The 56,482-nt window shown below is 70.9% G+C and carries 47 protein-coding genes and 1 riboswitch (1 of these 48 cut by a window edge); of the genes, 21 read left to right on the top strand and 26 right to left on the bottom strand.

Going from position 1 to position 56,482, the window contains the following annotated elements; all coding sequences use genetic code 11:
* The 4 genes in view from OOT46_RS16490 to OOT46_RS16475 are tightly spaced (at most 1 nt apart) and all read right to left on the bottom strand, a layout consistent with a single transcriptional unit that may run on beyond the window.
* Positions 1 to 3,890, bottom strand: the 5' portion of a protein-coding gene (locus tag OOT46_RS16490; RefSeq protein WP_265404716.1) for an amino acid adenylation domain-containing protein. 73 nt of this gene lie to the left of the window's left edge; only the first 3,890 of its 3,963 coding nucleotides appear in the window; it begins with the start codon at positions 3,888 to 3,890; its stop codon lies beyond the left edge, outside the window.
* 1 nt (position 3,891) lies between these two features.
* Positions 3,892 to 4,785: an isochorismatase family protein gene (locus tag OOT46_RS16485; RefSeq protein WP_265404715.1), complete on the bottom strand. Its 894-nt coding sequence runs from the start codon at positions 4,783 to 4,785 to the stop codon at positions 3,892 to 3,894.
* A complete protein-coding gene (locus OOT46_RS16480; RefSeq protein ID WP_265404714.1) occupies positions 4,782 to 6,485 on the bottom strand; it encodes a (2,3-dihydroxybenzoyl)adenylate synthase in 1,704 nt (567 codons plus the stop codon). The genes OOT46_RS16485 and OOT46_RS16480 overlap by 4 nt, the downstream gene beginning before the upstream one ends.
* A complete protein-coding gene (locus OOT46_RS16475) occupies positions 6,482 to 7,693 on the bottom strand; it encodes an isochorismate synthase (protein ID WP_265404713.1) in 1,212 nt (403 codons plus the stop codon). The genes OOT46_RS16480 and OOT46_RS16475 overlap by 4 nt, the downstream gene beginning before the upstream one ends.
* 388 nt (positions 7,694 to 8,081) lie before the next feature.
* On the opposite strand from OOT46_RS16475, the gene OOT46_RS16470 reads away from it, so the two are divergent.
* From OOT46_RS16470 to OOT46_RS16430, 8 genes are all read left to right on the top strand, one after another.
* Positions 8,082 to 10,070 (top strand): TonB-dependent receptor domain-containing protein, encoded by a 1,989-nt coding sequence (locus OOT46_RS16470; protein ID WP_265404712.1) that lies wholly within the window; start codon positions 8,082 to 8,084, stop codon positions 10,068 to 10,070.
* A 52-nt stretch (positions 10,071 to 10,122) separates the two neighbouring features.
* Positions 10,123 to 11,367: an MFS transporter gene (locus tag OOT46_RS16465; RefSeq protein WP_265404711.1), complete on the top strand. Its 1,245-nt coding sequence runs from the start codon at positions 10,123 to 10,125 to the stop codon at positions 11,365 to 11,367.
* A 120-nt stretch (positions 11,368 to 11,487) separates the two neighbouring features.
* A riboswitch (cyclic di-GMP riboswitch) is annotated at positions 11,488 to 11,573 on the top strand.
* A 46-nt stretch (positions 11,574 to 11,619) separates the two neighbouring features.
* Positions 11,620 to 12,042, top strand: coding sequence for a type IV pilin protein (locus OOT46_RS16455; RefSeq protein WP_322114262.1), 423 nt, complete (start codon positions 11,620 to 11,622; stop codon positions 12,040 to 12,042).
* Between the two features lie 8 nt (positions 12,043 to 12,050).
* Positions 12,051 to 12,539 (top strand): GspH/FimT family pseudopilin, encoded by a 489-nt coding sequence (locus tag OOT46_RS16450; protein WP_265404710.1) that lies wholly within the window; start codon positions 12,051 to 12,053, stop codon positions 12,537 to 12,539.
* Complete coding sequence (gene pilV / locus OOT46_RS16445; RefSeq protein WP_265404709.1) at positions 12,536 to 13,063, top strand: type IV pilus modification protein PilV; 528 nt, start codon at positions 12,536 to 12,538, stop codon at positions 13,061 to 13,063. Before OOT46_RS16450 ends, pilV begins: the two co-directional genes overlap by 4 nt.
* A gap of 14 nt (positions 13,064 to 13,077) precedes the next feature.
* Entirely contained in the window at positions 13,078 to 14,133 is a 1,056-nt protein-coding gene (locus OOT46_RS16440; protein ID WP_265404708.1) for a PilW family protein, read from the top strand.
* Positions 14,130 to 14,636 carry a pilus assembly PilX family protein gene (locus OOT46_RS16435; RefSeq protein ID WP_265404707.1) on the top strand — a complete coding sequence of 169 codons (507 nt, stop codon included), beginning with the start codon at positions 14,130 to 14,132 and terminating at the stop codon, positions 14,634 to 14,636. The genes OOT46_RS16440 and OOT46_RS16435 overlap by 4 nt, the downstream gene beginning before the upstream one ends.
* 41 nt (positions 14,637 to 14,677) lie before the next feature.
* On the top strand, positions 14,678 to 17,719 hold the full coding sequence (locus OOT46_RS16430; RefSeq protein ID WP_265404706.1) for a pilus assembly protein: 3,042 nt from the start codon (positions 14,678 to 14,680) through the stop codon (positions 17,717 to 17,719).
* A gap of 43 nt (positions 17,720 to 17,762) precedes the next feature.
* Here the strand turns inward: OOT46_RS16430 and OOT46_RS16425 are convergent, their stop codons facing one another.
* Together OOT46_RS16425 and OOT46_RS16420 are read right to left on the bottom strand one after the other, a co-directional pair.
* Positions 17,763 to 18,986, bottom strand: a complete 1,224-nt coding sequence (locus OOT46_RS16425) for an MFS transporter (protein WP_265404705.1) — start codon at positions 18,984 to 18,986, stop codon at positions 17,763 to 17,765.
* Between the two features lie 366 nt (positions 18,987 to 19,352).
* Entirely contained in the window at positions 19,353 to 20,510 is a 1,158-nt protein-coding gene (locus OOT46_RS16420) for an ABC transporter substrate-binding protein (RefSeq protein ID WP_265404704.1), read from the bottom strand.
* Between the two features lie 591 nt (positions 20,511 to 21,101).
* Between OOT46_RS16420 and OOT46_RS16415 the strand changes: the two genes are divergently transcribed.
* Positions 21,102 to 21,764 carry an FkbM family methyltransferase gene (locus OOT46_RS16415; RefSeq protein WP_265404703.1) on the top strand — a complete coding sequence of 221 codons (663 nt, stop codon included), beginning with the start codon at positions 21,102 to 21,104 and terminating at the stop codon, positions 21,762 to 21,764.
* Here the strand turns inward: OOT46_RS16415 and OOT46_RS16410 are convergent, their stop codons facing one another.
* The 4 genes from OOT46_RS16410 to OOT46_RS16395 form a co-directional block, all read right to left on the bottom strand.
* On the bottom strand, positions 21,765 to 23,030 hold the full coding sequence (locus OOT46_RS16410) for a cation:proton antiporter (RefSeq protein WP_265404702.1): 1,266 nt from the start codon (positions 23,028 to 23,030) through the stop codon (positions 21,765 to 21,767).
* Positions 23,031 to 23,128: 98 nt separating this feature from the next.
* Positions 23,129 to 23,818: an anti-sigma factor domain-containing protein gene (locus OOT46_RS16405; RefSeq protein ID WP_265404701.1), complete on the bottom strand. Its 690-nt coding sequence runs from the start codon at positions 23,816 to 23,818 to the stop codon at positions 23,129 to 23,131.
* Complete coding sequence (locus tag OOT46_RS16400) at positions 23,815 to 24,438, bottom strand: sigma-70 family RNA polymerase sigma factor (protein WP_265404700.1); 624 nt, start codon at positions 24,436 to 24,438, stop codon at positions 23,815 to 23,817. The genes OOT46_RS16405 and OOT46_RS16400 overlap by 4 nt, the downstream gene beginning before the upstream one ends.
* A gap of 88 nt (positions 24,439 to 24,526) precedes the next feature.
* Positions 24,527 to 26,608, bottom strand: a complete 2,082-nt coding sequence (locus OOT46_RS16395; protein ID WP_265404699.1) for a M3 family metallopeptidase — start codon at positions 26,606 to 26,608, stop codon at positions 24,527 to 24,529.
* A gap of 361 nt (positions 26,609 to 26,969) precedes the next feature.
* Here OOT46_RS16395 and OOT46_RS16390 point away from each other — a divergent pair, with 361 nt between their 5' ends.
* The 4 genes from OOT46_RS16390 (at position 26,970) to OOT46_RS16375 (ending at position 31,156) form a co-directional block, all read left to right on the top strand.
* Complete coding sequence (locus tag OOT46_RS16390; protein ID WP_265404698.1) at positions 26,970 to 28,073, top strand: 5'-methylthioadenosine/S-adenosylhomocysteine nucleosidase; 1,104 nt, start codon at positions 26,970 to 26,972, stop codon at positions 28,071 to 28,073.
* A gap of 289 nt (positions 28,074 to 28,362) precedes the next feature.
* A complete protein-coding gene (locus OOT46_RS16385) occupies positions 28,363 to 29,223 on the top strand; it encodes a class I SAM-dependent methyltransferase (RefSeq protein ID WP_265404697.1) in 861 nt (286 codons plus the stop codon).
* A gap of 38 nt (positions 29,224 to 29,261) precedes the next feature.
* Positions 29,262 to 29,576: an acyl carrier protein gene (locus OOT46_RS16380; protein WP_265404696.1), complete on the top strand. Its 315-nt coding sequence runs from the start codon at positions 29,262 to 29,264 to the stop codon at positions 29,574 to 29,576.
* The gene (locus OOT46_RS16375; RefSeq protein ID WP_265404695.1) at positions 29,573 to 31,156 is read left to right on the top strand and encodes an AMP-binding protein; all 1,584 of its coding nucleotides are present in this window, start codon (positions 29,573 to 29,575) and stop codon (positions 31,154 to 31,156) included. The genes OOT46_RS16380 and OOT46_RS16375 overlap by 4 nt, the downstream gene beginning before the upstream one ends.
* A gap of 36 nt (positions 31,157 to 31,192) precedes the next feature.
* On the opposite strand, the gene OOT46_RS16370 is transcribed toward OOT46_RS16375, so the two are convergent.
* Both OOT46_RS16370 and OOT46_RS16365 read right to left on the bottom strand, forming a co-directional pair.
* Complete coding sequence (locus tag OOT46_RS16370) at positions 31,193 to 33,418, bottom strand: xanthine dehydrogenase family protein molybdopterin-binding subunit (protein ID WP_265404694.1); 2,226 nt, start codon at positions 33,416 to 33,418, stop codon at positions 31,193 to 31,195.
* A gap of 1 nt (position 33,419) precedes the next feature.
* The gene (locus tag OOT46_RS16365) at positions 33,420 to 33,881 is read right to left on the bottom strand and encodes a (2Fe-2S)-binding protein (RefSeq protein WP_265404693.1); all 462 of its coding nucleotides are present in this window, start codon (positions 33,879 to 33,881) and stop codon (positions 33,420 to 33,422) included.
* Between the two features lie 232 nt (positions 33,882 to 34,113).
* Between OOT46_RS16365 and OOT46_RS16360 the strand changes: the two genes are divergently transcribed.
* The 3 genes from OOT46_RS16360 to OOT46_RS16350 all read left to right on the top strand — a co-directional run bounded on the left by OOT46_RS16360 (position 34,114) and on the right by OOT46_RS16350 (position 38,149).
* Complete coding sequence (locus tag OOT46_RS16360) at positions 34,114 to 34,707, top strand: flavin reductase family protein (protein WP_265404692.1); 594 nt, start codon at positions 34,114 to 34,116, stop codon at positions 34,705 to 34,707.
* 66 nt (positions 34,708 to 34,773) lie between these two features.
* Positions 34,774 to 37,176: a GGDEF and EAL domain-containing protein gene (locus tag OOT46_RS16355; RefSeq protein ID WP_265404691.1), complete on the top strand. Its 2,403-nt coding sequence runs from the start codon at positions 34,774 to 34,776 to the stop codon at positions 37,174 to 37,176.
* Positions 37,177 to 37,234: 58 nt separating this feature from the next.
* On the top strand, positions 37,235 to 38,149 hold the full coding sequence (locus OOT46_RS16350) for a Tim44 domain-containing protein (protein WP_265404690.1): 915 nt from the start codon (positions 37,235 to 37,237) through the stop codon (positions 38,147 to 38,149).
* Between the two features lie 66 nt (positions 38,150 to 38,215).
* Here the strand turns inward: OOT46_RS16350 and OOT46_RS16345 are convergent, their stop codons facing one another.
* The 3 genes from OOT46_RS16345 to OOT46_RS16335 are packed head-to-tail and all read right to left on the bottom strand — an operon-like array spanning position 38,216 to position 40,402.
* A complete protein-coding gene (locus tag OOT46_RS16345) occupies positions 38,216 to 39,028 on the bottom strand; it encodes a metallophosphoesterase family protein (protein WP_265404689.1) in 813 nt (270 codons plus the stop codon).
* Complete coding sequence (locus OOT46_RS16340) at positions 39,025 to 40,074, bottom strand: diacylglycerol/lipid kinase family protein (protein ID WP_265404688.1); 1,050 nt, start codon at positions 40,072 to 40,074, stop codon at positions 39,025 to 39,027. Before OOT46_RS16340 ends, OOT46_RS16345 begins: the two co-directional genes overlap by 4 nt.
* A gap of 19 nt (positions 40,075 to 40,093) precedes the next feature.
* The gene (locus tag OOT46_RS16335) at positions 40,094 to 40,402 is read right to left on the bottom strand and encodes a hypothetical protein (protein ID WP_265404687.1); all 309 of its coding nucleotides are present in this window, start codon (positions 40,400 to 40,402) and stop codon (positions 40,094 to 40,096) included.
* Positions 40,403 to 40,545: 143 nt separating this feature from the next.
* On the opposite strand from OOT46_RS16335, the gene OOT46_RS16330 reads away from it, so the two are divergent.
* Entirely contained in the window at positions 40,546 to 40,911 is a 366-nt protein-coding gene (locus tag OOT46_RS16330) for a hypothetical protein (RefSeq protein ID WP_265404686.1), read from the top strand.
* Between the two features lie 125 nt (positions 40,912 to 41,036).
* Here OOT46_RS16330 and OOT46_RS16325 read toward each other — a convergent pair whose 3' ends face one another.
* From OOT46_RS16325 to OOT46_RS16315, 3 genes are all read right to left on the bottom strand, one after another.
* Positions 41,037 to 42,959 carry an ATP-dependent metallopeptidase FtsH/Yme1/Tma family protein gene (locus tag OOT46_RS16325; protein ID WP_265404685.1) on the bottom strand — a complete coding sequence of 641 codons (1,923 nt, stop codon included), beginning with the start codon at positions 42,957 to 42,959 and terminating at the stop codon, positions 41,037 to 41,039.
* Between the two features lie 148 nt (positions 42,960 to 43,107).
* A complete protein-coding gene (cydB, locus tag OOT46_RS16320) occupies positions 43,108 to 44,115 on the bottom strand; it encodes a cytochrome d ubiquinol oxidase subunit II (protein ID WP_265404684.1) in 1,008 nt (335 codons plus the stop codon).
* A complete protein-coding gene (locus OOT46_RS16315) occupies positions 44,105 to 45,529 on the bottom strand; it encodes a cytochrome ubiquinol oxidase subunit I (protein ID WP_265404683.1) in 1,425 nt (474 codons plus the stop codon). Before OOT46_RS16315 ends, cydB begins: the two co-directional genes overlap by 11 nt.
* Before the next feature lie 171 nt (positions 45,530 to 45,700).
* Here OOT46_RS16315 and OOT46_RS16310 point away from each other — a divergent pair, with 171 nt between their 5' ends.
* A complete protein-coding gene (locus tag OOT46_RS16310) occupies positions 45,701 to 45,889 on the top strand; it encodes a DUF3606 domain-containing protein (RefSeq protein WP_265404682.1) in 189 nt (62 codons plus the stop codon).
* A 25-nt stretch (positions 45,890 to 45,914) separates the two neighbouring features.
* On the opposite strand, the gene OOT46_RS16305 is transcribed toward OOT46_RS16310, so the two are convergent.
* The 3 genes from OOT46_RS16305 to OOT46_RS16295 all read right to left on the bottom strand — a co-directional run bounded on the left by OOT46_RS16305 (position 45,915) and on the right by OOT46_RS16295 (position 48,162).
* On the bottom strand, positions 45,915 to 46,658 hold the full coding sequence (locus OOT46_RS16305; RefSeq protein WP_265404681.1) for a 2OG-Fe dioxygenase family protein: 744 nt from the start codon (positions 46,656 to 46,658) through the stop codon (positions 45,915 to 45,917).
* 84 nt (positions 46,659 to 46,742) lie between these two features.
* Positions 46,743 to 46,979, bottom strand: coding sequence for an RNA-binding S4 domain-containing protein (locus OOT46_RS16300; protein ID WP_265404680.1), 237 nt, complete (start codon positions 46,977 to 46,979; stop codon positions 46,743 to 46,745).
* A 67-nt stretch (positions 46,980 to 47,046) separates the two neighbouring features.
* Positions 47,047 to 48,162, bottom strand: coding sequence for an ABC transporter substrate-binding protein (locus OOT46_RS16295; protein WP_265404679.1), 1,116 nt, complete (start codon positions 48,160 to 48,162; stop codon positions 47,047 to 47,049).
* Positions 48,163 to 48,497: 335 nt separating this feature from the next.
* Here OOT46_RS16295 and OOT46_RS16290 point away from each other — a divergent pair, with 335 nt between their 5' ends.
* Together OOT46_RS16290 and OOT46_RS16285 are read left to right on the top strand one after the other, a co-directional pair.
* Entirely contained in the window at positions 48,498 to 49,454 is a 957-nt protein-coding gene (locus tag OOT46_RS16290; RefSeq protein WP_265404678.1) for a gamma-glutamyl-gamma-aminobutyrate hydrolase family protein, read from the top strand.
* Between the two features lie 96 nt (positions 49,455 to 49,550).
* Complete coding sequence (locus OOT46_RS16285; protein WP_265404677.1) at positions 49,551 to 50,594, top strand: NADP-dependent oxidoreductase; 1,044 nt, start codon at positions 49,551 to 49,553, stop codon at positions 50,592 to 50,594.
* 119 nt (positions 50,595 to 50,713) lie between these two features.
* Here the strand turns inward: OOT46_RS16285 and OOT46_RS16280 are convergent, their stop codons facing one another.
* The 5 genes from OOT46_RS16280 to gorA all read right to left on the bottom strand — a co-directional run bounded on the left by OOT46_RS16280 (position 50,714) and on the right by gorA (position 55,886).
* A complete protein-coding gene (locus OOT46_RS16280; RefSeq protein ID WP_265404676.1) occupies positions 50,714 to 51,250 on the bottom strand; it encodes a BON domain-containing protein in 537 nt (178 codons plus the stop codon).
* Positions 51,251 to 51,419: 169 nt separating this feature from the next.
* Entirely contained in the window at positions 51,420 to 51,755 is a 336-nt protein-coding gene (locus tag OOT46_RS16275) for a hypothetical protein (protein ID WP_265404675.1), read from the bottom strand.
* A gap of 161 nt (positions 51,756 to 51,916) precedes the next feature.
* Positions 51,917 to 52,783 carry a D-hexose-6-phosphate mutarotase gene (locus OOT46_RS16270; RefSeq protein ID WP_265404674.1) on the bottom strand — a complete coding sequence of 289 codons (867 nt, stop codon included), beginning with the start codon at positions 52,781 to 52,783 and terminating at the stop codon, positions 51,917 to 51,919.
* A gap of 44 nt (positions 52,784 to 52,827) precedes the next feature.
* Positions 52,828 to 54,408: an alkaline phosphatase D family protein gene (locus OOT46_RS16265; RefSeq protein WP_265404673.1), complete on the bottom strand. Its 1,581-nt coding sequence runs from the start codon at positions 54,406 to 54,408 to the stop codon at positions 52,828 to 52,830.
* Between the two features lie 95 nt (positions 54,409 to 54,503).
* Entirely contained in the window at positions 54,504 to 55,886 is a 1,383-nt protein-coding gene (gene gorA, locus OOT46_RS16260; RefSeq protein ID WP_265404672.1) for a glutathione-disulfide reductase, read from the bottom strand.
* Positions 55,887 to 56,013: 127 nt separating this feature from the next.
* On the opposite strand from gorA, the gene OOT46_RS16255 reads away from it, so the two are divergent.
* The coding region (locus OOT46_RS16255; RefSeq protein ID WP_265404671.1) for a Gfo/Idh/MocA family oxidoreductase at positions 56,014 to 56,482 on the top strand (469 nt) is incomplete at its 3' end.

Here is a 56,482-nt window from a genome sequence, read left to right as displayed (position 1 = left end):
GCGAGCACGGCAGCGATGTGGGCCAGCGGCGCGGGCGCCGTCATCTGCACATGGGTGCTGTCGATCGGCACCACCTGGGTGCTGCCGGTGAGGTAAGGGTTCCAGCTCCGCGGGGTGTGCGGCGTGGGCCCTGCCTGCAGGGCCTGGAAAAACAACACGTCGCCGACGAAGCGCGGTGTGCGGGCGACGCGGAACTGCCGCATCGTGTTCAAGGTCACGGCGCTCAAGCGGTCGAGGTCGGCCTCGCTCAAGTGTGCCAGGGGGCTGCCGGGCCGGCGCAGCAACGCGAAGACCGGCTCGCGCTGCAGGCCACCGGCCGGCAGCGCATCACCGGTGATGTCGAGCAGGGCTTCCAGCGCCTGGGCCAGCTGCGGGGCGGGCCGCTCGCCCCAGGCTTCGGGCGGATAGCTGTCGATCAGCGCGAGCAGTTCGACCGTCTGGCCCGCCGTCTGCAGCCGGCAGGCCAGCGCGTGCGCCAGCACACCGCCGGAGGACCAGCCCAGCAGCCGATAGGGCCCGTGGGGCTGCAGGTCCCGGATGTGCGCGGCGTAGGCATCCAGCATCTGGTCCCACTCGGGCAGCCCCGCCTCGCTGAGCCCGCTGGCCTGCAGACCGACGATGGGCAGGTCGCCGAGGTGACGGCTCAGCCCCAGGTAACACCAGGCCAGCCCCTCGGCCGGGGGCAGGCAGAACAGGATGGGCCGCGTGTCGCCGGCACGCCGCGGCTGGATGGTGAAGACCGGTGCCAGCGCGTCGGCCCCACGGCGCACGGGAGGGGGAGCCGTGTCGTCCAGCACCGCCAGCGCCTGCGCCAGCGCCGCGGCCGTCGGGTGCTTGAACAACAGCGACACCGGCACCTCGTGTCCAAGCCGGGCCATCAGCCGCGCTGCGACCTGGATGGCCTGCAGCGAACGCCCGCCCAGCGCAAAGAAGTCGGCCTCGCCCGACAAGCCCGGCAGGCCCAGCACCTCCTGCCACACGGCCAGCACCGCCTGCTCGCGCGGCGAGGCCTCGACAGGCGACAGCGGCTGCGGCAAGGCGAGCAGGCGTTCGCGCAAGGCGCGCCGGTCGATCTTGCCGTTGGCATTGCGCGGCAGGCGCTCGACCCGCTCGAAGGCGGTCGGCACCGCCGGTGCTGGCAGGCGCTGCAGCAGTTGGCTGCGCAGGCTGCCCAGCTCGGACAGCGGCAGGTCGCCGACCACGAAGGCGGCCAGTCGCTTGACGCCCTGCCCCAGCGACTGACCGACGACGGCCGCTTCGCGCACCCCGGCCACACCGAGCAGGGCCGTCTCGACCTCGGCCGGGTCGATGCGCAGCCCGCTGAGCTTGAACTCGTCATCCAGCCGGCCCAGGTAGTGCAGCTGGCCCTCGGGCCCGAGTCGCACCCGGTCGCCGGTGCGATAGGCGCGCCGCGGGCCGGCCCCGGTGTCCAGCTCGACAAACCGCGCCGTCGTCGCTTCGGGCTGGCCCAGATAACCGTCGGCCAGGCCGGCACCCAGCACACACAGCTCGCCGTCGCTGCCTGGCGGCAGGGGCTCCAGGCGTTCATCGACCACCGCGACCTCGACGCCGGGCAGCGGCCGGCCGATGGTCACCGGCGCGTTGGCATCGGCCGGAGCCTGCGGGCCGGCCAGCACGGCGGTGGTGCAGATCACGGTGGTTTCGGTGGGGCCGTAGGTGTTGAGCAGCGTGACGCCGGGGCCCACCCTGGCGCGCCAGCGCGCCACCCGCTCCGGCAGGGCCGCCTCACCGCCGATGATGACCAGCCGCAGGCTGGCCGGCAGCCCGAGCGCAGCGGCATCCACGGCATAGGCCAGCTCATGCCAGTAGGCGGTCGGCAGGTCCAGCACCGTGACGCCGTGTCGGGCGCAGCCCGCCAGCAGGGCCGGCACCGATTCGAGCATGGCCTCGCTGCGCACCACCAGCGTCGCACCGACGCTCAAGGTTCCGAAGATCTCCTCGACGCTGGCATCGAAATGCAGCGGCGCGAACTGCAGCACGCGGTCGGCCGGGCTCAGCCCGTAGACCCGCGTCGCGCCGGCAACGAAATGCGCGAGCGCCCGGTGGCCGACCACCACGCCGCGCGGCCGCCCGGTGGTGCCCGAGGTGTAGAGCACATAGGCCGGCGCGTCGACGACGGCGCGGCAGGTTTCGGCGGCCTCGCGGGGGGAGCGATCGCCCTCGACCCGCAGCACCGGCAGCCGCCCATGCAGCAACGCGGCGGTCGAGGTGTCGCACACCGCCAGCACGGGCCGCGCATCGTCCAGCATCGCTTGCAGTCGCACCGGCGGGCCCTCGGGGTCGAGCGGCAGGTAGGCCGCGCCGGCCCACCAGGCCGCCAGCATCGCGGTCACCGCCGCGGCGCCGCGCGGCAGCGCGATCGCAACACGGTCGGCGGGCCGCACGCCGGCGGCGCGCAGGCGTGCCGCCAGGCCTTGCACCGCGGCCAGCAGGTCGCCATAGGACCAGGCCTCACCCTCGTGCTCGATCGCGGTACGCGCCGGATGCCGCCGCGCCTGTTCCGCGAAAGCTTCGAACACCGGCACGCCGGGCGCGCGCAGCGGCCCGCCGTCCAGCACGCTGCGGGCCGGGCGCAGACCGCGCGCGACACCTTCCAGTGTTTCCTGGAGTGGCAGCGCCGGGCGCTCCGTCAGCGCAGCCAGCGCCTGCAGATAGCTGTCGCGCAAGGTGTCGAGCGCGGCAGCGTCGTAGGCGTTCGGATTGGCTTCGAACTCGATCTGCAGCGCCCCGTCGGCGCCAGGTATCAAGCCGACCGACAGGTCTTCCACCGGCCCCGCGGCGAGCCGGTGCACACGGGCCTGCAGCGCGCCGAAGCGTGCGGGGCGGTCAAACGGCATCAGGTTGACGACCGGGCCGAACAGCCGCTCGCCGCGACCCAGGCCGAGGTCCTCGCGCAGCCGCTCGTGGCGGTAGCGCTGGTGCACCCGGGCCGCCTGCCATTCGGCCGTGGTCTGCTTCAGCAACTCGGCGAAGCTCTGCCGCCCGTCGACCGCGAGGGGCAGCGGCACGATGTTCATCGCCATGCAGGGCACCGACAGCGCCGCCGAGCCGAGCCGCCCCATCACGGGCACGCCGAGCACCGGCCGTGCCTCGCCGCTGACCCGCTGCCACCAGGCCGCGGTCGCAGCCAGCAAGCAGGTGCTCCAGTCGGCACGCTGCGCCTCGGCCAGGCGCCGCAAGGCGCCGAAGCGATGCGCGTCCAGGCCGGCCTCGGCACGGCGCGCTCCGTGCCCGAGCGGGGTCGCTGCGGGCCGTGCAGCCCCCCTGAGCTTGTCCAGCCAGAAGTCGCGGGCGCGCAAGGAGGCGGCGCTGTCGACCTCGGCCCGGTCTTCGTCCACCACGTCGGCGAAGCGGCGCGCCGCCGGCGGGCGTCCGGCAGTGGCGGTTTGCGGCGCCGCATATCGCTCGGCCACACGCCGGGCCAGCAAGGCATGGCCGTATCCGTCCAGCGCGATGTGGTGCACCGAGAGCACCCACAGATGGCGTTCCGCCGCGAGGCGCAGCAGGGCCGTCTCGAACAGCGGGCCACAGGCCAGGTCGATGGGCCGACGCTGGCGCTCGGCGATCCACCGGCGCGCGGCGCCCCACGCGTCGGGCTGGTCGGCAAGATCGACGAGCGGCGGGACGGTGGGCTGACCCGCCGCCGGCGTCTGCCACACCTGCAGCCGCTCGCCGTCGCTCTCGCCGTGGAAGCGCATCTGCAGGGCCTCGGTTTCGGCCAGCACGGCGCCGGCCGCCGCCTGCAAGGCCTCGACATCCAGCCGACCGAGCAACTCGACCGCCTCGGTGGTGCGATAGGCCGGGTTGGACGGGTCGATCTGCTGGCCGAGCCAGAGGCCCAGCTGGGCCTGGGTCAGGGGCAGGCGCATCTCAAACGCGGCCTTCTGCCTGCAGGCGCTCGGCCCATTGCAGCAGCGTCGGTGCTTCGGCCAGCTCGACGAAACCGACGCTGTGCCCGGCAGCGCGGAAGCGCTCGACCAGCGTCATCAGGCGAATCGAGTCCATCCCCTGCTCCAGCAGCGAGACGGCCGGGTCCACCTCCTCGGGCGCGCTGCCCAGCACCTCGGCGACCTGGTGCCTCAGCACCTCGACCGACACCGATGCCGCGCCGGCATTTTGGGGGGTGCGAGGCGCCAGCACCTCCACCACCTCGCGCACCGTGCAGACCACGCCGCAGCGCTGCGCCACGTAGTCGAGCGCCATCGCATGGCGTTCGGCGTTGAAGTCCGCGACCGCATCGGCCACCATGAAACTCTGGATGTCGTTCATGAAGGCGTCGGCGGCACTGATCATGCAGCCGATGTGGGCATAGACGCCGCAGATCACCAGCTGGTCGCGCCCCATCTGGCGCATGCGCTGCAGCAGGTCGGTGCGGGCGAAGGCGCTGTAGCGCCACTTGACGAGCACGATGTCCTGCTCGCGCGGCGCCAACGAGGCGACGATGGGATGGCGGTGCGGCTTCGCGGTGAGCCCCGGGCCCCAGAAGCTTTGCAGCAGGCCCCGGTCCTTGGGCGACTGCTCGAAAGGCTGGGCGGTGTAGACCACCGGCACGCCGGCCGCGTCGGCGGCGTCGCGCAGCCGACGCGCGTTGGCGAGCAGCGTCGGGATAGGCTCCTCGCGCGGGCCGTAGAAGTCGAGGAAGTACTCCTGCAGGTCGTGGATCAGCAGCACCGCCCGCGCGGGATCGGGGATCCAGTCGACGCGGTTGCGCGGCAGGCTGTCGTCCGCAGGAAGAGAGTAGGCAGCGATGGTCGGGATGCTCATAAGCTCAGGTCCAAGGGGGTGGGCAGGTCGCGCGCGGGCACCGCATCGGCGCCGGCCGCGGCGGGGGCGGCGCCGAGGCGCTGGGCGATGCGCTCACGCAAGGCGCGCTTGTTGACCTTGCCGACAGCGGTGTGCGGGAAGCGCTCGACGAACTCGTAGCGATCCGGCAGCTTGTAGGCCGCCAGCCCGCGAGCGCGCAGGAAATCCCCCAGCGCGCTCGCCTTCAGAGTGCTGTCGCGCGTGATCACGAAAGCGCAGCTGCGTTCGCCGAGGTAGGGGTCGGGCATCGCGACGAGTGCCGCGTCGAAGACCGCCGGATGGGCCAGCAGGTGGTTCTCGACCTCTTCGGCCGCCACCTTCTCGCCGCCGCGGTTGATCTGGTCCTTGACCCGGCCCTCGACCACCAGGTGGCCGCTCGGCAGCCGGCGCACCAGGTCACCGGTGCGGTAGTAGCCGTCGCTCGTGAAGGCCCGCGCGTTGTGCTCGTCGGCCTGGTAGTAGCCCCGGATGGTGTAGGGCCCGCGCGTCAGCAGCTGACCGACCTCGCCGGGCGCCACCTCACGGTCCTCCTCGTCGACGACGAGGATCTCGTCGAGCGGCGAAATGGGCCGGCCCTGGCTACCCAGCACCAGCTCGGGCGGATCTTCGTCGCGGGTGTAATTCACCAGGCCCTCGGCCATGCCGAAGACCTGTTGCAGCCGGCAGCCCAGCTCCGGCTGCACACGCCGCGCGACCTCGTCGCCGCACTTGGCGCCGCCGATCTGCAGCATCCGCAGGCTGGCGAGCGCAGGGCGCCGGCTGCGCGCCGCCTCCAGCCAGACCAGGGCCAGCGGCGGCACCAGCGCCGTCAAGGTCACCCGGTGCTCGGCGATGAGCGCAAAGGCGACGTCTGGCGCCGGCTTCGGGCACATCACCACCTGGCCGCCCGCATACAGGGTGCCGAGGGTGCCCGGCGAGCTCATCGGAAAGTTGTGGGCCGCCGGCAAGGCGCAGAGGTAGACCGTCCCGGCATCCAGGCCGCAGATCTCGGCGCTGGCGCGCACGCTGTAGAGGTAATCGTCGTGCGTGCGCGGGATCAGCTTGGGCAGCCCGGTGCTGCCGCCCGAGAGTTGCAGGAAGGCCACCTGGTCGGCCTGCGGCTCGGGCGGCAAGGCGACAGCCGGCCCTTCGTACAAGCTCTCGAAAGGGACGAACTCGGCCGCCTCGCCCAGCACCACCACATGCTGCAAGGACGGCGACTCGGCCTGCACCTGGCGGGCCAGCTCGCGATGGTCGAAGCCGCCGTCGAGGTCGGCGATGACATAGGCCTTGGCGCCGGTGTGCCGGCAGAAGTGGCCGATCTCGGCGCGCCGGTGCGCCGGCTGGGCGAACACCGGCCAGGCGCCGAGGCGGAACAGGGCAAAACAGACGGCGAGGAACTCGGCCACGTTGGGCAGTTGCAGCACGACCGCGTCGCCCGCGACGATGCCGAGCCGCGCGAAGCCGGCGGCCAGCCGTTCGGCGCGCTCGCCGAGCCGGGCATACGACCAGCGCCGCGTGCCGCAGACGACGGCGGTGCGGTCCGGGTGCCGCTGTACACGTTCCCGCAACATGGCCGTGAAGCTCTCGCCCGTCCAGCACCCCGCCTCACGGTAACGCCGCGCGTCGTGCTCGGGCCAGGGCGTGAAGTCGGCTGGTGCCCGGCGCGGTACCGGACTCATAGGGCAGCCTCCCGCAGCGGCAGCGGCGCCAAGGCGTTCAGCAGGGTGCGCATCTTCGCGTCGGTCTCCTGCAGCTCGTGCTCGGGCACCGAACCGGTCACGATGCCGGCACCCGCGTAGAGGGTCGCGGTGTCACCCTGCAGCTCGGCGCAGCGCAAGGCGATGGCCCACTCGCCGTCGCCCCAGGCATCGCACCAGCCCACCATGCCGGTGAAGAAACCGCGGTCGAACCCCTCGTGGCGCTCAATGAAGTCGCGCGCCGCGTTCAAGGGGTGGCCGCAGACGGCGGGCGTGGGGTGCAGCTTCAGCGCCAGCGCCAACGAGCTGAGCTGGGTATCGGCCAGCTCGCCGGTGATGCGAGTGGACAGGTGCCACATCGTCGGCGTCGCGATGACCGAGGGTGCGCGTGGCACATGCAGCCGCCGGCACAGCGGCCGCAGCGCCTCCGCGACGACCTCGGCCACCACCGCATGCTCGCGCAAGTCCTTCTCGGAGTGCAGCAGGCCTTCGGCGCGGCGCCGGTCCTCGGCCGGGTCGACGCTGCGCGGGATGGAGCCGGCCAGCGGGTTGGTGCTGAGCCAGCGCCCCACACGCGAGAGCAGCAGCTCGGGGCTGGCGCCGACCAGCGTGCGCGGCGGCTCGAGCGACCCGGCCGGCAGGTCCAGCGCGAAGGTGTAGCCGTGGGCATTGCGCTCGGCCAGCCGGCGCAGCAGCGAGGGCATGTCCGGACGCGCGCGCACCGACACCGAGCGCGACAGCACGACCTTCTGCAGCTCGCCCTGGGCCATCGCGTCCAGCGCCCGGGTGACGTTCGTGGTGTAGCTGCGGGCAGGCGGCTGCTGGGACAGCACCGCCAGTTCGGCCGCCGCCTGCGACAGCGGGCCCGCCGGGACCAGCGCGGACGGGCTGGCCCCCGCGCCGAGCAGGCAGCTGCCGGGCATGAACAGGTGGGCCGGCCGGTCGAGGCGGTAAGGCACCGCGCCGATGACCATGGGCCGCACGACTCCCTCTGCCTGGGCCCCCTGCAGCAGCGACTGCACGCGAGCCGGCAGGGCCTCGGCCTCGCAGTGCGGCAGGGCGGCGCGCATGCCATGGGCCAGCACGCTCTGTCGCGGGGAAACGAACAGACTGCACCTCTCGCGCCAACGCGCGATCAGGTCCAGCGGCCGCAACTCCAGCGGCGCCGGATCGCTCGGCAGAGCGGTCATCGGGACTCCTTTGTCTTGAAAACGAGGTTCGATGAGCTTCACCGGCTGGGTCGGGGCACACAGGCTCCGGGGCGTGGCTGGGCCCGCTGGACAAAGCGGGCGGGAAGCGGCTGGTTCAGGCCAAGGCCAGCGCTCGCATCGCGACACCGCAGCGCCGGCTCAGGCCATGACGCCGAAGATCTTAATGAGATTCATTCCTATCTTCGCAAAGACCATGAAACGCAAATGATATTGACTCGCATTCTCATTCTTGCTGCAGAATCGCCCCGCCCGGCGCTCCACCACCGCTCGCCGGCCCCCCGAGGGAGACAGGAGCCGACCCTTTTCTGCTTGTGCTGCGTCGCGCCTCCTGCGCAATCGATACCGACACCTTTCAGGAGAGACCTTCGTGACCCGAGTCCCTAACCGGCGCCTCGCGCTTGAGCCGCTGGCTGCCCTGACTTTGAGCGCCCTGGCCTGCTGGCCGGCAGCCCAGGCCCAGACGCAGGCCCAGCCCCCCTCCACCTCGGTCACGTCCGGTGGCGAGACGTCTCCCGGCATCGGCCTGGGCCAGGTGGTCGTCACTGGGCAGCGTGGCGCCGCGCCCTCGACCGTGGTCGACGCCCAGCGCATCGAGGTGCAGCAGGCCTCCGGAGTCCAGGAGCTGTTCAAGCTGATGCCCGAGCTGGCTGTCGGCGGCGGACCGCCGGTGGCGCAGAAGGTTTATGTTCGCGGCCTCAATGAGCGCATGCTGAACGTCACCATCGACGGCGCCACCCAGCCCGAGGCGGCCTACCACCATGCGGGTCAGCTCATGATCGAGCCCGAGCTGCTCAAGCGCGCCGAGGTCGAGGCGGGCACGGCGACTGCAACGGCCGGCCCGGGCGCCCTGGGAGGGGCGCTGCGCTTCACGACAAAAAGCGCGGAGGACCTGTTGCGCCCCGGCGAGCGGGTCGGCGCCTTGCTGAAGGCGGGCTACCAGAGCGTCAACGAAGGCACCCGGCTGTCGGCCACGGTCTTCGGCCGGCCCAGCGAGCAAACCGACCTGCTGTTCAGCGTGAGCGACCGCGACACCGACAGCTACGAGGACGGCCACGGCGACACCGTGCCGAACAGCTCGATCGAGGCGCGCAACGTCTTCCTGAAGTTCGGCGTGCGCGCCGACGGGGGCCACCGCTTCAGCGTCTCGCACGAAAACCAGCACGACGAAGGCCTGCGCAACCTGCGCACGAACATGCTGGAGACGGCGTTCAACCCGCGGCAGCGACAACGTACCGAGCGCCGCTCCACCGTGGCCAGCTACGACTGGCACCCGGGCGATCCGCTGGTGAGGCTCAACGCCACCGCCTACGTCAACGACAACAGCGTGCGCCTGGCGGAGGACCAGCCGACGCGCGAGAAGCTCGGCATCCGCACCGCCGGCCTCAACGTCGGCAACACCTCCATCGTGGCCGATCACCGCCTCGCCTACGGCCTCAACTTCCGCCGCGACACCGGCTACGTGGAGGGCACGGCGCACGACTTCGACGATGAGGACGCCCAGGTCGCAGGCCTCTACGTGCAGGACGACTACGCCTTCGCCGAGCGCTGGAGCCTGGGCCTCGGCGCGCGCTACGACCGCTACCGCTATACCGACGACGCGGGCCGGCGCTACCGCTCCAGCGGCCTGTCGCCCAATGCCAGCCTGTCGTTCTCGCCCGTCGAGGCGTGGACCTTGCAGCTCAGCCATGCCCGCGCGCTGCGGGGCGTCGGCGTCATCGAGCCATATCTGCGGCCGTTCCAGGAAAACGCGGCCGACATCGACCCTGAGAAGGCCCGCAACACCGAGCTGAGCCTGCGTTGGCAGCAAGGCTCCTGGCATGCCGCGGCCTCGGTGTTCCGCCAGCGCATCGACGATGTCATCGGCTATGACGAGACGCGCGCCAACCTGGGGACCGTGCGCTCGCGCGGCTACAGCGGCAGCGTGGGCTACCGCGTCGCGGCCTGGTCGGCGAGCCTGGGTGTCGCCGAGGCGCGTCCCGAGCTCAACGGCGAGCCGGTCTACGACAGCGACGCGCTGCTGCTCGGCACGACCACCGGCCGCACCTGGGTCGCCCAGCTCGACTACGCCCTGCCGCAGTGGAAGCTGAACCTGGGTTGGACCGCGCGGGCCGTCGAGCGCCTGAAGCGCGTCCCACCGGGCGGCCGGGAGAAGCCCGGCTATCACACGCACGACCTGTACGCGCAGTGGCAACCGACCGGCAAGGACGACTGGACCCTCACTTTGACGGTGGCCAATGTGTTCGATCGCTTCTATTACGACCACGCGACCTTCGGCTACCACCCACGTTGGGGCAGCAACGCCGGCCTGCCGGAGCCGGGCCGGGACGTGCGGCTGGCCCTGTCGTGGCGGCTGTGAGGCGGCCGCCCGAAGGGGCTCGCACCGCAGTGCGAAGCACGGAGGTTCACCAATGAGCACCGCTCCGAGGTCGCTGCGCGCGCTGCCGGTGCTGGTCGCGGGCCTGCAGTTCGTCTACCTGCTCGACTGTCTCGCGGTGCTGCCGCTGACGCCCGACCTGGTTCGGGCGCTCGGGCTGCCCGCCGACCGGATGCCGTGGCTCGCGGCGGCCTATTCAGCCGCCGCCGTGGTGGCCGGGGCACTGGGCGCGCGCTGGCTGGACCGCTGGCCGCGCCGCACCGTTCTGCTGATCGCGCTGGCCGCCTTTGCCGCCGCGACGGCGGCCACCGCGGCCTGCTCGACGATGCCCCAGTTGTTGCTGACCCGTGCCGCCGCCGGGCTGGCCGGCGGCCCGATGATCGCGATCGCGATGGCCTTGGTGGCCGACAGCGTGCCGCCGGCGCAACGGGGTCGCGCGATGGGACGCATCATGCTCGGCTTGCCGATGGCCGCGATCGCCGGCGTGCCGCTGGCCCTCGAAGCGGCGCGCCACCTGGGCTGGCAGGCGCCCTTCCTGATGGTCGCCGGCCTGGCCGCCCTGCTCCTCGCCGGCGCCTGGGCCTGCCTGCCGCGCGAGGCAAGGCAGCGAGCCGACCGCGACGAAACGGCGCCACATGCCGGCCTGCGCAGCCTGCTCGCGCAGGCTGCCGTGCGGCGGGCGCTGGCCCTTCAGGCCGGCGCGCAGTTCTGCGCCTTCCTGCTCATCCCGAACTTCTCGACCTTTTTCGTGCTGAATCTCGGCGTGCCGCGCGAGGACCTGGGCCTGCTCTACTTTGCCGGCGGCCTGGCGGCCCTGGTCGCGATGCGTGCCAGCGGCCGACTCACCGACAGCCGCGGGGCCTTGCTGCCGCTGGGCCTCGCAACAGTCGCGATCACGCTGGGCTGCTTGCCGCTGCTTGGCTGGCAGGTCGGCCCGCCGGCGCTGATGTTCGTGCTGTTCATGGCCGGCAACGCCGCCCGCAATGTCGCCCTGTCGGCCACCGCCAGCCAGGCGCCCGCGCCTCACCAGCGGGGTCGCTACATGGCCCTGCAAGGCCTGCTGCAAGACACGGCCATCACCGCCGCCACCCTGCTCTCGGGGCTGCTGCTCGACAGCGCCGCGGACGGCCGCCTGATCGGCATGCCGACCGTGGCCGCGTTGTCCATCACCACCGCGGTGGGCCTGGCGCCGCTGTTGGTCGCCTTGCGGCGTGAGCTGAGCTCGACCGACCCGGCCCGCGCGGCGGAAGCGCCGGGGAACCCCGCCCGCCAGGCCTGAGGTGCCCAACGGCCGTCCACCGGGCGGGCACGGTACGTGCAGGATTTCTCACAACCGACACCTGTCGGCGGCGCCCCATGGGCCGCGGGTCAGGGCTGCCTTATCATGTAACCAAACATGTAGTTGTGCCCGCACACCAAGTGAAAGCTTGGGTCGCAAAGCCTCCGGCCTAAAGCGCGTTGCGCCAGGGTAGCGGGGCTGCCGGCTGGAGACCGTCAAGCTCCTCCGGCCTCATGATCGAGGAGGCCTGTTGTGCTCGCCACGCGTTCGTACTCACCGCCCTGCAGGACCTGGGGCTTCACGCTGATCGAGCTGATGATCACGGTCGCGGTGGTCGCCATCCTGGCGGCCGTCGCCTACCCCGCCTACCAGGACCAGGTCCGCAAATCCCGCCGGGGCGCCGCACAGGCCGTGCTGCTCGACATTGCCTCGCGCCAGCAGCAGATCTTCCTCGACTCGCGCGCCTACGCCAGCAACGTCGCGGGCACCGGGGCCACGGTGCCGACGGACGTGTCGCGCCACTACACGGTCACGCTGACGGCCGTCGCGGGGACGGCGACGGCAGCGCCGACCTTCACCGCCCAGGCAGCGCCCCTGGGTGCGCAGGCTGCCGACGGCTGCGGCACGATGAGCATCGACCAGGCCGGCGTCAAGAGCCCGGCCCGCTGCTGGTGAGTGCCCCCATGGTCCGCAGACACGACCCGTCTCAGAGCGGCTTCACGCTGGTGGAGCTGGTCACCGTCATCAGCGTCTTGGCGATCCTTGCGAGCCTGGCCGCCCCCGGTTTCGCTCGTCTCCTCGAAGCCCAACGGGTTCGCAGCGCCGCCTTCGACCTCGTGTCCGACCTCCTGCTGGCGCGCAGCGAAGCCACCAAACACGCGGCCGCGGGCGAGGTCGTGCACGTGAGCCCGAGCGACGACGGTTGGGCTGCGGGCTGGAGCGTCACGCAAGTCAACGGGGATCGGGTCGTGTCGCAGCGCAATGCGATCTCCGCCGACCTGCTGTTCATCGGCGCGCCCACGGCGATCGCGTTCGATCGCGATGGTCGCGTGGTGACCGACAGCGACATCCGATTCTCCATCCGCGGCCCGTCGCAGGCCGAGACCGAAGGCAGCTGCATCGAGCTCGACGCCACCGGGCGGGCCCGCTCCGTCAAAGGAAGCTGTCCATGAGACACGTCGCACGTGCACACCGCCAGCAGGGCGCGATGATGATCGAGGTGCTGGTCAGCCTGGTCATCTCCGCGATCGGGCTGGGCGCGCTGATCGCCCTGCAAAGCCGCTCCTACAGCGCCGAGGCCGAGTCCTACGACCGGACCCAGGCGCTGCTGGTGCTCGAAGACATGGTCCAGCGCATCAACGGCAACCGCAGCCGGTGGGCCGACTACGCCTCGACCGCCTTCGGCGCCGAGAGTGAGGTCGGCGACTGCGACAGCGCGCTGCTCGCCGACAAGGATCTGTGCGAGTGGAACCAGCTGCTGGTGCGCCTGCTGCCGGGTGCGCGCGCCTGCATCGAGACCCTGGCGGCATCGTCCACCGGGCTGCCGGGCAGCGAGGTGCGCGTCACGGTGGTATGGCGCGGTACCACGCCGACGGCCGCCCCGGCGTCGAGCTGCGCCGAGGAGGACTTCGAGCCCAACCCGGCCGTGCGCCGCGCGGTCGGCGCGGTGGTCCGCATCGGCGATCTGGCCGGCTGAGGCAGGAGAAGGACGTGCAGTACCGCCCCCAGCCCAGGCGGCGCACCTGCGCCGGCCGCCGCCGCGGCCAGACCGGCGTGACGCTCGTCGAGCTGATGGTGTCCATCACGCTCAGCCTCCTGATCTCCGGCTTCCTGGTGACGCTGTACGTCAACGCGAGCCGTGCCCGGGGTGAACTCGACAAGACCAGCCGCCAGATCGAGAACGGCCGCTATGCCTTGGACCTGCTGCGCGAGGACATCGAGATGGCGGGCTTCTTCGGACCGCTGGTGCAGGGCAGCGGCATCGAATACGCCTTCAGCAGCCCCGATCCCTGCCTCACCGCGGTCACCGCGCTGGGCTTCAGCACCTCCCCGTGGACCTTGCCCAGCGGGGTGCAGGGCATCGCCCCGAGCGACACGCTGAGCTGTCTGCCCAACCGCAAGGCGGACACCGCAGCGATCGCGTTGCGCCGCGTGGATCCGGTGCGCCTCGGGCTCGCGGCAGCCAACATCGGCCCGGGCAAGCCGCATTTCCAGACCTCCTTCTGTTATGCCGACACGGCCCGCTTCGTCTTCAGCGACGACCCCGCCGCCTTCACCCTGCGCCGGGCCTTCGACGGCACCGATTGCACCGGCACGAATTTCGTGCAGCGTTATGTGCAGCGCATCTACTACATCTCGTCCTGCGGGCGCTGCAGCCCCAGCGACGGCGTGCCGACCCTCAAGCGGGTGGAGCTGGTGAACGGAGCCTGGCAGCTGCGGTCGCTCGCCGATGGCCTGGACGACCTCCACTTCGTGTACGGCTTCGACCAGCCCGCCGGCGGCACCACCCCCGAGGGGACCGCCGACGTTTTCTCCGCGACGCTGGGCACGACGACGCCCAGCGATCGCTGGTCCAACGTGGTGGCGGTGCGCGTGTTCCTGCTCGCTCGCACCGCGGAACCCACACCGGGCTACACCGATCCCGCCGGCACCGAGTACGACATGGGCGACTCCAGCGTCGGGCCTTTCAGCGACGGCTACAAGCGCCGCGCCTACAGCACCCAGGTGCGCATCCAGAACGTCGCCGGCGTGAGGGAGAAACCGTGAAACGAGCGCAGCATTCGCGGGGCGTGGTGCTGGTGACCGTCCTGATCTTCCTGATCGTGATCACGCTGTTTTCCGTGTCCATGTTCCGCTCGAGCACGACCAACCTGCGGGCCACCGGCAACATGCAGGCGCGCCAGGAAGCCGTGCACGCCGCCACCGTGGCGGTCGAGCAGACCCTCAGCAGCGACCTGTTCGCGCAACAGCCCGCGGCGGTCGCGTCGAGCCCGGTGGAGGTGGACCTCAATGGCGACGGCACACCGGACTACACCGCCCGGATCTCGCTGCAATGCCTGCGCACGGCCCCGGTAGGCGGCAACAACTGCGCGTCCACCCAGTTCCCAGCTCCGGACGGCAGCATGATCGAGGTCAGCGGCTGCGTCGAGACCGACTGGAACATCCGCGCCGAGATCACCGACCCCGCGACAGGCACCGAGGTTGGCGTCAACCAGGGCATCGCGCAGCAGAGCGTCAGCGCACCGGCTGCCTGCCCGCCCCGCCAATGACGCGTACCCGACGGCGCCCCACACATACCAAGGAGACGGCAATGATCCGGTGGAACTTTTTCGGCGCAGCGCTTCGCCGAGCCGGCACGCTGGCACTGCTGACGACCGCATGCAGCGCCGCCGTCGCGGAAGACATCGACATCTTCGCCGGCAACAACGGCACGAGCGACCTGCCCAACGTGCTGCTCGTGCTCGACAACTCGGCCAACTGGTCGTCGTCGCTGGATGTGCCCGACTGCAGCTATGTCGACGGCAGCGGGGCACCGAAAGCCAACAACCCCGGCAAGGAGCAGGGCAAGAAGATCGCGATCGAGAAGTGCGCGCTGTACAACGTGATCCACCAGCTGCCTGTCGGCGCCTCCGGGGAAGCCCTGTTCAACCTGGGCATGCTCTATCTGAACTCGCCGAGCGCAAACGGTGCCTATCCCCGGCACCGCTTCGTGCCGCTGGACGCGGCGGGCAAGACCTTGCTCAAGGACGTCATCCGCAACACCATGATCAGCAACGATGCGGATCAGAGCAACAACGCCGACCTGGCGCGCGCGCTGTGGGAGGCCTTCCTCTGGTACGGCGGGCGCGCGCCGCTCTACGGCAAGGCCCAGAGCAATCCCAGCCGCGTCCGCTATGACACGCAGGCCTTCAACAGCGCCGGCCGGTACATCAGCCCAGCCGCGTCGAGCTGCGCCAAGAACTACGTCATCCTGCTGACCAACGGCAGCCCGCAGAGCGCCGAAAGCGACATCGGCGAGCTGCTCGCAAACGCCGGCGCGAACGTCACACCGCTGCTCTACCCCAACAGCGAGGTCTCGGTCAACGACCAGAACAACTGGGCCGACGAGACCGCGCGCTACCTGTCGAGCGTGGACGTCAGCGCCCGGGACGGCCGTCAGCCCATCGTCACCTACGGGATTGCGGTGATGTCGGCGTCGCCGTCCACCGCGGAAACGAAATACGGCAACTTCATCGAACGCATCGCCCGGGCCGGTGGCGGCCTGTACTACTCCGCCAGCAACGTGAACGCCCTGACGGAGGCCTTGAAAAACGTCTTCAACAACATCCAGTCGGTCAACAGCGTGTTCTCGGCCGCCAACCTGCCGGTCAGCGTCAACACCCAGGGCACCTTCGAGAACCAGGTGTTCCTCGGCGTCTTCAAGCCCGACGCCGAGGGGCAGCCGCGCTGGGTCGGCAACCTGAAGCAGTACCAGTTCGCCTACAACGGCGAAGTCCTGAAGCTGGTGGACAGCCGGGGCACCGACGCGGTGCTGCCCGACACCGAGTTCGTCAATCCCGCCGCGCAATCGTTCTGGACCACGTCCAGCACCTTCTGGGCCAACGACCCCCAGGGCACGCCGCCGTCGGCGAGCGACTCACCGGACGGATCCGTCGTCGCCAAGGGCGGACACGCGCAGCGCCTGCGCACCGTCTATTCGACCAGCCAAGCCGCCCGCAAGGTCTACACCTGCATCGACTGCAGCCCCAACACCGCGCTGGGCGACAGCACGGCGACGCGCTTCAGCAGCGACAACAGCCTGCTGACCGCGGGCCTCCTGAACGCGGGCGATGCCACCGATCGCAGCGCCGTCATCGACTGGATCCGCGGCACCGACAACCACGAGGACGAACGCGGCCCCGGCGGCGACGTCACAGTGCGGCCTAGCGTGCATGCCGATGTGCTGCACTCGCGCCCGGCGGTCGTGAACTACGGCGGCGACAGCTCCACTGTGGTGGTGTTCTACGGCACCAACGATGGCCTGCTCAAGGCGGTGCGCGGCAACCAGACCGGCGCCCAAGCCGGGGACGAGCTGTGGTCCTTCGTGCCGCAGGAGTTCCTCGGCAAGCTGCGACGTCAGCGCGACAATCTGCCCGAGGTGCGCTATCACACGACGCCCGCGGCCATCACGACCGCGCGCCCCCGCGACTATTTCGTCGACGGTCCGATCACCGCCTACAAGGCGCGCGACGGCAAGGTCTACCTGTATGCGACGATGCGCCGCGGCGGCCGTTTCATCTATGCCTTCGACGTCACCGACCCGGCACGGCCGGTGTTCCTGTGGAAGAAGTCCTCGGCCGACATCACCTCGATGGGCCAGACCTGGTCCGAAATCCGCGTGGTCCGATTGAAAGGCCGCACGACCCCGGTGCTGTTGATGGGGGGCGGCTACGACGCTGCCGCGGAAGACTGCGAGACCGGCTCCTGCCCCGCGGTGACGATGGGCAACTCCCTGATCGCCCTCGACGCCGTGTCGGGCGCCGTCGTGAAGACCTTCACCAGCGGCATCGACCGGCCCGTCACCGGCGCGGTGGCGGTGATCGACACCGACCGGGACGGGCTGGCCGACCGCGGCTACTTCACCGACCTGGGCGGCAACATCTATCGCGCCGACTTCACGGCCGAGTCCGCCACCCAGAACAGCGGAGAAGCGTGGACGATGTACAAGGTCGCCGCGCTGGAAGGCAAGATGTTTTTCGGTCCCGACGTCCTGTCGGTCACCGTCGGGACACAGCGCGCCGTCGCGTTGATGGTGGGCACCGGCGATCGCGAAAAACCTTGGCTGACCACCAGCACCGACCGCTTCTACGTGGTGCTCGACACCAACCAGTCGGCCGCGGTGCCGGCCAACCACGTGCCGCTGGCCCTCTCCGACCTGGTGACGCAGCAGAACTTCGCATCGACCTCGCAGCCGCGCGGCTGCTATCTGCCGCTGGAAGCCGGCGAGAAGGTCATCAGCGGCGCCACCACACTGGCCGGGCAGACCTTCTTCAACACCAACAAGCCGACCCCGCCCTCCCCCAACAGCTGCACCGGCTCGCTGGGCGTGGCGCGCGGTTACTCGATGCCGCTGGTGTGCGGAGCCCCGACCAGTTCGGAGTTCGCCGGCGGCGGGCTGCCGCCCAGCCCGGTGGGCGGCATCGTCGCCGTGGTCAACAGCCAGTCGGGCCAGGTGGAGCGCGTGCCCTTCATCATCTCGGGCGGCGGCAACACCAGCAGCGGCAAGATCTCGCCGGTCGCCGGCCGCAAACTGCCGGTGCCCGGACTGGAACCGCGCAAGCGCCGCTACTGGCACACCGACACGCCGCGGTAAGGCGGCCCGTCACGCCAGGCCGGCCCCGGCCGGCCGCGTGGCCTCAGCCGGCCGCGCGAGCGCGGCCTTGCTGCCACAGCGAGGCGCCGAACACCGCCAGGCCGCCGAGCGCGAGCAGGCTGCCGACCCAGCCGGTCGAGGTCCAGCCCAGGCCGGCCGCGATGGTGACGCCACCCAGCCAGGCCCCCAGCGCGTTCGCCATGTTGAAGGCCGAGTGGTTGAGCGCCGCGGCCAGGGCCTGCGCGTCGCCGGCCACGTCCATCAGCCGGATCTGCAGCGCCGGGCCGATCGCGACCACGGTGCCGACCAGGAACAGATTGAGCGCCGCGCTGACCGCATGCTGCGAGGTGAACACCACCGCGCCCAGTACCACGGCCGACCAGGCCAGCACGCCGCCGATCGTGCCCATCAAGGAGCGGTCGGCCAGCCGCGCGCCGAACACGTTGCCGACCACCATGCCGAGGCCGAACAGCGGCAGCACCAGTGGCACCGCGTCGACCGACAGGCCGGCCACCTCGGTCAAGGTCGGCTTGATGTAGCTGAACACGGCGAACATGCCGCCGAAGCCGATCGCGCCGATGCCCAGCGTCAGCCACACCTGCGGCCGCGCCAGCGCCCCCAGCTCACGCAGCGGGCTCGCGCCCTGCGGCGCGGGCAGATCGGGCAGGCCGCGGCGGATCAATACGCAGGCCACAGCCGCGATACCGCCGACCAGGACAAAGGCCGCCCGCCAGCCCAGGTGCTGGCCCAGCCAGGCGGCGATCGGCACGCCAACCAAGGTCGCGCTGGTCAGCCCCAGCATCACCAGCCCCACCGCGCTGGCGCGGCGATCGGGCGGCGCGAGCGAGGCGGCCACCAGGGCCGCGATGCCGAAGTAGGTGCCGTGCGGCAGGCCGGCGACAAAACGCAGGACGTTCAGGGACAGGTAGCCCGGCGCCATCGCACTGGCGATGTTGCCGATCGCGAACATCGCCATCAGCGCCACCAGCAGGACACGCCGCGGCCAGTGCGCGGCCAGCACCGCGAGCAGCGGCGCGCCGACCACCACACCGAGCGCATAGGCACTGATGACGTGGCCGGCCTGCGGGATGCTGATGGTGAGGTCACGCGCGACCTCGGGCAGCAGGCCCATGATCACGAACTCGCCGGTGCCGATCGCGAAACCGCCGACGCCGAGCGCGACGACGGCGACCCCGAATCCCCGCTCACGCGGCGGAGCAGACAGGGGGGACGAAACAAGGGCGGAAGACGAGGAGACGGAGGTCATGGGCGGGGGAGCGGTGGAGGACGGCAAGGCCCCGGTCCGGCTTCGCGCGCGGCACGGGCAAGGCGCCGCATTCTGTTGCATTGCAGCAATCTGCGCTGCGCCGGGGTTTTTCTGCCGGCGTCACGCGGCATACCCCCGTTTCCTTGTCGCACCCGGAGTGGCAGGGCGTCCCGCCGAGCGGCTTGCGCCGCTGTCGCCGCGGCAGCGATCCAGATGGCCCAGCCATGGGAGACGGCACGGCGAGAGCACGAGCACGTGCTATCCCTGCCGCTCGACCTGGGCGTCGCCCCTGTCCGGAGAGAACCGGGGCCGACGAGCGGACGAGGCCTGCGCTCGCCCGCGACTGCCCTCAGAGGTGTGCGCCGCTCACGAGCGCATGCGGCCTTCCTCGTCGTAGACGCCGATCTTGACCGTGCTCAGCGCGACGAAGGGCGCCGCGCCTCGGAAGCCCAGTACAAAGTCGCCGAGGTCGAACTGGCGGATGCCAGCCAGCGCCGTGCGCAGCTTGTCGCGGCTCAGGTCGCGGCCGGCGCGGCGCAAGCCCTCGATCACCAGCTGCGCATTGATCCAGCCCTCGAAGCCGCTGGTGCCGATGTTGTCGAGCCCGGCAGCACGCATCGCGGCCTGGTAGCTGCGGGCGGCGCCCGACTTGGCGCTGTTCGCATCGGGAAACACCACCGCCTGGGCCAGGCCGTGGGCGGCATGGGCCAGCTTGGGCACCTCCGAGGTCACGACCGCGACCGAGACACCGAGCAGCGGCAGCGCCGCCGCCTTGGCACGCAGGCTCAGCACGAAGGCGGTGGTGGCGGTGCCGGTGGTGCCCATCATGACGGCACCGGCCTTTGCATCGATCACCTGCTGGGCGACCTCGCGGGCGTTGCTGCCGTCCACTGCCAGCGAGAACGACCCGACGGCCTGCAGCTTGTGGGCGGTCAGCGCGCGCTCGGTGGCGCTCAGCACTTCCTTGCCGAAGGGGTTGTCGAGATAGACGACCGCGATGCGCTGCAGCCCCATCTGCACCAGCTGCGGCACCACACGCAGCACCTCGTCCTGGTAGCTGGGGCGCACGTGGAAGACCGAGCGCTGGCCCGGGTTGCGCAGCGAGCTGGCACCGGTGATGGGTCCGACATAAGGCACGCCCTGCTGCTCGATGGTGGACAGCACGGCGGCATTGTTGGCGGTGCCCATGATGGACATCAGCGCGAACACCTTGTCGCCTTCGAGCAGTTGCTTGACGTTGGCGGCGGTGCGGGCGGGCACGTAACCGTCATCCTGGGTCTGCAGGCGCAGTTCCCGACCGTGAACGCCACCGCTGCGGTTCACCATCGCAAAGGCCGCCTGGATGCCGGCGGTGTGGTCCGTGCCGGCACCGCCCAGCACGCCGGAGAGGGCCAGCGAACTCCCGATGCTGACATGGCTGGACGACAGCCCAGCCTCTGCGGCGTGAGCGGTTCGCAACCAGGACGAGGCCCCGAGGGCGACGGCGCCGCCAGACAGGCGGCTCACGAATTGACGACGGTCCATGAGAGATTCCTCCCCGTTCAAATCGAAGCGCACCATACCGGGCGCAGGTCTGCCCATCCGTCGCGCAGGGGACAGCCCGGTGTCGCTCCGCCCGCAGGACGGAACGACACCGATCACCGGCGACTGACTTCTTGGCGAGAGGCAGGCGTGACGACGCCGCGGCAGAATGGTCCGACCCTTGTGATGTTCTGGAATCCGTTCAGGGCAAGCGGGCCGGGATACCGGGCCGCCGTGCCGCGCAGGCCTGGCCCGCAGCGGCAATCTCCTCTCAAGTGGACGCGATCTTGCCACGCCGGACCGCATGGGCGATCCCCCCAAAGCAAGGGATCGGGGGGAAGTAGTGGCACGCTTACAACAACGGGTTTTGCCGCTGGTTTTTCACACACCGGAAGCGGTTGATGAAAATCAGCAGTGTCTCCCTTCTGTGTGAAGCAAGTAGGGCGGCACACCTTGCCGGCTCTTGTAGCCGGCTCCGGCGGCAAAACCGGCGGCGGCTCCGGCCCCGGAATTGGACCGGATAGCCGCCCTTTCTCCTCCCGTCCGCCGAGCCGCTGGCTTGCACAATGCCCCATCTCAAGGCCGGGAAGCCCGATGTCCATTCCTTTGTTCGAAACCCTGCAGTCGCTCGACCTGGCGCCGCCGCAGGGCATCCTGCAGCTGGGCGCCAGTTACGGCCAGGAGCTGCCGCTGTTCCTCGACAAGGGGGTGGCCCATGGCGTCTTCATCGAGCCCCTGCCCCAGCCCTATGCCCACCTGGCGCAGGCCTGTCAGCGCATTGCGGGCTACGTCGCGGTGCAGGCCTTGTGCACCGACGAGAGCGGCAAGCGCTACACCTTCCACCTGGCGAGCAACGGCGGCATGAGCAGCAGCATCCTGCCGCCGGCCAACCACCTCAAGGTCTTCAGCGACGTGAAGTTCGAGGGCACGGTGGAGCTGGTCTCGCACACCGTCGACGACGTCACGGCCTTCCTGTCGGCCAACGGCCACCAGGCGACCGTGGCCCAGCTCGACACGCTCTATATGGACACCCAGGGCGCCGAGCTGAAGATCCTGATGGGGGCCAACCGCACCCTGAAGTCGATCAAGTACATCTTCACCGAGGTGATGCGCGCCGAGCTGTATGCCGGCCAGACGCCCTTCTCCAGCTTCTGCGCCTGGCTGGACGCGAGCGGCTACACGCTCAACAACGTCTACTTCGACCGACACCATGCCGGCGACGCCCTGTTCATCCGCAAGGACGTGCTCGGGCTCTGATCATCTCTCGTGCCGGGCCATGTAACGCTCCATCAGGGGCGTCGACGAGATCCCGTGCGCGAGGATGGACACCGCGATGGTGATCAGTGCGGCGCTGGCGACCGGCTCGGCATGGCTTCGCGCCACGTCCTCGCCGTAGGCGTAACACAGGTAGTACAGCGAGCCGACGCCGCGGATGCCGAACCAGGCCACCAGCCGCCTCGGCCCGCGCTCGATCAGCCGTCGCGGCACCGTCGCGAGCACCGCGAGGGGCCGCACGACCCCGGTCAGCACGGCCGCGAACAGCACGGCCCGGGCACTCCAGTCCGCCCAGGCCAGGGCCGATCCGATCAGCAAGACCAGGGCGACTTCGGCCAGGTGTTCGCATTGCACACTGAACTGGATCAGGCGCGAGGAATGCGCGGCGTCGCGCGGCTCGCTCGCGTCGTCCCCGACCGCCTCGCCGCCCTGCGCGCGGAAGGCGCCGCACAGCTCGCAATGCCCGAGCGCGGCTCCCGCCGCGAACACGGCAAGAAAGCCGTAGGCGCGGATGCCGAGCGCCATGCCGTAGACCAGCGCGATCACGCCGAAGACCAGGAACTCCTCGTGCTCCAGCCGGTGGCCGCTCTCGCGCAGCCGCGCGACCGCCCAGGCCATGGCCTTGCCGCACCACCAGCCCAGCGCCAGTCCGGCGCCGACGGCCCAGAGCAGATCCACCGCGATCCAGCGCCAGCCGAAAGCGCCCAGCTCGTGCACACCCATCCAGCCGAGCGCGAGCATCACCGCGGGGAAGGCCGTGCCGTCGTTGAGGCCGCCCTCGGCGGTGAGTGAAAAACGCACCGCGTCGCGATCGCCCGGCTGCCGGATCTGGACTTCGGACGCCAGCACCGGATCGGTGGGCGCCAACACCGCCGCCAGCAGCAGCGCAGCCGGCCAAGGCAGGCCCAGCACCCAGTGGGCTGCCAGCATGCCCAGCCCGGTGGTGACGGCCATCCCCAGCGTCGCAAGCCGGATCGGCACCGCCCACAAGCGCGGCGAGAACGGCACCCGCAGGCGCAGCCCGACCGCGAACAGCGTGATCAGCACGGCGATCTCCGCGAGCAACTCCAGGGTCTCGGCATGCCGCAGCGGCTTGATCGGCAGCAACTCGGCGCCGAGCGGCCCGATCAGCGCCCCCACGCCGAGGTAGACGATGGCGGGCGACAGCGGCAGGCGCTGGACCAGATGGCTGGAGAAGGCCATCACGATCAGCACCGCCCCGACCAGGACGAACCAGGGAACCAGCATGCGAGCAGCGGGAAAGCGGACAGTACGGCCGGTTCAGCAAGCACCGCTCCCGGCACCACGCCGCAGGCGCTTGCAACCCCCGCAGCGTGCCGGCCGCCTCAGGACTGCAGCTTGCCGCTGAACAGGATGGGCCCGGTGGGCGCGCCGGTCGGCGACCCGCCGGCCGGCTCCAGGCTCACCGCCAGCGCCGCCGCACCTTCCAGCGCAGGGGTGCGCTGCAGCACGGTGGCCCGATCGGCGGCGATCAGGCCCAGCGAGCGTGGTGCGCCGCCGGCGGGCACCGCCCAGAGCTCCAGGTCGTGGCCGCTTTGCAGCCGGACCGGTGTGAGCGGCCTGACCAGCATGCTGCGGCCGTCGCCGGCGACGCCGGCGACAAAGGACGAGGCGCCTTCCGGCGCGTTGAGCACCACCACCAGCGGCGGCCGCGACGGCGGCGGCTGGGTCAGCAGCAGCGCCAGCCAGGCGGCCGCGGCGGTTGCGAACGCCGCCCAACCGCGCCAGAAGGCCAGCGACTCCCAGCGCCCTCGAGGCGTCGGCAGCGGCGCGGGAGCGGCGCGCGGCCCTTCGACAGCGGCTTCGATGCGCGCCCACAGCTCCGGCCGCGGCGCCACCGGGGTCACGACTTGCGCCAGCGGCGCCAGCCGCGACTCCCAGCGCTGCACCGCCTGGCGCAGCGCTGGATGGGCCGGCAGCAGGGTCTCGAAGCGGCGCCGGGCGCGCCCCTGCAAGGTGCCCAGCACGTACTCGGCAGCCAGCCGGTCGGCCAACTCGGCGCGGCTGTAGTTCATAAGGCCTGCTCCCCGCCGGCACGCTCCAGGCAGGCCCTGAGCGCCTGCAGGCCACGCCGCACCCAGGACTTCACCGAGCCGAGCGGGGCTTTGAGCTGCTCCGCGACCTCGCTGTGGCTGAGGCCCTGGTAATAGGCCAGCGCCAGGCTCTGCTGCTGCTCGCTCGACAGCCCGCCCAGGCACTGCTGCAGCAGACGCGCCGCCATGGCGCGCTGCCACAGCTCGGCCGGGCCCGGGCCCGGATCGGGGTACTTCTCGCTCACGTCCTGGTCCTGCTCATCGTCGGCCAACGCAGGCGCGACCGTCTGCGGCCGCGCCCGCTGGCGCCGCACGCTGTCGATCGCGCGGTGGCGGGCAATGCTGGTCAGCCAAGTGAGAGGCTGGCCCTGCGCTGCCTGATAACCCGCCGCGGCGCGCCAGACCTGAAGGTAGATCTCCTGCAGCACCTCTTCGGCCTGAGCACGCACCGGTTGTATACGCAGCACCACGCCGAGCAGATGCGCCGCGCTGAGCCGGTAGACCTCGGCAAAGGCGGCGCGGTCGCCGAGGCCGACGCGTGCCAGCAGCGCGGCCAGCAGCCTGCTGCGCTGGGACCACTCGTCCTCGGGGATGGGAGCCATGGCGCGAAATTGTAGGAGTGCCCGGCGGTTTTGCCAGCCGGTCCTGGCGCAGCGGCGAGCCGCCCACCTGGTCGCCGGCGCGCCCGCCTCAGAGCCCGGCGGCTACGCCGGCCTCGGGCAGCAGCCCCCGCTGGGCCAGCATCGGCTCGACGCGCGCATCGCGCCCCCGGAAGGCGCGGTAGGCGGCGCGCGGCTCGACGCTGCCACCGCTGCGGTAGATGTGCTGGTGCAGCCGGGCTGCGACGGTCGGATCGAAGATGTCGCCGGCCTCGACGAAGGCCTCCCAGGCATCCGCGTCCAGCACCTCGGCCCACAGGTAGACGTAGTAGCCGGCCGCATAGTGGCTGCCGGAAAACACGTGGCGGAAATGCGGCAGGCGGTGGCGCAGGCCCACCGCGCCGGGCACGCCCAGTCGCTCGCACCACTCGCGCTCGACCGCCTCGACATCCAGGCCCTGGTAGTCGGTGCGCCGGTGCAGGGCCAGGTCGATCAGTGCCGGCGCGACGTACTGCACCGCCTGGTAGCCCTGGTTGAAGCGCCTCGCCGCCTCCAGACGCGCCAGCAGCGCCTCGGGAATGGGCTCGCCGGTCCGGGCATGCAGCGCGTGGCGGCGCAGCACGTCGGGCGCGTGCCCCCAGTGCTCAAAGAGCTGCGAGGGCAGCTCGATGAAATCCTGCAGCACGTTGCAGGCGGCCACACGCTCGTAGCGCAGGCGGCCCAGCAGTCCGTGCAGGCCGTGGCCGAACTCGTGGAACAGCCCCCTGACGTCGTCGGCGCTCAGCAGCGTGGGCTCGCCGTCCGGCGCCTTGGCGAAGTTGTTGTGGTTGGCGACGATGGGCAGCACCTCGCTCGCCTCGCCGCGCACGCCCGAGGGCAGGCGGTAGAGGCTCATCCAGGCGCCGCCCTTCTTGCCGGGCCGTGCGAAGTTGTCGCCCAGGAACAGGCCGACCAGCCGTTCGTCTTGCTGGTCGCGCACCTCCCAGAGGCGCACGTCGGGGTGGTAGAGGCGCGGCCCGGGCTGCTCGACGAAACGCAGGCCGAACAGGCGGCCGGCGCAGTCGAACATCGCATCGAGCAGGCGGTCGAGCTGGAAATACGGCTTGACCTCGGTGTCGTCCACATGGAAGCGTTGCTGGCGCACCTGCTCGGCGTAGAAGCGCCAGTCCCAGGGCTGCAGCGGCCCGAGGTCGCCGGCCTGTGCCTGCAAGGCCTCCAGCTCCTCGAGGGCCCGCCGGCGCGCCGGCTCCCAGGCACGCATCAGCAGTGTTTCGGCGGCCTGCGGGGTGGCCGCCATGCGGTCGGACAGCGCGTAGTCGGCATAACTCGCATGCCCGTGCAGGCGGGCCAGCTCCAACCTGAGCTCGAGGATCTCGACGATGAGCGGCCGCGTATCGCGCTCGGGCGCCGCGGTGCCGCGCGAGCTCCAGGCCCGCCAGGCAAGCTCGCGCAGGTCGCGGCGCGTCGAGAAGGCCAGGAAGGGTTCGATCAGCGAGGCCGACAAGGTGATCGCATACCCGCCGTTCAGCCCCCGCTGGGCGGCGGCGACGCGGGCCGCATCGAGCACGAAGGGCGGCAGGCCGTCCAGGTCCTGCGGCGCCTGCAGCGCCAACAGCCAGGCGTTCTCGTCGCCCAGCACCGCTTGGCTGAAGGCGGTGTGCAAGGCAGCCAGCCGCTCCGTGATCGCGGCGTGGCGGGCCTGCCCCTCGGGCGACAGGCGCGCGCCGGCCAGCACGAAGTCGCGGTGCAGGCGCTCGAGCAGGCTGTGCGCCTCGGTGTCCAGCCCCAGCGCGGCCCGGCGTTCATGCACGGCATCGAGCCGGGCGAACAGGCCGGCGTGCAGGTAGACCGCATTGCGGTGTGCCGCGAGCCGCGGCGCCATCTCGCGTTCCACCACCTGCAGCGCCTCGTCGCTGTGCGCCTCGCAGAGGTTCTCGAACAGCAGCTCGATGCGCCGCAGCAGCCGGCCGCTGCCGTCCAGCGCGGCCGCGGTGTTCTCGAAGCCGGGCGGCTCCGGGTTGGCCGCGATCGCATCGAGTTCGGCCCGGTGAAGCTGCATGGCCTGCGCGAAGGCCGGCGCGTAGTGCGCGGCCCGGACCTGCCCGAAGGGGGGCAGGCCGTAGGGCGCGAGCCAGTCGTGGAGCAGCGGGTTGTCGGAAGAGTCGAGTGACATGAAGGACCTTTCTTGACGCCGGAGATCTCGACGCGGCGGCACGCACCGCACGGAAAAGGCCCGCAGCAAGCAAACTCCGCGCCGCCCGAACTCGATCGCATCGCTACCGCGCTGCGGCGGGCCAGAAGAGGCCGGCCGGGCTGCACACCGGGCACGCCCCCTGCGCAGGGACGGTACGCGGTCGGCTCACTTTGACACACCGGCCGCCCTTGGCGCGGAGTTTTCGGGCTCCGCGCCACACACCCAGTAACACTGACAGGCCTGGAGCGCCGGCAAGCTGCCTCTCGTCCGACCCGGACACCACCGCGCGCGCGTGCTGGCGCAGCGCGTTCGCTCCCAACCCGCCACGAGAGGTTCCTCCATGACGTTCCAGCGTCTCTTTCCCCGCGCTTTGATGGCCCGGCTGGTGCCGGCCCTGGCCCTGCTGCTGGCGGCCGCCGGCTGCGCCGCAGCCGGTGACCCGCCCGCAGCGGCGGGCCCGTCTCATCAGGCCCATGCCGAACAGCCCGGCGACAAACACCGCGGTCGCTGCCTGACCGACTGCGCGGAGCGCATCGGCATCGTGTCGGCCTTCGGCGCCGAGGCCGACATCCTGGTCGCGCAGACGCTGCGGCCGCGCACCCACGTGATCAACGGCAACCGCTTCACCACCGGCACGCTCAAGGGGGTGCCGGTGGTCATCGTGCTCAGCGGCGTCAGCATCGTGAACTCCACCATGGTGACCCAGCTGATGCTGGACCACTTCCGGATCGAGCGTTTGATCATGAGCGGCATCTCCGGCGGCGTGAACCCGGCGCACCACATCGGCGACGTGCTGGTGCCGGAAAAGTGGGCGATGCCGCTGGAGGTCTACTGGAACGGCAACAACTCGGTGCCGTCGGCCTGCGGCACACCGGGCGACCTCGCCTGCCTGGGGTTGAAGCTCGCGACGCGGGACGGACAGCCGCTGCCCGGCTACAGCATCCCGACCCCGCGCGGTGCGGTGGCCACCGGGCTTTTCATTCGCGAGACCTATGTGCTCAACGGCCGCAATGCCCCGCAGGGCGAGTTCCGTCTCGACTATCCCGTCGATGCGGCGATGCTGCGTGTGGCCCGCTCGATCAAGCCGCAGCTGGAGCGCTGCGGGCCCAGGAACCCGCAGCTGTGCGTCACGGTCCAGCCCCAGCTCAAGGCCGGCGGACGCGGCGTCAGCGGCCCCGCCTTCCTCGCCAACCCCGACTACCGGCGTTACCTCTACGACACGCTGCAAGCCGAAACCATCGAGATGGAGACCGCGGCGCTGGCCCATGTGGCCTATGCCAACCAGGTGCCCTACATCGCCTTCCGCAGCCTGTCGGACCTGGCCGGCGGCGACGACTTCACCGAAGTCGGCGCCTTCTTCGGCAGCGGCCTGGCCGAGGCCAACGCCTCGGCCGTGACGCTGGCCTTCCTCGAAGCCTGGAAGCGCCAAGCGAACAAGCCCTGAACCGTGAAGGGGCCGCGTCTGCGCGCAGCCCCTTCACACGGCAGCCCCGACTGTCTCACGACTCTCCGATTCGAGACAGGACCATTGAGATATGTGGCTGTTGTCGAACACTCCCCCCCTCGCTTCAACAATATGTAGCTACATACACGAGTCGCTTTCAATTGCATCAAGAGTCATTGGATGCACCTTGGTGCATTGGCCCGGCCTACCGCTACAGTGAACAAGAGAGTTGCGTCCCGCAGCTCTCGGATCCCCCGGCCCACAGCAAGCACGCAAGGAGCGGCGCCCGATGTATCCCCAATGTACCTATCGGTGGAGCGGCCTTGCCGGTCTCTGGCCCTTGTTCGAACGTCTCGGGCTCAGCCCGGCGATGGCCGCATCGCAGGTGTCGGAGATGGCGACGCCGGTGGCGCTGCTCGGGTGCCGCGGCGGGGCGGTGCTCGAAACGCTGCAGCGCGAGCTCGGCAGCGAGCAGGTCTTCGGCTTCGATACCTCGCCCGAGATGGTGCTGCAGGCGCGCGAGCGCGGCTGCGCTCATGTCCATGTGAGCGATGCGCTGGAGCCGCTGCCCGACGGACAACGCTTCGGCACCGTGGTGGTCTCGACCGGGGTGCTCGATCCGCTCGAGCCCGCCGAGGCGCGCGTGCTGCTCGCCCAGTTGCGCGAGCACCTGCGGCCTGGGGCCGAGCTGTGGCTGTACGGCCTGGGACGCCTGGGCCCGCACTGGCAGGCCGCGCGCATCCTGGCGGCCACCGACCGCCTGGGCGTCGCGAACCACCGCCTCTACGAGCTGCACCGCCAGGCCGGCCACAGCTCGGTGCGGGCGGTGCTGCAGGAGCTGGCGCTGAGCGGCCGCGAAGCCCTGGTCGCCAAGCTGTGGCTGGCCTGCCTGGAGCGTCTCGTGGCCGCCGTCTCACGCGCGGAGGCCTGCAGCCGCGAGGCCGCCTCGTCCCTGCTCAAGGGCCTGGCGCCCCAGGTGCAGCGCTGCTTTCATCCTGCCGAACTGATAGACGTTGCCGTGCTCGCCGGGCTGAACCCGGCGATGCTGCATGCCTGGGAAGGGCCGGGCGTGCTTCGCCTGGTGTGCCGGGCCGAGCCTGCAGGCGCGAGCCGCGCCGGCCTGGCGTTCGCACCCCACTGCTTGCACTGAGGCCTGCCGCGGGCCCACCTTTCCAGCCGGGAACCACGATGGACAAGCATGCCGAGACACTCCGACAACAGGTCCTGCAGGTGGTCGCGCAGTGGCTCGATCCGCCGCCGCCCGGCTCCCCGGCATGGGGCGTCCCGCCGCTGCCGCTGACTGCCTTGCACCTGGTCGACGACCTGGGCCTGGACTCGGTCCAGCTGCTGCGTCTGCTGACCTGCCTGGAGCAGCAGTTCGACATCGATCTCGACGACCGCGACCTCGAGTTCGAAGGCTTGATGCAAGTGCAAACCCTGGTCGAGCACGTCCTGTCCAAGGCGGTGCTGCCGCCCGGTGAGTCGGCCGCCGGCCTTCCATGAAAGCCGCGCCGCCCGGCAAACCGATTCCTCTGCGCGGCGAACTGCTGCATGCGCCCTTCTTTGCGATGGCCCGGCGCTATCCGGACCGTCCGGCGCTCGTTTGGGCACGCGGCGTGGCGACCTATCGCGAACTGGCCGCTCGCATCGTCTCGGCCCGCAGCCATCTGCAGCAAGCCGGGGTGCGTCCCGGTGACCGGGTCGCGGTGGCGGTCGAGCGCTCGGCCGATGCGGTGGTCGTGATCTATGCCAGCCTCAGTCTCGGAGCGGCCTACGTGCCCTTCGACCCGGGCTGGCCGCGACAACGCCAGGAGGCGCTGCTCGATCACGTCGGCGCCCGTGTGGTGGTCACCGGGGCAGACCAGCCGCTGCCGCGGCCACGCCCATCCGGCCGCTTCACGACCACCGAGCTGGCCCGCACCCCCTGCGCCGACGACGGCCTGCCACCCGAGCCGGTCACGCCCGACCGGCTGGCCTACATCCTGTGCACCGGCGGCAGCACCGGCCCGCCCAAGAGCGTCTGCGTCTCGCACCGGGCGGCCCGCTATTTTGTCGACTGGGCCTGCACCGAACTGGCGCTGTCCTGCCGCGACCGGGTCGCCGGCGTCTCGTCGTTCTGCTGCGATCCTGCGGTGTTCGACCTGTTCGCCCCGCTGGCCGTCGGCGCCGCCCTGCACCTCTACGACGACCGCCGCGTCGGCCTCTCGCGCAAGCTCGCCGCCTTCCTCGGGCGGCATGCGATCAGCGTGCTCTACACCGTGCCGACGACCTTGTCGCTGCTGGCGGCGCGCGGCGCCCTGGAGCGCCAGGACCTGAGCCGGCTGCGCGCCGTGATGTTCGGCGGCGAGTGCTTTCCGGAGGCCGGCTTCACGAGGCTGCGCGCGGCGCTGCCGCGCCAGGTCGTCTACTACAACCTCTATGGCCCCACCGAGACGAACGTCTGCACCTGCTATCGCGTGTACCCGCACGAGGCGGTGTCGCCCGGCATCCCGATCGGCCGACCGCTGCCCGGCACGCAGATCTTCACCTTGCCCGTCGACGGCGGCTGCGCCGGCGATGTGGAGCTGTGCGTGCACGGCCCGTCGCTGATGGACGGCTACTGGCGCGATGAACGCGACAAGGCGCCGCACTGGTGGCAGGACCCGGTGTCGGGCCGGCGCTGCTACCGCACCGGCGACATCGGACGCCGCGACCCGCAGCGCGACTGGCTCTACATCGGCCGCTGCGATCCGGCCACGCGGTCCGCCGGCCTCTGGCCCGGTGCGCACGGCGCCGAGAACGTGATGCTGGAAGAAGCCGGCGTGAGCCAGTGCGCGGGGGTCGCGGCCGGGTCGCCCGAGGCGCCCGGCCTGGTGATGTTCCTGGTGCTGCGCGAGGGCTGCCGGCTGGAGGACCTGCGCCGGCGCCTGGCCGCCGCCTGCGTGGCGCAGCTGCCCGAGGAGCAGCAGCCGCGCGACTATGTGGCCGTGGGCGAACTGCCGACGCACCCCTCGGGCAAGGTCGATCGCGCCGCGCTGGCGGCGCTCTACGAACTCTGCGTGCGTGCCGGCACCCGTCTGGTGCCGGCACGCCGGGTGACCTGAGGGCGGATCGACCGGCGGCCTGCGGCAGGCGCCGGCTCAGCCGGCCTTGAGATCCTGCGAGGCGATCGGCAGCCGGCGCACCCGCCGGCCGGTCGCGGCGAACACCGCATTGGCCAGCGCCGGCGCCGCCGCCGAGGTGCCCGGCTCGCCGATGCCGCCCGGCTTGTCGCGGCTGGGCAGGATGTGCACCTCCACCCGGGGCGCCTCGTTGATGCGCATCATGCGGTAGTCGTGGAAGTTGCTCTGCAGCACGCGGCCCTTCTCGAAGTTCACCTCGTTCCACAGCGCCGCGGTGAGGCCGAAGACGACACCGCTCTCGATCTGCGCGGCCACGGTGTCCGGGTTCACCACCTGGCCGCAGTCGAGCGCACAGACCACCCGCAGCACCGAGACCTGGCCCTCGGGGTCGACCGCCACTTCCGCGACCTGCGCCATGTAGGTGCCGAAGGCATGCTGCACCGCGATGCCACGCCCGCCGCGGCGGCCCGCGGGCAGCTTCAGCGGGCTCCCCCACCCGGCCTTCCGCGCGGCCAGCTCCAGCACCGCCTTCATGCGCGGCGCACGAGCGAGCAAGGTGCGACGGTACTCACAGGGGTCCTGGCCGGCCGCCACGGCCAGCTCGTCGATGAAACTCTCGACCACGAAAATGTTGTGCGTCGGCCCCACCCCGCGCCAGAAGGCGGTCGGCACGGGCGGCTCGTGGCGCACGTAGTCCACCATCACATTGGGGATGGCATAGGGCATGTCGCGCGCCCCTTCGACCGCGTCGGTGTCGACGCCGTCCTTGACGGTCTCCGGCGCAAAACGCGCCATGATGGACGAGGCGGTGATGCGGTGGGTCCACGCGAGCGGCCGGCCGCCCGCGTCGAGCGCGGCGGAGAGCCGGTCGTAGTAATAGGGGCGGAACATGTCGTGCTGGATGTCCTCCTCGCGCGACCAGATGAACTTGACGGGCCTGTCGACCTGCTTCGCGAAGGCCACCGCCTGCACCACGAAGTCGACCTCCAGCCGCCGCCCGAAACCGCCGCCGATGTAGTGGTTGTGCACCTGCACCTTGTCCAGCGGCAGGCCGGTGAGCTGGGCCGCGGCCGCCTGCGTGAAGGTCGGGACCTGGGTGCCGACCCAGATGTCGCAGCCCTCGGGACGCAGGTGCACCGTGCAGTTGATCGGCTCCATCGTCGCATGCGCGAGGAAGGGCATCTGGTAGACCGCTTCGATCTTTCTCGCCGCGCCGTCCAGGGCCCGGGCCGTATCGCCATCCTGACGTGCGACCGCGCCGGGCCGCTTCGACGCGGCCTCCATCTCGGCCACCAGCGCCACGCTGCTGAAACCCGCGTGCGGCCCTTCGTTCCACTGCGGCGCGAGGGCGGCCAGGCCCTGCCGCGCAGCGCCGGTGTGATCGGCCAGCACGGCCACCGCGTTGTCGATGCGCAGCACCCGGCGTACTCCCCGGATCGCGAGGGCCTTGCCCGGGTCCACCTCGCGCAGCGTGCCGCCGACCACCGGGCAGGCGGCGACACTGGCCACCAGCATGCCCGGCAGGCGCACATCGATGCCGTACTGCGCACGGCCGTTGATCTTGTCGGGCGAGTCCAGCCGCTTCACCGGAGTGCCGATGAGACGGAAGTCCTTGGCGTCCTTGAGTGCAGGCTCCTTGGGCACCGGCAACCGGCCCGCCTCGTCGGCCAGCTCGCCATAGCCCAGGCGCCGCCCGCTCGGCACATGCGTGACACCTCCCTTGCTGGCGTGGCAGCTGGCCGGCCGCACGCCCCAGCGCGCCGCCGCGGCACTGACGAGCATCTCGCGCGCGGCGGCACCCGCCTGGCGCAGCGGCAGCCAGGCGCCGCGCACCGAGGTCGAGCCGCCGGTCACCTGCCCGCCCAGCAAGGGGTCGGCGTAGCGTTGCCCGTCGGGCGGCGCCTGCTCCAGCCTGACCTGGTCGAGCTCGATCTCCAGCTCCTCGGCGAGCAGCATCGGCATCGACGTGAAAGTGCCCTGGCCCATTTCGACCTTGTGCATCACCAGCGTGACGAGCCCGGACCGATCGATGCGCACGAAGGCATTGGGCGCGAAGCCCGAGGCGGTCGAGGTCACCTTCGCCGAGGCCTGGCCGACGGCCGCTTCAGGCGGCTTTTTGTCGCGTTCCTGCGCAGCGGAGGCCGGCAGCACCACACCCAGCACCAGGCCGCCCCCGGCCTGCAGGAACTGCCGCCGCGGCAGCGCGGCGACCACGGCATCTTCTTGCCACTCGAATCCTGCCATCTCAGGCCTCCTTTCTGCGGGCGGCCAGCTTGATGGCGGCCCGAATCCTCCCGTAGGTGCCGCAGCGGCAGATGTTGCCGCTCATCGCCGCGTCGATATCGGCGTCGCTCGGCTGCGGATTGGCCTCCAGCAGCGCGGTGGCCGACATCACCTGGCCCGACTGGCAGTAGCCGCACTGCACCACGTCGAGCTCGCGCCAGGCCGCCTGCACCTTGCGGCCCACCGGGCTCTGCCCGATGGCCTCGATGGTCGTGACACGCTTGCCGACGACCGCGGCCACCGGCGTCACGCAGGCGCGCACCGGCTGCCCGTCCACGTGCACGGTGCAGGCGCCGCACATCGCGATGCCACAGCCGAACTTGGTGCCGGTGAGGCCGGCGACATCGCGCACCGCCCACAGCAGCGGGGTGTCGTCGGACACGTCCAGCTGCTGCAGCTTGCCATTGAGGGTGAGACTGGGCATGCGTACTCCTTTCGATGTGATCGATGTGATGCCGTGGGGAAACACCGTGCGGACAAGACCGCCGCGGCCGTGGGGACCGCCGGGGCCGTCGAGGCAAGGTGCCCGATGTTCACGCGCTCCGGCGCCAGCGACCAGCGGCCGGCGTTTGCCCCTGCTCGGATCAGGTCGAAAGGCGCCACCGCGCGAGCGCGTGCGCCCAACTGCGGGAACCGCTTCCTCGTACACTGCCGCGATGTCCCACCTGGCCTATGTCGAACTCGCGAAGTCCTACCGCCTGCTCAACCACGGGCCGACGGTGCTCGTCAGCAGCGCCGACGCCGGCCGGCGCAACGTGATGGCGGCTTCCTGGAGCATGCCGCTCGACTTCCAGCCGCCCAAGGTCGCGGTGGTGATCGACAAAAGCACCTACACCCGGGAGCTGGTGGAAGCTTCCGGCTGCTTCGCGCTCAATGTGCCCTGCCGCGCGCTGGCGCAGGCGACCCTGGCCGCAGGCAACCAGTCGGGGCGCGACATCCCGGACGGCGGCGAGGACAAGATCCGCGCACTGGGCTTGCGCACCTTCGCCGCCAGCCAGATCGGCGCGCCCTTGATCGAGGGCTGCGTGGGCTGGCTCGAATGCCGCGTGCTGCCCGAGCCGCGCAACCAGCAGGCCTACGATCTGTTCATCGGTGAAGTGGTGGCCGCCTGGGCCGACGAGCGGGTCTTCGCCAACGGGCACTGGCTCTACGACGCGGGCTCCGACCCGGCGCTGCGCACCCTGCACTATGTGGCCGGCGGCGCCTTCTTCACGACCGGCGACGGCCTGGATGTCCGGTCGCCGCTATGATCGCCTGAGGATCACATCACATCTGGGTACGCGGCCACGGGGAGGCGCGTCCCAGCCAGGCGAGGCATGAACAAGGACGCGGTGGCATCGGACGAAGGGAGCGTGCTGTGGGCACTGCTGCCGGGCATGGTGGTGGTGGCCGCGACCGGAGGCTCGGCGCGCCACGTCAGCCCGGAGTTCGCCGCTTTTGCCGGCGCCCAGCGCGAGACGCTGCAGGGCAGCGGCTGGCTGGCGCTGCTGGACACGGCCTCCCGCCTGGCCCTGCTGGCCGCCCTGGCCCGGCCCGCCAGCCTGGTGCTGTCGCTGGGCCTGCGCCTCGGCAACGGCGAGCAGCGCTGGCTCGAGTGCAGCTCCTGCTGGATGCCCCGGCAGGCCTGCCATGTCTGCCTGTTCCAGGACGTCACGGCGGGCCGGCAGGCCGAGCAGGCGGCGCTGGCCCAGGCCCAGCTGCTGCGCCTGACGGCCGACAGCGTGCCCGCGCTGATCGCCTACTACGAGGCCCAGACCTTCCGCTGCGTCTTCGCCAACCGGCAGTACGCGCGCACCTTCGGCTGGGACGAGGTGTCCATCCTGGGGCGTACCTTCGCCGAGGTGATCGGCGAACAGGCGGCCCGGGAGATCAGTCCGCATGTCGAGCGCATGCTGCAGTCGCAGCAAGCGGTGGTCTACGAACGCGAGCTGCCGGACGAGGCCGGCCGGCCGCGCTGGCTGGAAGTCACCCTGCTGCCGCATGTCGATGCCCAGGGCCGCTCGATCGCGGCCTTCGTGCTGATCCACGACGTCACCCGCCACCGCCTGGCCGAGCGCGAAGCGCGTGAGTCGGAGGAGCGCCTGTCCAGGTTCCTGCAGGCCAGCGCCGAGGGGGTGGTGTTCCATCGCGACGGCATCATCACCGACGTCAACCCGCCGATCTGCGCGCTCACCGGCTACGCGCTGGAGGAGCTGCTGGGGCGCTCGGTGCTGGACTTCGTGCCGCCCGAGCAGCGCGCCAAGGTCGCCGCGGTGCGCGCCGCCGGGCAGGACGTCAGCTACGAGAGCGAGGTGCTCGACCGCGAGGGCCGGCGCATCCCGGTCGAGTTCATCGGCCGCACGCTGATGCACAAGGGCGAAGCCCTGCGCATGTCCATCGTGCGCGACCTGCGTGACCGCCGCGCCGCCCAGGCCCGCATCCACCACCTGGCCCACCACGATGCGCTGACCGGCCTGCCCAACCGCATGTCCTTCATGGACGAGCTGGACCACCGCATGGGTTTTGCCGCGGGCGCCGGCGAGCAGCTCGCGCTGCTGTTCATCGACCTCGACGACTTCAAGCGTGTCAACGACTCGCTGGGCCACATGGCCGGCGACAAGCTGCTGCAGACCGTCGCGATGCGCATCACCGAGACACTCAGGAGCACCGACCGGGTGGCCCGCTTCGGCGGCGACGAGTTCATGGTGCTGTGCCCGGCGGTGCGCCAGCTGTCCGAGGTCGAGACCGTGGCGGGCAAGCTGCTGGCGGCGATCGAGGTGCCGGTGGACGCGGACGGGCGGCTGATCTCGGTGACGGCCTCGCTGGGCATCGCGCTCTATCCCACCGACGCCCGCTCGCCGGCCGAGCTGATCAAGCACGCCGACAGCGCGATGTACCTGGCCAAGTCGCGCGGCCGTGCCAACTACCAGTTTTTCGATCCGGCCCTGGCCCACACCGCCTACGCCGCATTGGTGATGGAAAGCCGCCTGGTCGAGGCGATCGAGCACAACGAGTTCGTGCTGCACTTCCAGCCCCAGGTGCGCCATCACGACGGCGCGCTGGTCGGTGCCGAGGCCCTGATCCGCTGGCAGCACCCCGAACGCGGTCTGCTGATGCCGGACAGCTTCATCCCGGTGGCCGAGCAGCAGCGCCTGATGTGGCCGCTGGGCCAGTGGGTGCTGCGCGAGGCGCTGCGGCACGTCCGACGCTGGCGCGAGGAGGGGCTGGCGCTGGCGCCGGTGGCGGTCAACCTGTCCACCGTGCAGTTCCAGGCACGCGGTTTCGTCGAGGCGGTCGAGCGGGTCCTCAAGGAGGAAGAGGTGCCCGGCGACTGGCTGGAGCTGGAACTGAGCGAACGCATGCTGATGGACGACCTGCCCGAGGTGAAGGCCAAGCTGCAGCGCCTCAAGGCGATGGGCATCCAGATCTCGGTGGACGACTTCGGGACCGGCTATTTCTCGCTGCGCCATCTGAAGGAATTGCCCATCGACAAGGTCAAGATCGACCGCTCCTTCGTGCGCGACCTGCCGGCCGCCCAGGACGCCGCCGCGATTGCGCGGGCGTTGATCCAGATGGCACTGAGCCTGGGCCAGGACGTGATCGCCGAAGGCGTCGAGCAGGCCGCGCAGCGCGACTTCCTGGCCGCCAACGGCTGCGCCGAGATGCAGGGCGAGCTGATCAGCCGTCCGCTGGCGGCCGAGGACTTCCGGGCCTGGATGCTGGAGCGCGCGGCCAGGTAGCACGACGGCAGGCCCGGCGCTTGCCGGTCCCAGGCAATACCGAGCCTGGAGATCCGCCATGAAGAAGTTCTGCCTCACCCTGCTGGTGGCCTTGTTCGGCCTGGGCCTCGGCATGGCGACCACCGAGGTCGATGCCCGGCGTCTGGGGGGCGGCGGCAGTGCCGGCATGAAACGCCAGCTGCCGCCGCGCCAGTCGCCCAACCCGCCCCCTCAGCAGCAGCAACAGGCCACGCAGAACCAGCCGGCCGCCACGCCTGGCGCCCCCGCGGCGGGCGCGGCGGCCCAGACGGCCCCGCGCCGTTCCTGGCTGGGGCCGGTGGCCGGCCTGGCCGCCGGGCTGGGTCTGGCCGCGCTGATGAGCCACCTCGGCCTGGGCGAGGGTTTCGCGACCTTCCTCACCTTCCTGCTGCTGGCCCTGCTCGCCGTGTTGGCGATTCGTTTCGTGATGCGCCGCCTGGCCGGCGCCCGGCTCCAGCCCGCGGGCGGCCCGGCGCTGCGAACCGGCAGCGAGCAGCCTTGGGGCCGCCCGGCCGCCGGGCTGTCGCCGGCCGCCGTGCAAGCCGCCGCCACCGGCACGCCGGCGGCGCCGCGCCACAACCTGCCACCCGGCTTTGACGCGGCCAGCTTCTCGCGCGTCGCCAAGCTGATGTTCCTGCGCCTGCAAACCGCCAACGATGCCGGCAACCTCGAGGACCTGCGCCGGTTCACGACGCCCGAAATGTTCGCCACCGCGCGGCTGGACCTGCACGACCGCCAGGGCGCTCCGCAACGCACCGACGTCGTGCAGCTCGACGCCGAGGTGCTGGATCTCGCCAGCGAGGGGGATCAGGACGTCGTCAGCGTGCGCTACCACGGGCTGATGCGCGAGGAAAACGACAGCGTCGCGCTGCCCTTCGACGAGGTCTGGCACCTGGTCAGGCCCCGCAACGGCACGCGCGACTGGGCCATCGCCGGGATCCAGCAGACCCAATGAGCCCCGCCCGGCCGAGCCGAAGGGGCTCGCACCGCCCTGCGAAGCACGGAGGTGATCCTCCGAACTTCAGGACCGGTCAAGCCTGATCGAGGTGCTTCCCTGCAGCTCGAAGCCGCCCGCCCCTTCGGGGCAGTCCCAGCGTTCCACCACACACTGCAAGGGCTGCTGCGCGGGGTCGTAGCGCAGCAGGTTGACCGAGTTGGGCACGCCGTCACGCACCCGGCTCGACAGCGCGGTACCGGCCTGCACCGCCCAGACCGCACGGCGCAGCCCCGCGATGCCATCGGCCAGCGGGCGCACATAGGGCAGGTGGATGTGGCCGCCCATCACCAGATCGGCGCCCGCATCGGCCCAGGCCCGCGCCGCCTCGCGGTGGCCGTGCAGCAGGTTCTGCTCGTCCTGCAGCCGCGTCACCAGCATCGGCTGGTGGGTCACCACGATACGCAGCTGCCGCTCGCGCGCTGCACGCAGGCGCTGCGCCACCTGCTCGATCTGCGCCGGCGAGACCTCGCCGTCCTTGTGCCGCCATGGACGGGTGGTGTTGAGGCACAGCACCAGCAGGTCCTCGCTCTCGTGGCTGGGTTCCAGCGCCGGGCCGAAGGCGCGGCAGTGGTTGGCATAGGGCGCGAAGCCGCGCGCGGCGAGGTTGAACAGCGGAATGTCGTGGTTGCCCGGGATGACCAGCGTGACCGGCACCGCGAGCGATTCGACAAAACGCCGCGCGGCGGCGAACTGCGAGCGCCGCGCGCGTTGCGTCACGTCACCCGATAGCACCAGCACCGCAGGCCGCTCCTGTTGCACGAGTTGCTGCAGGGCCGTCTCGACCTCGCGATGCTCGGTGCCGAAGTGAGGATCGGAAATCTGCAGCAGGACGCTCATGCGGACGGCGGCACCTCGGGCGGCAAGGGCTTCAGCAGCCACAGCGGGCGAGGCGCCACGCGGAAGGTCAGGGGGGCGTGCATCCAGGCGGTCTCGCCATCGGTCGCGACCTTGACCCGGACCTTGCGCCCCGGCGCCACGACCGGCTGCACCTCGAGCCGGCGAAAGTCGAAGCTGAGCACGTTCTCGGCCTCGCCCAGCCGTCCCACCGCGCCGCGCAGCACCAGGCCCAGCATGGCCCAGCGGCTGACCGGCTTGACGCTCAGGCCGACCAGCCGGCCCTGCTCCAGCGACTCCGCCTCGGCAATGCCGACCTGCTCCAGCTGCAGGCTGTTATTGCCGATGAACAGCGTCGAGCTCTCGACCAGGCGCGGCAGGCCTTCGTACTCGATGCGCAGCAGCATGCGGCGGTGGTGGCGCAGCAGGGTCACCAGGCCCGACCACAGCGCCACCCAGCGCCGGCGCCCGTACTGCCGCTTGTAGGCCTCGCGGTCTTCGAGCAGCTTGGGGTAGAGCCCGAGGCTGGCATTGACCAGGAACAGCCGGTCATTGACCAGCCCCACCTGGGTGGGCTCGAGGCGTGCGCTCAGCAGGGCCCGTGTGGCCGCCGCGGCATCGAGCGGGATCGAGTGGGCCCGACCGAAATAGTTGAACGTGCCCTGCGGCAGCACGCCGAAGGCCAGCCCCGCGTCGAGCACCGCCTGCGCCACGCAGTTGATGGTGCCGTCGCCGCCGGCGGCCACCACCACCCCGCCCTGCTCGCGCGCCCGCGCCACGGCCCGGGCGGCGACCGCGGCGACCTGCGAGCCCTTGTGCACCGGCAGCAGTTCGAAGCGGCGCCCGGCTTCGCTCAGCACGCCCTCGATGGCGTGCCGGGCGGGGCTGCCGCCGTGCTCGCCCGAACGCAGGTTGAGCACGATGTACAAGGGGCCGTCGGTGGCCGGCCGGCTGAAGGGCGCGCTGCCGGTGGTGGATGAAGGCGCGCCGGCATGGCCGGGCATCGGGGCCTCGGGCCAGGCGGCGAGGAATTCTGCTTGGCCGGCCATCGTTCCCCGTGGTCCCCGCTCAGCGCCCGTCGCGGGCCAGCGAGACGGGCGGGCTGGGCGGCACTTCGCGCGCCACGACGTCGACCACGTCTGCAGCGTCGCCCGGCCGCGGCGCGGCCGAGCGGAAAAACGGCGAGACGCCAAGTCGGCCGACCCGCCAGCGCAGCGCCGGGCGGCGGCCGCGCAGCAGGCTCCAGCCCATCAGGCCCGCCACGGTGGCCGCCCCGGCAGCCAGCAGCAGCCCGGCAATCAGGAGCCCGACGAGGAAGGCCAGCAAGCCGAAGGCGGCGACAGCCAGGCGACGAAAAAGCAGTGTGAATGGAGCCATGATGGGTGTGAGCGTGCCGGAGCAAGTGTAGTTCCCGCAGCGTCCCGGCCGCCAGGGCGTGCCGTTTGCTTCTCAGGGCGAAGACAGCGGTGCGGACCCGGCCTCGCGCGAGGCGGGTGGCCGCGACACACCAAGGAGATGCCATGGCTGTTGCAGACAAACTGGCGCAGGGCGGCCTCGTGACCCTGCCCCCGGAGGCGGGCAATATCGACGCCCCGGTGTTCGAGCCCAACGACAAGTGGCTGCAAGGCGCCGACGCGGCGCAGCAGAAGGCCGCGATGTGGCGCTGGTTCGGGACCCGCTACGCGGACCCGAAGCTGACCACACCCCACGACAAGTCGGGCGCCTACCTCTACACCAACGGCGGTCCCTACCGGGCCGGAGAGGTGCTGCACAAGCGCTTCGGCACGCTGGTGCCCGGCGCTGTCATCGACCAGTTGCTCGAGGTGCTGCGCAGCGAAGTCGGCGACGAGTGGGCGCCCAAACCCATGGACAAGGAGTCGAGCTGATCCGCAGGCTGGCTGCCGGGCCGGCGCCGGCGTCCACGACAAAACGGCACCCGGGGCCACAAGGGCGCCGCAGGTGCCGTCGGACGCGCGCAAGGCCGGATTCGCCCGCCTTGCGCGACGGGATCTCAGAGCGACCGCTGGCTGCCCTCCATCGCGACACGCAGCGCCGGCGCGTGGGGATGTGCCTCTTCCTCGGCACCCGCCGGCAGCAGGCGCAGCAGGGCCGGGCCCGAGACCGTGTCGTCGCGCAGCAGCGCGTCGGTCAGCGCGTGCAGCGCATCGCGGTGGTGGTGCAGCGCGTCGCGACAGAGGCGCTGGGCGTTGTCCAGCAGGGCGCGGGCCTCGGCCAGCACCTTCTCCTGGATGTGCGGACCGACCAGCTTCTCGGGCACGCCCTGCAGGCTCAGCAGCCCGAACTCGGTGCTGAAGCCCATCGAGCTGACCATCTCGATGGCCAGTTCGGAGGCGCGCTTCAAGTCGTCCGAGGCCCCCGAGGTGGTGTTGCCAAAGGCCATCAGTTCGGCCTCGCGGCCGGCCAGCATCATGCCGAGGCGGGCCTGGAGCTCCTGCTCGCCGTAGAGCGGCACCTCGTTCGGCCGCGTCACGAAGGTCACACCCAGCGCGTGGCCCCGCGGCTCGATCGTGACGCGCTCGACATTGCCGGCCTTCATCACGTGGGCCACGATGGCGTGGCCGCTCTCGTGGATCGCGATGCGGTGGCGCGCCTCAGGCGTGAACATCTCCTTCACGCTGGAGACCTCGCCGCCGAGCTGGTGGGTTTCGAGCGCACGGTGCAGGTGCTCCTGCGTGACGCTGCTGCTGCCCGCCTCGGCCGCCAGCACGGTGGCCCGGTTCACGACATTGGTGATATCGGCGTGCGACAGCCCGGTGCTGGAGCGCGCCAGGGTCTCCAGCTCGATGGACGCAGCGGCCTTGACCCGCTTCAGGCACAGCGCGAACAGCTCGCGCCGGTCGTTGACATTCGGCAGCGCCACGCGGGCCACCAGGTCGAAACGGCCCGGGCGCTTGAGCGCGTCGTCGACGTTGCCGACGTGGTTGGTGGCGCCGATCACGACCACGTTCTCGGACGCCGCGAAGCCGTCCATCTCGACCAGCAGCTTGTTGATGATGCGGTTCTCCTCGGACTGGCCGCCGGCCACCTTGGCGCCGGTCGAGCGCTTGCCGATGCCATCGAACTCGTCGATGAAAACGATGCAGGGCGCGTGCTTGCGCGCGGTCTCGAAGAGCTCGCGCACCTTGGTGATGCCGGCACCATAGAACATGCTGGAGAAGTAGGAGCCGTCGACCGCGATGAAGTTGGCGCCGCACTCGCCCGCCAGCGCCCGTGCCAGCAGCGTCTTGCCGGTGCCGGGCGGGCCTTCGAGCAGCACGCCGCGCGGCGGCTTGGCGCCCAGTGCCAGGTACTTCTCGGGGCTGCGCATGAAGGCCGTGACCTGCTGCAGCGCCGCCTTGGCCTCGGCCGAGCCGATCACGTCGTTGAAGTTGGTGCCGGGCTTCTCGGCCAGCTTGGCCTTGCTGCCGCCACCCTGCGTCTGGCGCACCAGGTAGACCGCGATCAGGCCCATCACCGCCACCGTCAGCAGGCCCATCAGGCGCTGCAGGACGTTGCCGGTGCTGTCGGCAATTCTTGCCAGGGTGCCACGCTCGTCGATGTCCACCGGTGTCAGCGCGAAACCGCGTTCGCGGCTCAAGGCCTCCAGCCGCGAGCCCAGGCCCTGCGGCGTGCTCAGCAACTCGGCCGTGTAACGCTCGCCGTCGCGCGCGGTGACCAGCACCCGGCGCCCGTCGACGCCCACCGCCTGCACCGCGCCCTGCGCGAGCGCGCGTTCGAACTCCGAGACGTCCTTCGGGTGGTCCAGCCAGCGGCGCGGCTCGGCTTCGAATTCCAGTGCCAGCGCCGTCTTGTTGCCCACATCGGGAGCCCGAGTGCGGAAGTCCAGGGCCACCGCGGCGGCGAGGACAAGGACGCCGACGGACGTGCCGGCCAGATATTGCGCCCAGCGGGGCCACGATTTGAAAGGCTTCATGCGGTTCTCTGAGGAGAGGACCATATGAGAACCCAAACCCGCTTCTGCAAGAGGAAGCAACAGCGCCATGAAAGGCCATTACTTCCCATCTTAGAGAACCCTCTCCAAGCGCGAGCGGAGAAATCTCACGATCGCGCTGCTGAAGAATTTACATACCGTAGCCGTGGTGCGCGCGCACCTTGCCGCGGAAAACCCAGTAGGACCAGAAGACGTAGAGCAGGATGACCGGCAACAGGAACAGGGTGCCGATCAGCATGAAGGCCTGCGACTTGGGGGCTGCCGCCGCGTCCCAGAGCGTGATGGACGGCGGCGCGATGTAGGGCCAGAGGCTGATCACGAGCCCCGTGAAGGCGAGGAAAAACAAGCCCATCGAGCAGAGGAAAGGCCGCAGGTCGTGCCCGCGCTTGAGCCCCCGCGCCAGCTGCCAGGCCAGCAGCACGGTCAACAGCGGCACCGGCGAGAAATACAGCAGGTTGGGCAGGCTGAACCAGCGCTCGGCGATGCGCGGCTGCGCCAGCGGCGTCCAGACGCTCAGCAGCGCGATGAAGGCCAGCACGCCCCACAGGCAGCGCAACGCGATGCGACGGGCCCAGTCCTGCAGGGCGCCCTCGGTCTTCAGCACCAGCCAGGTGGCCCCCTGCAGCGCATAGCCGGCGACCAGCCCCAGGCCCGTGAGCAGCGCAAAAGGCGAGATCCAGTCCCAGCTGGTGCCGGCGAAGTTGCGGCCCGACACCGGAAAGCCCTGGATGAAGTTGCCCAGCACCACGCCCTGCGCCAAGGTCGCCAGCAGCGACCCCCAGAAGAAGCCGGCATCCCAGAGCTTGCGCCGCGGCCCGGCGACCTCGCGGAACTCGAAGGCGACGCCGCGGAACAGCAGGCCCAGCAGCATCACGAGGAAGGGGAAGTAGAGCGCCGGCAGCACCACCGCGAAGGCCAGCGGAAACACCGCCATCAGCCCGCCGATGCCGAGCACCAGCCAGGTTTCGTTGAAATCCCAGATCGGCGCCACCGAGGCGACCATCAGGTCGCGCTCGTGGCCGTCCCGCCGCAGCGCGAACAGCATGCCGACGCCCAGATCGAAGCCGTCCAGCAGCACGTACATGAACACCGCCAGCGCAAGGATGGCGGCCCACAGCGGCACCAGGTCAAGCAGCATCGCCGGCCTCCTCGACACGCCGGGCGGTGGCGGGGGTGTCGGTCACCGCGGACAAGGGCCGCTTGGGGCGGGCCTCGGTCTCGTGGACCTCGGCGCCGGTGGCCGGCTGCGGCCCGATGAGCACCAGGCGGCGCAGCAGCATGAACCCGCCGCCGAAAATCACCAGGTAGCTGAGCATGTAGGCCGCCAGCGAGAGCGAGACGTCGCCCGCGGTGAGCGTGGGCGAGACCGCGTCGCGCGTGCGCATCAGCCCGTAGACGACCCAGGGCTGGCGACCCACCTCGGTGACGGTCCAACCCGCCAGCACCGCGACAAACCCCAGCGGGCCGCTCCACTCGGCGACCCGCAGGAAACGCCCCGGCTGCATCAGCCGGCCCCGCCAGTGCTGCACCCAGCCGGCCACCACGATGCCCAGCATCAGCACACCGATGCCGACCATGACACGAAAGGCGAAGTAGACGATCGCCACCGGCGGCCGGTCCTCGCGCGGCCATTCCTTCAGGCCCTTGACCTCGCCGTCGAGGTCGTGGGTGAGATACAGGCTGCCGAGCGCCGGGATGGCGATCTCGAAATGGTTCGTTTCCGCCTCGGCGTCGGGAATCGCGAACAGCGAGGCCGGCACCCGCCGCTGGGTCTCCCAGAGCCCTTCCATCGCCGCCACCTTGGCCGGCTGGTGCTCCAGGGTGTTGAGGCCGTGCAGGTCGCCGGCGACGATCTGCAGCGGCACCATCACGCTCAGAAAGCCCAGCGACATCTTGACCATCACCCGGCTTTCCTCCACGTGGCGGCCGCGCCGCAGGTAGCCGGCGCCGACCGCCAGCACGACAAAACCGGTGGTGATGAGGAAGGCGAAGACGTTGTGGGTCAGGCGGTAGGGGAAGGAAGGCGTGAACAGCACCGCCAGCATGTCCTGCGGCATGAAGCGGCCGTCCACCAGTTCGTGGCCGCGCGGGGTCTGCATCCAGCTGTTGACGCCAAGGATCCAGAAGGACGACAGCAAGGTGCCCAGCGCGACCAGCAGCGCCGAGACCACGTGGGCCCACTGCGGCACCAGCCGGCGTCCGAACAGCAGGATGCCGAGGAAGGCCGCCTCGAGGAAAAACGCGGTCAGCACTTCGTAGGCCATCAGCGCCCCCACCACATTGAAGGTGGCGTCGGCAAAGCGGCTCCAATTGGTGCCGAACTGGAACGGCATCACGATGCCCGAGACCACCCCCATGCCGAAGGACACCGCGAACAGCTTGATCCAGAAGGCCGACAACCGCAGGTAGACCTCCCGCTGGGTGATCCACCAGAGCACCTCCAGGGTCGCGATGTAGCAGGCCAGCCCGACCGTGAAGGCCGGCAACAGGATGTGCCAGGCGATCACCCAGGCGAACTGCAGCCGCGAGAGCACGAGCGCATCCAGGTCCACGTCGCCTCCTTCCACGGCGGAGGGCCCCTTGCCGCCCCGCTGCGCCAAGCCGGAGCAAGCCCGGCTCCCGCCGCACCGACCGACCGGCCGGGACGCGGGGCACGGGGTTTGCTGAGCCCGGCTGTGGGCACCCTGCCCGCTCCGACACCAGCCAAGAGCCAGGAGGTTGAAATGGCTACCGAGATCTACGATCGCGCCGGGCACGAACGCATCGCGGTGGACATCGACGAGGAAAGCGAACTGGAGTACTGGGTGACCGAGCTGGGCGTCAGCGCCGAGGACTTGCGGCGCGCCGTCGAGACGGTCGGGCACCAGGCTGCGTCGGTGCGCACCTGGCTGGCCACCCACACCTCGGTGTGAGCGCCATGCCGCCTCGCGAAGTGTCCTATGCCCCGGCGGGGCCCTGGAAGCCGCCGGCACGCAAGGTGATCACCAGCGTGTCGCGGTGCCCGCAGCCCGCCAGCAGCGGCTGGATCGGCGTGGTCTCATGGATGACCCGGGCATCGTCGAGCAGCAGCAGGGTCCAGGGCTGCTCCATCGTGAAGCGGATGCCGCACGGTCCGTCCGCCTCGAAAACCCGGGTCTCGCCGCCCTTCACGCCCTCGCGCCCCACCAGCAGCACGGCGACGAAGTCGACCCCGTCGCGGTGGGCGCCCTCCGGCGTGGGCCGGCCGATGCCGTCGGTGGTGTCGATGCGGAACTGGTGGGCCTCGATGTACCAGGCCTGCACCTCGGGACGCAGCTCGCTGCAGCAGCCTGCGAGGCAGGAGAGCAGCCGCGGCCAGGCCGGCTCGGCCACGACGGCCGGCTCCATCGGCTCAAACCAGCGTTCCAGCCCGCCGTGCAGCGCGTTGTATTCGATCGGTTGCCAGTGCGCGCGGTGCGGCACCTGCGCCAGCTCGCCCTGCCTGGCCACGAAACAGGAGTGGCGACGGCGCCGATAGCGACCGCCGTCGCGCAGGTAGGCGTCGGGCGGCAGGCGCTGCCACGACGGCCGCAGCGCCTCCAGCGCCGACAAGGGCTGGCCCATCCAGGCCGCCAGCGCCGCCGGGCCGAGCACGGCATGGCCCTGTCCGCGCAGGGTAGGAAGGAGTCGGGGCAGCTCGACGGTGGGCGCAGCAGGGGTCATGTCAGGGATGCTCCGGCGGCGAAGCCTTGCAGAAGATACAAGCCGCACTGTAGCAAGGACCCCGGGCCCGCGCCCGCCGCCAGCTCAAGCGGCGGCCGGCTCCTGGGCCGCCAGCACCCGCACCCGGGTCCCGTGCACCGCCACCACCTGACCCGGACGCACCTTGCAGGTCTTGCGCGATTCCTCCTGGCCGTCGACCTGCACCTTGCCGGCCGCGACCATGGCCTTGGCCTCGCCGCCGCTGTCGGCCAGCCCGGTGGCCTTGAGCAGGCGGTCGAGCGTGATGAACTCGCCGCGGAGTTCGAAATCGATGATCAGCATGTACGTCCTGCCGGCTGCGTCTTGTAGGCAGACATTGTGCCTCGCGCCGAGCCTGCCGGGCGGTGGTTCACTGAACGATGCGGCCGCCGTCGCCGATCATCGCGAAGTCGACATAGCGCGAGCCGCTGCGGTCGGCTTTGCTGAAATCGAGGCGGTAGCCGCCGAGGTCGAGCTCGGCCGCGGCGTCGAGCGCCGCAGTGACGCTCTCGGCGCTCGGCCGCGGCGTTTTCTCCAGCGCCTTCACGAGCGCCTTGGCGGCGATGAAACCCTCCATCGAGCGGGCCGACAGGTCGGGGTACTGGCCGGCTTCGCTCAGGCGCAGGTACTCGCGCACCACCTCGCGGTCGGGTTTGCTCGACAGCGGCAGCACGACCGAGAAGGCGTAGCCGCGCGCGCGATCCGGGCCCAGGGTCTTGAGCAGCGCTTCGGTGTCGATGATGGACATGCCGTACATCGTGGCCTGCCCGCCAGCGGCACCGTACTGCTTGACGAACTGCACCGCCGCCGCCGTGGTGGCACCGAGGAAGATGACCTGCGGCCCTGCCTTGAGCATGTTGTTGACCGCCGGTGTCACGTCCGTCGTGTTGCGCGGGTAGCCGGTGCTGCTGACCAGCGTGATGCCGTAACGCCTGGCGGCCTTGTCGACCCCGGCGTTGACGTCCTTGCCCAGGCCGTCGTCCTGGAACACGACGCCGACCCGCTTGAGGCCGAGCTGGGACAGCTTGCTGAACAGGCTGTCGATCTCGTCGTGGTAGCTGGCCTTGACGACACGCAGGCTGCGCGACTGCGCCACGCTGGCGGCGCCGGAGACCGCCCCCACCATGGAGACGCGGTACTTGTCGAGCACGCCGTCGCGAGCCAGCGCTTCCAGGTTGCTGGTGCCCACCGTGCCGATCAGGGCCACTGGCGCTTCCTGCTGCAGCACTTCCTTGACCAGGCGCACGGTCTCCTCGGGCTTCTGCGCGTCGTCGCGTGTCACCAGCTTGATGCGCTGGCCGCGCACGCCGCCGCGGGCGTTGACCGCGTCGATGTAGAGCTTGGCACCGGCATGGATGGCGCGGCCCGTCACCGCCTGCGGACCGCTGAACGGGGCCACCTGGGCCACCACGATGTCGGCGTGGGCGGCGCCGGCTGCGGCCCCGACGGCCACAGCCAGCAGCGAACGGCGCAAGGCGGGCAGCAAACAGCGAAGGGAACGGGCAAGACTCGGCATGAGAGGGATCGCAATGTGGAGGGGTCCGACCGCGCAGGACGGCGACAGCGGCTTATCCTAAAGCGCAACAAAGGGTAAACCCTTGCTTGAAGCTGAGAGCCGCGCCCCGAGGCCTTCATCTGTGAAGTAATCCACAGTGCGGCAGCCGGCCCGCGATGGCGGTGCTCGCGACAGCGGTGCGAGGCTCAGCGAGCAGCGCCCCGATCCGGATGCAGGCGGATGCATACAGGGCCGGGTCCCGGCGCATTCTTTGCTTGATCGAGCAAGCACCGGCCGAGGCCGGTTCCCGCAGTGTTGGAGACCGCATGACGCAAAACTCGCCGCACTCGGCGCAAACCAGGCCCTTGCGCATCGGCATTTCGGCCCGCCTGTTGTACCAGGTGCCTTCCGAGCTCGGCTTCCGCAACAAGACCCTGCAGTACCTGGAGCAGTCGCTGGCGCACTGGATCATGGAGCACGGCGCGATTGCCTTCATGGTCCCGGCCGTGGCCGAGGACAGCCGCCGCGCGGCGCGCCACCTGTCCGTGTTCGACTACGTCAACGAACTCGACGGCCTGGTGCTGCAGGGCGGTGCCGACGTCTCCCCGCAGAGCTATGGGCAGGAACCGATCGACCCGCGCTGGGCCGGCGACCCGGTGCGCGACCGCTACGAGCTGGCGCTGCTGCGCGCCTTCATCCAGCAGCGCAAGCCGGTGATCGGGGTCTGCCGCGGCTGCCAGCTGCTCAATGTCGCTTTTGGCGGCACGCTTTACCAGGACGTGATGACCCAGTACGCAGGCGCCCACTCCCATGTGGACGCCGAGCTCTACGACCAGCTGGCGCACGAGGTCAGCTTCGTCCCCGACAGCCGCCTCGCCGCGCTCTACCCCAGCGCTGCGCGCCTGCGCGTGACCAGCATCCACCACCAGGCGGTGGCCCGGCCCGGCAAGCAGATCGAGGTCGAGGCCGTCTCGACGGTGGACGGCGTGATCGAGGCGATCCGCTGGACCGGCGACGGGTATGCGATGGGCGTGCAGTGGCACCCGGAGTTCCACCTCGACCGCAACAACCTGGCGGACAGCTCGCCCATCATCCTCGACTTCCTCAGCGAGGCGCGCAATGCCGCGCTGCAGCGGCTGCGCGACCGCGACAGCCCGGATCCGCGCCTGCCGCGCGCACCGCTGCAACTGCCGGCGGACCGGGCGGCGACCCGCGAGCCGGGCCTGCCGGCGACACCGGTCGCCGTCCCGGTCAAGGCCCACGCCGAAGCCGGCCGAACCTGAGCGAGCGTGCAAGGGCGCGCCGTCCGTCACTTAGGTGACGCGCGGCAGGACCGCGCTATGGTTTCATTCGAACAAACCACCGCCATCCCGACCACCATGAGCACTCCCCCCGTCCTCAGCAGCCTCAGCAACCAGCAGATCCGCCTGGCGTCCCGCCCGGCCGGCAGCCCCACGCGCGACAACTGGAACTTCACCACCGAGCCGGTGGCCGAGCCCGGCCCGCAGGGTGTGGTGGTGCAGACGCTCTGCCTGTCGCTCGACCCCGCGATGCGCGGCTGGATGAATGAAGGCAAGTCCTACATCCCGCCGGTGGGCATCGGCGAAGTGATGCGTGCCGGCGGCATCGGCCGCGTGATTGCGTCGCAGAACGCTGACTTCCCGGTCGGCGCCCTGGTCAGCGGCAGCCTCGGCGTGCAGGCCTACTGCGCCCTGCCCGGCGACCAGTTGCGGCGTGCCGGCCTGGTGCGCATCGATCCGCGCGTCGGCTCCCTGACGCAGTGGCTCAATGTGCTGGGCATGCCGGGCATGACCGGCTACTTCGGTCTGATGGACGTGGGCCAGCCCAAGGCCGGTGAAACCGTGGTGGTCTCCGGCGCTGCCGGCGCGGTGGGCCAGACCGTGGGCCAGCTGGCCAAGCTGAAGGGCTGCCGCGTGGTCGGCATCGCCGGCGGCCAGGCCAAGTGCGACTTCGTCGTGAAGGAGCTGGGCTTCGACGCCTGCATCGACTACAAGCAGGGCCCGGTCAAGGACGGGCTCAAGGCGCACTGCCCGCAGGGCGTCGACATCTATTTCGACAACGTCGGCGGCGAGATCCTGGACGCGGTGCTCACCCGTATCAACCGCAAGGCCCGCATCATCATCTGCGGCGCCATCTCGCAGTACAACAACCCGGAATCGATCCAGGGCCCCAAAAACTACCTGTCGCTGCTGGTCAACCGCGCGCGCATGGAAGGCATTGTCGTGTTCGACTACGCCGACCGCTACCCGCAGGCCATCGCCGAACTGGCCGGCTACCTGAAGGACGGCCGCATGAAGTCCCGCGAGGACGTGGTCGAGGGGCTGGAGACCTTCCCCGAGGCCCTGCTGAAGCTCTTCAGCGGCGAGAACTTCGGCAAGCTGGTGCTGAAGGTGAGCGACTGAGGCCTGCGGCTCGCGCAGCCCGATGAAGGAAACCCCGCCGAGGCGGGGTTTCCTTTTTTGCTTGTGCGGCAGCGGCCTCTACAGCACAGCCCGCTGCCGGGGGTGCCCGCTGCGCTTCCTTACTTGGCCGGGCGGGCGTTCTCCGACGGCTTGACCGTCAGCATGTTGTCCACGCTGGTGACGCCGCGCACCGTCGAGGCCAGCTGGGTGGCGCGCTCGCGGTCGGCCTCGCTGGGCGCCGTGCCGTTGAGCGTGACCTTGCCGTTGCTGGTGTCGACGTCGATGCGCAGGGCGCTCAGCTTGTCGTCGCGGGCCAGTTCAGCGTTCACCGAGGCCGTGATGGCGGCGTCGGAGACGGCCTCGCCGGCGCGATCGGCCATCTCGCCGCCCGCGTCCTTGGCCTTGTCGACGCCGGTGGCGGCCGCGCCCTTGATGTCGGCACCCGTCTCACGGGCCTGCTCGGCGATCTCGCTGCCCGCCTCACGGGCCCGGTCGGCGCCACGCTCGGCACCGCTCTCGACGTTTTGCGCAGCCCGGTCGGTCTGCGCGACCATCTCGTCGCCGGCGCGTTCGGCCGTGGTGTCGTTGTCGGCCCGATCGCAGGCCACCAGGGACAGGGCCGCGGCCAGGGCGCTCGCCAGAGTCAGTGCTTTCATCGCTTATCTCCTTCCTGTTGAGAAAGATGCCGCGCCTGGGGCTCGCCCCCGAGCGGATCCGGCTGGATCACCGGCGTCGTTGCGGGGCCCGCGGGCGGTCCGCTGTACCGTGGCCCGCCCGGCAGCGCCGCCGGGCCACACCAAAAACACCACGACGTTCCGCCCTCGCTCATACCAGCAGCCGCGGCAGGCCCACCACACCCGGGCGCCGCTCCAGCCAGTCCGGCTCGGCCAGGCCGGGCCCGACGAACGGGCTGCCGTTGTCGCCACAACTGGCCGGGGCCTCGGTCGGCTTGCGGCGCAGGACCCAGACCGGCTGGGCCGGCTGCGCCGGGTGCGGGGCATGGGTGAACTCCTGCCGCACCCCCGCGCATCGCACGAACTGGACCTCGTCGCCGCCCGCCACGCCGGCATCCGCCAAGGCCTGCTGAACGGCGACCACGCCCAAACCGCCCGCCATCGCCATCAAGGCGGTGCCGATCACAGGGAGGAAGGGTGCGGCCATGACGAGTCCTCTACGGCAATAAGAGCTGAACCAGTCGATGCCTAGACTCTAGGCCGCAGGGCGGGCCGGCTCTGTCAGCTGAGCGGGGCCGGGGGTGTCAGCGACGTCTTACAGTCCCATTCCGGCCGGCCCGGGCCCCAGGGGACCGGGCGCGCGGCGGCTCAGTCGGCCAGCAGGCTCTGGCGGCCCCACCACTGCTCGCCGGGCGCCAGCGTCACCGGCTCGCCGATGAGAGCCGCCTCGACGCACAGCATGCGGCGGAACCCCAGCGGCGGCATGTCGGGCAGCGCGGCGCACTTCTCTTCCCAGGGGTTCCAGACCACCACGTCGGGAAACTGCTGCGTCTCGACCACCAGCCCGCGGTGGGGCTCCTCCAGCACCAGCGGCCGGGTGGCGCCGAAGTAGATGCGGTCGGTCTCCCCGGAAATCGACAAGGCCGCCGAGAACTCGACCTGCGGTTCGCTGCCGGGCCGGGTGCTGTCCTCGTAGCGCAGGCCCTGCAAGCCCTTCAACCGCGCCTCCTCGACCTCGCGCACCCGCAGGTAGGTGTGCAGGGCCGCCATGAAGCTGAACGGCGCCGCGCCCTCGCCGCCGCGGTGCTCGATTTCGAGCTCCAGGTCGAGCCGGCTGCCGCCCACCGCGACGGTCAGCTCGAGCGCAAAGGCGTGCGGCCAGACGGCGCGGGTCTCCGCGTCGTCCTCCAGGCGCAGCACCGCCAGCGCGTCGTCGCGGCCCACTTCGGCACGCAGCAGCTGCCAGCGCTTGTTGCGGGCGAAGCCGTGGCGCTGCAGCGGCCCGCGCTTCTCGAACTGCGGGAAGATCACCGGCACGCCGCCGCGCACCGGTTGGCCCTCGGCATAGACGGCTTGCTCGGAAACGTAGAGCCGCTCGGAGCCGCCGGCCGGCGTCCAGCCGACGACCTGGGCACCCTGCAGCATCACCGTGACCCGGGCGCCGTCGCGGGCCTGCAGTTGGACGGCCGGCTGGCCCTGGAGATCAACAAGTTCGGGGGTGGAGATGTTCGACATGATCCACCGAGCTTACCCGCTCCCGCCTCCCGCTCACTGCGGCGCTACCAGGGCAGCGCCCACAGGGTCTTGCGGTAGAGCGACGCGCCCTCCAGGTCCTTGAGCGTGACGGTCATCGCGCGGGTGCGGGCGTCGATGTCCACCTGGCCGAAAAACTGGAAGCCGGCCGACGGCGGCGCATTGGCCTCGGGCGGCGCCTTCTGGTAGACCACTTGCAGGCCGAAGGTCGAGTCTGGTTTGTTGGGGCCGAAGCTGCCCGCATGCAGCGGGCCGGAGACGAACTCCCAGAAGGCATCGAAGTCGCCCGAGCGGGCCTGCGAGGGGTCGTAGTAGTGCGCCGCGGTGTAGTGCACGTCGGCGGTCAGCCAGACCACATTGCGGATGCGCGAGCGCTTCATCTCGCGCAGCAGATGGGCGATCTCCAGCTCGCGGCCGCGGGCCGGCCCGTCCTCGCCGTTGGCGACCGCCTCCCAGCGCGCGCGGCCGGCGGCGTCCTGGCCGTCCGGCACTTGCAGGCCCAGCGGCATGTCGCTGGCAATGATCTTCCAGGTCGCGCGCGAACGCCGCAGCCCGTCGAGCAGCCAGGCGATCTGCGGCTTGCCGAGCAGCACCGAGTCCGGCCCTTGCGCAGCCTGCAGGTTGTCGGTGTTGGGGCCGCGGTAGCTGCGCATGTCGATCACGAACACGTCCAGCAGCGGGCCGTAGGGAATGTGGCGGTAGAGACGTTCGCTCTCGACGTCGCCGTGGCGGCGCAGCGGTGCGTACTCGAGGAAGGCACGGGTGCCGCGGGCGGTCAGCAGCGGCACGCGCTTCTCGCTGTAGCGGGCATCGGCGGAAAGGTCCTTGGACGGCGACCAGTTGTTGGTCACCTCGTGGTCGTCCCACTGCCAGATCTGCGCCACCTCGCTGGCGAAGCGGCGCACGTGCTCGTCCATCAGGTTGTAGCGGTAGCGGCCGCGGTATTCGTCCAGCGTCTCGGCCACCTTGCTCACCTCGGGCGTCACCAGGTTGCGCCAGACGCTGCCGTCCTTGAGCCGGACCTCGGGCGCGATCGGTCCGTCCGCATAGATGGTGTCGCCGCAGTGCAGGAAGAGATCGGGCGCGGCACGCCGCATCTGCTCGTAGAGCCGCATGCCGCCCCATTCGGGGTTGATGCCCCAGCCCTGCCCGGCGGTGTCGCCGCTCCAGACCAGACGGATGTCGCGCGGGATGCCCGGGGCCAGCCGGAAGCGGCCCGGCACCGGCTCGGACATCACCCGCTCGTTGCCCAGGTCCTGCAGCAGCACGCGGTAGTGGATGTGCTGGCCGCGCGGCAGGTCCTGGAGGTCGATGCGGCCGGTGTAGTCGCTGTCCTCCAGCAGGTGGGGGCCAGGCACGCGCCGGACCTCGGAGAAATCCTCGCGCGTGGACCACTCGACCCACAGGCGCGCCGGCCGGTCGCTGCGCGCCCAGACGATGCCGCTGTCGCTGGTGACGTCGCCGCTTGCGACGCCGTGCGGCAATTGCGGGCGCTGGGTATCGCGGGTGATGGCGGCCGGCGCCTGCTGCGCCTTCAGGATGCGCGGAATACCGAAGCCGGCCGCACCCACCCACAAACCCTGGTGCACGAAGTCTCTGCGTTTCATCGCGGGTCCCCTGTCTCGAAGCCAAAGCAGTGCGCGAGCTTGGCGCGCGCCCTTGACATCCGTGTGTCAGCCGCACACCACCGGGCCGCTCCGCCTCAGGCCAGGCTGCTGCCGCCGCGGCAGACCTCGTCGCGCATCAGCACCAGTTCCTCCGCGAGGCTGGGGTGCACCGCCACCGTGCTGTCCAGCAAGGCCTTGGTGACGCCGGCCTTGATCGCCACCGCAAAGCCCTGGACCACCTCGGGCGCCTCGGGGGCCACCAGGTGCACCCCGAGCACCCGGTCGGTCTCGCCGTCCACCACCAGCTTCATCAGTGCACGCTCGGGGCTGCCGCTGACCGCGTGCCTCAGCGGTCGGAACTCCGAGCGCCAGATGCGCACCTTGGCGTGGCGCCGGCGCGCTTCGGCCTCGGTCAGCCCCACGGCCGCCACCGGCGGGTCGCAGAAGACGGCGGTCGGGACCAGGTCCTCGCTCATCTCGCGCGGCGGGCGGTCGCCGCAGCCGTAGAGGCGGTCGATGAGCGCCGCGGCCTGCATCAGCGCGACCGGCGTCAGAGCCTGCCTGCCCGTGACGTCGCCGATCGCGTGCAGCCAGGGCAGCGCGGTCGTGAAGGACCGATCGACCGGCACCGCGCCGCGCTCGTCGAGCTGCAGGCCCAGCGCCTCCAGGCCCAGCCCGCCGGTGCACGGCGCCCGGCCGGTGGCCAGCAGCACTGCGTCGGCGGCCAGGGCCGACACACCGCCCAGCCGCACCGAGACACCCTCGGGCCCGGGCGCGAGCGCCTCCACGCGGGCCGCCAGCCGCAGCTCGACGCCCTTCTTGACCAGCTCGCCAGCCACGAAGTCGCGCACTTCGTCGTCGAAACCTTCCAGCAGCCGCTCGCCGCGGTGCAGCAGGCTCACCTGGGCGCCCAGACCGGTGAAGATGGACGCGAACTCGCAGCCGATATAGCCGCCGCCGACCACCACCAGGCGGCGCGGAAAGGGCTCCAGGTCAAACAGCTGGTTGGAGGTGATGCCCAGCTCCGCGCCTTCGATCCCGGGCAAGCCCGGCGCGCCACCGGTGGCCAGCAGCACCCGTTCGGCGGTGACGGTCTGCTCGCCGACCTGCACCGTCCGGGCCTCCGTCAGGCGCGCCCAGCCCGGCAGCACGGTGACCCCGGCGTCGCTCAAGAGGCCGGCGTAGACCTGGTTGAGGCGCGCCACCTCGGCCGCGCGCCGGCGCTTCAGTTCGGCCCAGTCCAGCACCGGGGTCTCGAAGCGCCAGCCGAAGGCACGCGCCTCCTCGAAGGCCGTGCCGTGATGCGCGGCATGGCTGTAGAGCTTTTTCGGAATGCAGCCCAGGTTGACGCAGGTGCCGCCCAGCCGGGCGCCCTCGGCCAACGCGACACGCGCGCCGCGGCGTGCGGCCAGACGCGCCGCCCGCACCCCGCCGCTGCCGCCGCCGATGACCACCAGATCGAAATGTCGAAGAGCCACGCGCTTGTCCTCCTGGCCCGGCTCGCGGGTCGGGCCCCGGCCATCGTACGGCGAGCCGCCGAGGCTGCGGTTAAGCTTGCGCACTTTGTTTCACGCGCCGCGAGGCGCGCAGCAAGGACACCGAAGCATGGACACGATACGCGTGGGCCTGATCGGCTACGGCTATGCCGGCAAGACCTTCCACGCCCCCCTGATCGCCGGGGTGCCGGGGCTGCAACTGGCGGCGGTCTCCAGCAGCGACCCGGCCAAGGTGCAGGCCGACTGGCCCGGCCTGCCGGTGGAGCCGACGGCCGAGGCCCTGATCGCCCGCCCCGACCTGCAGCTCATCGTCATCCCCACCCCCAACGAGACGCACCACCCGCTCGCGCGCGCAGCGCTGCTGGCCGGCAAGCACGTGGTGGTGGACAAGCCCTTCACCGTGACCCTGCAGGAGGCGACCGAGCTCGACACCCTGGCCCGGCGCCAGCAGCGCCTGCTGTCGGTGTTCCACAACCGCCGCTGGGACGCCGACTTCCTGACCCTGCGGCCACTGATCGCCTCGGGCCGGCTGGGCCGGGTGGTGCACTTCGAGTCGCACTTCGACCGCTACCGTCCGC

Origin of the sequence: Aquabacterium sp. A7-Y (genome assembly GCF_026153205.1) — a bacterium.
GTDB lineage: Bacteria > Pseudomonadota > Gammaproteobacteria > Burkholderiales > Burkholderiaceae_C > Caldimonas.
The sequence above is the reverse complement of the archived record's forward strand: the minus strand, read 5'-3'. Positions and strand labels throughout refer to the sequence as shown.

Coding starts and splice junctions, on each gene's coding strand:
- OOT46_RS16485 (WP_265404715.1), bottom strand. CDS start 4,785: ATGAGCATCCCGACCATCGCTGCCTACTCTCTTCCTGCGGACGACAGC.
- OOT46_RS16480 (WP_265404714.1), bottom strand. CDS start 6,485: ATGAGTCCGGTACCGCGCCGGGCACCAGCCGACTTCACGCCCTGGCCC.
- OOT46_RS16475 (WP_265404713.1), bottom strand. CDS start 7,693: ATGACCGCTCTGCCGAGCGATCCGGCGCCGCTGGAGTTGCGGCCGCTG.
- OOT46_RS16465 (WP_265404711.1), top strand. CDS start 10,123: ATGAGCACCGCTCCGAGGTCGCTGCGCGCGCTGCCGGTGCTGGTCGCG.
- OOT46_RS16450 (WP_265404710.1), top strand. CDS start 12,051: ATGGTCCGCAGACACGACCCGTCTCAGAGCGGCTTCACGCTGGTGGAG.
- pilV (WP_265404709.1), top strand. CDS start 12,536: ATGAGACACGTCGCACGTGCACACCGCCAGCAGGGCGCGATGATGATC.
- OOT46_RS16430 (WP_265404706.1), top strand. CDS start 14,678: ATGATCCGGTGGAACTTTTTCGGCGCAGCGCTTCGCCGAGCCGGCACG.
- OOT46_RS16425 (WP_265404705.1), bottom strand. CDS start 18,986: ATGACCTCCGTCTCCTCGTCTTCCGCCCTTGTTTCGTCCCCCCTGTCT.
- OOT46_RS16420 (WP_265404704.1), bottom strand. CDS start 20,510: ATGGACCGTCGTCAATTCGTGAGCCGCCTGTCTGGCGGCGCCGTCGCC.
- OOT46_RS16415 (WP_265404703.1), top strand. CDS start 21,102: ATGTCCATTCCTTTGTTCGAAACCCTGCAGTCGCTCGACCTGGCGCCG.
- OOT46_RS16410 (WP_265404702.1), bottom strand. CDS start 23,030: ATGCTGGTTCCCTGGTTCGTCCTGGTCGGGGCGGTGCTGATCGTGATG.
- OOT46_RS16405 (WP_265404701.1), bottom strand. CDS start 23,818: ATGAACTACAGCCGCGCCGAGTTGGCCGACCGGCTGGCTGCCGAGTAC.
- OOT46_RS16400 (WP_265404700.1), bottom strand. CDS start 24,438: ATGGCTCCCATCCCCGAGGACGAGTGGTCCCAGCGCAGCAGGCTGCTG.
- OOT46_RS16395 (WP_265404699.1), bottom strand. CDS start 26,608: ATGTCACTCGACTCTTCCGACAACCCGCTGCTCCACGACTGGCTCGCG.
- OOT46_RS16390 (WP_265404698.1), top strand. CDS start 26,970: ATGACGTTCCAGCGTCTCTTTCCCCGCGCTTTGATGGCCCGGCTGGTG.
- OOT46_RS16385 (WP_265404697.1), top strand. CDS start 28,363: ATGTATCCCCAATGTACCTATCGGTGGAGCGGCCTTGCCGGTCTCTGG.
- OOT46_RS16380 (WP_265404696.1), top strand. CDS start 29,262: ATGGACAAGCATGCCGAGACACTCCGACAACAGGTCCTGCAGGTGGTC.
- OOT46_RS16375 (WP_265404695.1), top strand. CDS start 29,573: ATGAAAGCCGCGCCGCCCGGCAAACCGATTCCTCTGCGCGGCGAACTG.
- OOT46_RS16370 (WP_265404694.1), bottom strand. CDS start 33,418: ATGGCAGGATTCGAGTGGCAAGAAGATGCCGTGGTCGCCGCGCTGCCG.
- OOT46_RS16365 (WP_265404693.1), bottom strand. CDS start 33,881: ATGCCCAGTCTCACCCTCAATGGCAAGCTGCAGCAGCTGGACGTGTCC.
- OOT46_RS16360 (WP_265404692.1), top strand. CDS start 34,114: ATGTCCCACCTGGCCTATGTCGAACTCGCGAAGTCCTACCGCCTGCTC.
- OOT46_RS16355 (WP_265404691.1), top strand. CDS start 34,774: ATGAACAAGGACGCGGTGGCATCGGACGAAGGGAGCGTGCTGTGGGCA.
- OOT46_RS16350 (WP_265404690.1), top strand. CDS start 37,235: ATGAAGAAGTTCTGCCTCACCCTGCTGGTGGCCTTGTTCGGCCTGGGC.
- OOT46_RS16345 (WP_265404689.1), bottom strand. CDS start 39,028: ATGAGCGTCCTGCTGCAGATTTCCGATCCTCACTTCGGCACCGAGCAT.
- OOT46_RS16340 (WP_265404688.1), bottom strand. CDS start 40,074: ATGGCCGGCCAAGCAGAATTCCTCGCCGCCTGGCCCGAGGCCCCGATG.
- OOT46_RS16335 (WP_265404687.1), bottom strand. CDS start 40,402: ATGGCTCCATTCACACTGCTTTTTCGTCGCCTGGCTGTCGCCGCCTTC.
- OOT46_RS16330 (WP_265404686.1), top strand. CDS start 40,546: ATGGCTGTTGCAGACAAACTGGCGCAGGGCGGCCTCGTGACCCTGCCC.
- OOT46_RS16325 (WP_265404685.1), bottom strand. CDS start 42,959: ATGAAGCCTTTCAAATCGTGGCCCCGCTGGGCGCAATATCTGGCCGGC.
- cydB (WP_265404684.1), bottom strand. CDS start 44,115: ATGCTGCTTGACCTGGTGCCGCTGTGGGCCGCCATCCTTGCGCTGGCG.
- OOT46_RS16310 (WP_265404682.1), top strand. CDS start 45,701: ATGGCTACCGAGATCTACGATCGCGCCGGGCACGAACGCATCGCGGTG.
- OOT46_RS16305 (WP_265404681.1), bottom strand. CDS start 46,658: ATGACCCCTGCTGCGCCCACCGTCGAGCTGCCCCGACTCCTTCCTACC.
- OOT46_RS16300 (WP_265404680.1), bottom strand. CDS start 46,979: ATGCTGATCATCGATTTCGAACTCCGCGGCGAGTTCATCACGCTCGAC.
- OOT46_RS16290 (WP_265404678.1), top strand. CDS start 48,498: ATGACGCAAAACTCGCCGCACTCGGCGCAAACCAGGCCCTTGCGCATC.
- OOT46_RS16285 (WP_265404677.1), top strand. CDS start 49,551: ATGAGCACTCCCCCCGTCCTCAGCAGCCTCAGCAACCAGCAGATCCGC.
- OOT46_RS16280 (WP_265404676.1), bottom strand. CDS start 51,250: ATGAAAGCACTGACTCTGGCGAGCGCCCTGGCCGCGGCCCTGTCCCTG.
- OOT46_RS16275 (WP_265404675.1), bottom strand. CDS start 51,755: ATGGCCGCACCCTTCCTCCCTGTGATCGGCACCGCCTTGATGGCGATG.
- OOT46_RS16270 (WP_265404674.1), bottom strand. CDS start 52,783: ATGTCGAACATCTCCACCCCCGAACTTGTTGATCTCCAGGGCCAGCCG.
- OOT46_RS16265 (WP_265404673.1), bottom strand. CDS start 54,408: ATGAAACGCAGAGACTTCGTGCACCAGGGTTTGTGGGTGGGTGCGGCC.